The 57,671-nt window shown below is 43.8% G+C and carries 41 protein-coding genes (2 of these 41 running past the window's edge); 19 read left to right on the top strand and 22 right to left on the bottom strand.

The annotated features are described in order from the left end of the window. Positions 1 to 168: the final stretch of a lysine-epsilon-oxidase maturase LodB gene (gene lodB / locus GSF04_RS02170; protein ID WP_249122362.1), read on the top strand. It extends 963 nt beyond the left edge of the window; only the last 168 of its 1,131 coding nucleotides appear in the window; the start codon falls outside the window, past its left edge; its stop codon occupies positions 166 to 168. Positions 169 to 236: 68 nt separating this feature from the next. On the opposite strand, the gene GSF04_RS02165 is transcribed toward lodB, so the two are convergent. Next, complete coding sequence (locus GSF04_RS02165) at positions 237 to 542, bottom strand: hypothetical protein (RefSeq protein WP_010607466.1); 306 nt, start codon at positions 540 to 542, stop codon at positions 237 to 239. 112 nt (positions 543 to 654) lie between these two features. Here GSF04_RS02165 and GSF04_RS02160 point away from each other — a divergent pair, with 112 nt between their 5' ends. Then, a complete protein-coding gene (locus GSF04_RS02160; protein ID WP_010607467.1) occupies positions 655 to 1,536 on the top strand; it encodes a LysR substrate-binding domain-containing protein in 882 nt (293 codons plus the stop codon). A 128-nt stretch (positions 1,537 to 1,664) separates the two neighbouring features. Here the strand turns inward: GSF04_RS02160 and GSF04_RS02155 are convergent, their stop codons facing one another. After that, positions 1,665 to 3,575, bottom strand: a complete 1,911-nt coding sequence (locus GSF04_RS02155; protein ID WP_211857387.1) for a S9 family peptidase — start codon at positions 3,573 to 3,575, stop codon at positions 1,665 to 1,667. A gap of 169 nt (positions 3,576 to 3,744) precedes the next feature. Next, positions 3,745 to 5,931 carry a catalase/peroxidase HPI gene (gene katG, locus GSF04_RS02150; RefSeq protein WP_211857386.1) on the bottom strand — a complete coding sequence of 729 codons (2,187 nt, stop codon included), beginning with the start codon at positions 5,929 to 5,931 and terminating at the stop codon, positions 3,745 to 3,747. Positions 5,932 to 6,418: 487 nt separating this feature from the next. On the opposite strand from katG, the gene GSF04_RS02145 reads away from it, so the two are divergent. Beyond that, positions 6,419 to 9,244 (top strand): TonB-dependent receptor, encoded by a 2,826-nt coding sequence (locus GSF04_RS02145; protein WP_211857384.1) that lies wholly within the window; start codon positions 6,419 to 6,421, stop codon positions 9,242 to 9,244. Positions 9,245 to 9,324: 80 nt separating this feature from the next. Here the strand turns inward: GSF04_RS02145 and GSF04_RS02140 are convergent, their stop codons facing one another. The 4 genes from GSF04_RS02140 to aroQ form a co-directional block, all read right to left on the bottom strand. Then, the gene (locus GSF04_RS02140; protein ID WP_211857383.1) at positions 9,325 to 10,920 is read right to left on the bottom strand and encodes a PepSY-associated TM helix domain-containing protein; all 1,596 of its coding nucleotides are present in this window, start codon (positions 10,918 to 10,920) and stop codon (positions 9,325 to 9,327) included. Positions 10,921 to 10,923: 3 nt separating this feature from the next. Further along, entirely contained in the window at positions 10,924 to 11,178 is a 255-nt protein-coding gene (locus GSF04_RS02135) for a hypothetical protein (protein ID WP_211857382.1), read from the bottom strand. Between the two features lie 528 nt (positions 11,179 to 11,706). Further along, positions 11,707 to 12,162: an azurin gene (azu, locus tag GSF04_RS02130; RefSeq protein ID WP_211857381.1), complete on the bottom strand. Its 456-nt coding sequence runs from the start codon at positions 12,160 to 12,162 to the stop codon at positions 11,707 to 11,709. Positions 12,163 to 12,467: 305 nt separating this feature from the next. Then, positions 12,468 to 13,673, bottom strand: coding sequence for a gamma subclass chorismate mutase AroQ (gene aroQ, locus GSF04_RS02125; protein WP_249122361.1), 1,206 nt, complete (start codon positions 13,671 to 13,673; stop codon positions 12,468 to 12,470). 283 nt (positions 13,674 to 13,956) lie between these two features. Here aroQ and GSF04_RS02120 point away from each other — a divergent pair, with 283 nt between their 5' ends. Both GSF04_RS02120 and GSF04_RS02115 read left to right on the top strand, forming a co-directional pair. Continuing rightward, positions 13,957 to 14,631: a TorF family putative porin gene (locus GSF04_RS02120; RefSeq protein ID WP_211857379.1), complete on the top strand. Its 675-nt coding sequence runs from the start codon at positions 13,957 to 13,959 to the stop codon at positions 14,629 to 14,631. Positions 14,632 to 14,767: 136 nt separating this feature from the next. Next, positions 14,768 to 15,217 carry a DUF4920 domain-containing protein gene (locus GSF04_RS02115; protein WP_211857377.1) on the top strand — a complete coding sequence of 150 codons (450 nt, stop codon included), beginning with the start codon at positions 14,768 to 14,770 and terminating at the stop codon, positions 15,215 to 15,217. Here the strand turns inward: GSF04_RS02115 and GSF04_RS02110 are convergent. From GSF04_RS02110 to GSF04_RS02095, 4 genes are all read right to left on the bottom strand, one after another. Further along, entirely contained in the window at positions 15,191 to 15,490 is a 300-nt protein-coding gene (locus tag GSF04_RS02110) for an AzlD domain-containing protein (RefSeq protein WP_039491726.1), read from the bottom strand. The two genes, GSF04_RS02115 and GSF04_RS02110, sit on opposite strands and share 27 nt — an antisense overlap. After that, the gene (locus GSF04_RS02105; RefSeq protein ID WP_010607477.1) at positions 15,487 to 16,170 is read right to left on the bottom strand and encodes an AzlC family ABC transporter permease; all 684 of its coding nucleotides are present in this window, start codon (positions 16,168 to 16,170) and stop codon (positions 15,487 to 15,489) included. The genes GSF04_RS02110 and GSF04_RS02105 overlap by 4 nt, the downstream gene beginning before the upstream one ends. A gap of 1 nt (position 16,171) precedes the next feature. Further along, positions 16,172 to 16,972, bottom strand: coding sequence for an AraC family transcriptional regulator (locus tag GSF04_RS02100; protein ID WP_069022029.1), 801 nt, complete (start codon positions 16,970 to 16,972; stop codon positions 16,172 to 16,174). Positions 16,973 to 17,070: 98 nt separating this feature from the next. Continuing rightward, positions 17,071 to 17,544, bottom strand: a complete 474-nt coding sequence (locus tag GSF04_RS02095) for a nuclear transport factor 2 family protein (RefSeq protein WP_211857375.1) — start codon at positions 17,542 to 17,544, stop codon at positions 17,071 to 17,073. A gap of 552 nt (positions 17,545 to 18,096) precedes the next feature. On the opposite strand from GSF04_RS02095, the gene GSF04_RS02090 reads away from it, so the two are divergent. From GSF04_RS02090 to GSF04_RS02080, 3 genes are all read left to right on the top strand, one after another. After that, positions 18,097 to 20,751, top strand: coding sequence for a glycoside hydrolase family 16 protein (locus GSF04_RS02090; protein WP_211857373.1), 2,655 nt, complete (start codon positions 18,097 to 18,099; stop codon positions 20,749 to 20,751). A 70-nt stretch (positions 20,752 to 20,821) separates the two neighbouring features. Then, positions 20,822 to 23,773, top strand: coding sequence for a TonB-dependent receptor (locus GSF04_RS02085; RefSeq protein WP_211857371.1), 2,952 nt, complete (start codon positions 20,822 to 20,824; stop codon positions 23,771 to 23,773). A 326-nt stretch (positions 23,774 to 24,099) separates the two neighbouring features. Next, the gene (locus GSF04_RS02080) at positions 24,100 to 24,678 is read left to right on the top strand and encodes a LysE family translocator (RefSeq protein ID WP_249122360.1); all 579 of its coding nucleotides are present in this window, start codon (positions 24,100 to 24,102) and stop codon (positions 24,676 to 24,678) included. A 272-nt stretch (positions 24,679 to 24,950) separates the two neighbouring features. Here GSF04_RS02080 and GSF04_RS02075 read toward each other — a convergent pair whose 3' ends face one another. The 4 genes from GSF04_RS02075 to GSF04_RS02060 all read right to left on the bottom strand — a co-directional run bounded on the left by GSF04_RS02075 (position 24,951) and on the right by GSF04_RS02060 (position 30,221). Continuing rightward, entirely contained in the window at positions 24,951 to 25,490 is a 540-nt protein-coding gene (locus tag GSF04_RS02075; protein ID WP_211857369.1) for a YqcI/YcgG family protein, read from the bottom strand. 273 nt (positions 25,491 to 25,763) lie between these two features. Further along, positions 25,764 to 26,168, bottom strand: a complete 405-nt coding sequence (locus GSF04_RS02070) for a DUF1801 domain-containing protein (RefSeq protein ID WP_211857368.1) — start codon at positions 26,166 to 26,168, stop codon at positions 25,764 to 25,766. Positions 26,169 to 26,426: 258 nt separating this feature from the next. After that, positions 26,427 to 28,967, bottom strand: a complete 2,541-nt coding sequence (locus GSF04_RS02065; protein WP_211857367.1) for an exo 1,3/1,4-beta-D-glucan glucohydrolase — start codon at positions 28,965 to 28,967, stop codon at positions 26,427 to 26,429. 3 nt (positions 28,968 to 28,970) lie between these two features. After that, positions 28,971 to 30,221, bottom strand: a complete 1,251-nt coding sequence (locus GSF04_RS02060) for a sugar MFS transporter (protein WP_211857366.1) — start codon at positions 30,219 to 30,221, stop codon at positions 28,971 to 28,973. A 185-nt stretch (positions 30,222 to 30,406) separates the two neighbouring features. Between GSF04_RS02060 and GSF04_RS02055 the strand changes: the two genes are divergently transcribed. The 6 genes from GSF04_RS02055 (at position 30,407) to GSF04_RS02030 (ending at position 38,205) form a co-directional block, all read left to right on the top strand. Beyond that, positions 30,407 to 31,750: a GH1 family beta-glucosidase gene (locus GSF04_RS02055; RefSeq protein WP_211857365.1), complete on the top strand. Its 1,344-nt coding sequence runs from the start codon at positions 30,407 to 30,409 to the stop codon at positions 31,748 to 31,750. A 69-nt stretch (positions 31,751 to 31,819) separates the two neighbouring features. Beyond that, entirely contained in the window at positions 31,820 to 32,827 is a 1,008-nt protein-coding gene (locus GSF04_RS02050) for a LacI family DNA-binding transcriptional regulator (protein WP_211857364.1), read from the top strand. 6 nt (positions 32,828 to 32,833) lie between these two features. Beyond that, the gene (locus GSF04_RS02045) at positions 32,834 to 34,420 is read left to right on the top strand and encodes a sugar porter family MFS transporter (RefSeq protein ID WP_211857362.1); all 1,587 of its coding nucleotides are present in this window, start codon (positions 32,834 to 32,836) and stop codon (positions 34,418 to 34,420) included. Positions 34,421 to 34,734: 314 nt separating this feature from the next. Then, the gene (locus tag GSF04_RS02040) at positions 34,735 to 36,483 is read left to right on the top strand and encodes a hemopexin repeat-containing protein (RefSeq protein ID WP_211857360.1); all 1,749 of its coding nucleotides are present in this window, start codon (positions 34,735 to 34,737) and stop codon (positions 36,481 to 36,483) included. A 120-nt stretch (positions 36,484 to 36,603) separates the two neighbouring features. Then, complete coding sequence (gene ltaE / locus GSF04_RS02035) at positions 36,604 to 37,614, top strand: low-specificity L-threonine aldolase (RefSeq protein ID WP_211857358.1); 1,011 nt, start codon at positions 36,604 to 36,606, stop codon at positions 37,612 to 37,614. Positions 37,615 to 37,701: 87 nt separating this feature from the next. Next, positions 37,702 to 38,205, top strand: a complete 504-nt coding sequence (locus GSF04_RS02030; RefSeq protein WP_211857357.1) for a hypothetical protein — start codon at positions 37,702 to 37,704, stop codon at positions 38,203 to 38,205. A gap of 61 nt (positions 38,206 to 38,266) precedes the next feature. On the opposite strand, the gene GSF04_RS02025 is transcribed toward GSF04_RS02030, so the two are convergent. From GSF04_RS02025 to GSF04_RS02015, 3 genes are all read right to left on the bottom strand, one after another. After that, a complete protein-coding gene (locus GSF04_RS02025; RefSeq protein WP_211857356.1) occupies positions 38,267 to 40,429 on the bottom strand; it encodes a TonB-dependent siderophore receptor in 2,163 nt (720 codons plus the stop codon). A 105-nt stretch (positions 40,430 to 40,534) separates the two neighbouring features. Beyond that, positions 40,535 to 40,696, bottom strand: a complete 162-nt coding sequence (locus GSF04_RS02020; RefSeq protein WP_084204152.1) for a DUF2256 domain-containing protein — start codon at positions 40,694 to 40,696, stop codon at positions 40,535 to 40,537. A 515-nt stretch (positions 40,697 to 41,211) separates the two neighbouring features. After that, positions 41,212 to 43,479: an aminotransferase class V-fold PLP-dependent enzyme gene (locus GSF04_RS02015; RefSeq protein ID WP_211857355.1), complete on the bottom strand. Its 2,268-nt coding sequence runs from the start codon at positions 43,477 to 43,479 to the stop codon at positions 41,212 to 41,214. 252 nt (positions 43,480 to 43,731) lie between these two features. On the opposite strand from GSF04_RS02015, the gene GSF04_RS02010 reads away from it, so the two are divergent. Together GSF04_RS02010 and GSF04_RS02005 are read left to right on the top strand one after the other, a co-directional pair. Then, positions 43,732 to 44,637, top strand: coding sequence for a sulfite exporter TauE/SafE family protein (locus GSF04_RS02010; RefSeq protein ID WP_239360048.1), 906 nt, complete (start codon positions 43,732 to 43,734; stop codon positions 44,635 to 44,637). A gap of 269 nt (positions 44,638 to 44,906) precedes the next feature. Beyond that, complete coding sequence (locus tag GSF04_RS02005; RefSeq protein ID WP_211857354.1) at positions 44,907 to 47,318, top strand: TonB-dependent receptor; 2,412 nt, start codon at positions 44,907 to 44,909, stop codon at positions 47,316 to 47,318. A gap of 104 nt (positions 47,319 to 47,422) precedes the next feature. On the opposite strand, the gene GSF04_RS02000 is transcribed toward GSF04_RS02005, so the two are convergent. The 4 genes from GSF04_RS02000 to GSF04_RS01985 all read right to left on the bottom strand — a co-directional run bounded on the left by GSF04_RS02000 (position 47,423) and on the right by GSF04_RS01985 (position 55,598). Further along, positions 47,423 to 48,298 (bottom strand): AraC family transcriptional regulator, encoded by an 876-nt coding sequence (locus GSF04_RS02000; protein ID WP_045964527.1) that lies wholly within the window; start codon positions 48,296 to 48,298, stop codon positions 47,423 to 47,425. A 121-nt stretch (positions 48,299 to 48,419) separates the two neighbouring features. Continuing rightward, positions 48,420 to 49,622, bottom strand: coding sequence for a response regulator (locus GSF04_RS01995; RefSeq protein ID WP_211857353.1), 1,203 nt, complete (start codon positions 49,620 to 49,622; stop codon positions 48,420 to 48,422). A gap of 46 nt (positions 49,623 to 49,668) precedes the next feature. Continuing rightward, the gene (locus GSF04_RS01990) at positions 49,669 to 50,874 is read right to left on the bottom strand and encodes an EAL domain-containing response regulator (protein ID WP_211857352.1); all 1,206 of its coding nucleotides are present in this window, start codon (positions 50,872 to 50,874) and stop codon (positions 49,669 to 49,671) included. A 29-nt stretch (positions 50,875 to 50,903) separates the two neighbouring features. Then, a complete protein-coding gene (locus GSF04_RS01985; protein ID WP_211857351.1) occupies positions 50,904 to 55,598 on the bottom strand; it encodes an ATP-binding protein in 4,695 nt (1,564 codons plus the stop codon). A gap of 70 nt (positions 55,599 to 55,668) precedes the next feature. Between GSF04_RS01985 and GSF04_RS01980 the strand changes: the two genes are divergently transcribed. The 3 genes from GSF04_RS01980 to GSF04_RS01970 all read left to right on the top strand — a co-directional run. Next, the gene (locus tag GSF04_RS01980) at positions 55,669 to 56,154 is read left to right on the top strand and encodes a GAF domain-containing protein (RefSeq protein WP_039491849.1); all 486 of its coding nucleotides are present in this window, start codon (positions 55,669 to 55,671) and stop codon (positions 56,152 to 56,154) included. 504 nt (positions 56,155 to 56,658) lie between these two features. After that, positions 56,659 to 57,549 (top strand): cation diffusion facilitator family transporter, encoded by an 891-nt coding sequence (locus GSF04_RS01975; RefSeq protein WP_193522155.1) that lies wholly within the window; start codon positions 56,659 to 56,661, stop codon positions 57,547 to 57,549. A 118-nt stretch (positions 57,550 to 57,667) separates the two neighbouring features. After that, a protein-coding gene (locus tag GSF04_RS01970) for a response regulator (RefSeq protein WP_211857349.1) crosses the window boundary here: on the top strand, positions 57,668 to 57,671 show its start. Its footprint extends 2,780 nt past the window's final position; the window shows 4 of its 2,784 coding nt (coding positions 1-4); its start codon is at positions 57,668 to 57,670; the stop codon falls past the right edge of the window.

Below are 57,671 nucleotides of genomic sequence, written 5' to 3'. Positions count from 1 at the left end.
AAAACATCTCAAGCGTTTATGCACAGTAGCAAGATGTATCAACAAGACTTAGCGCGTCAGTTTGATCAGTACTTAGCGCTAAAGCAGCAGTTTTATAATAAGGAAAAACGTTGGTGTGATGCGCCTTTTTGGTTCAAGCGGCAGCAACTTATCAATCAGGTTGCTTAACTGAAACTAACCGAAGAATAACAACTGCTTGCGCATAAGTTGTTATTCTGATTTCGGGTTAGCTCATATTAAAGCAAGCTTAAAATGTGTTTGGCGTTTTGTCGGGCAAGACAGCCCTTGACGGGATCGGTTGAAAACGTTTTAGCCGATATCTCCATAGGCTTCCCTTCATGAAGTACATCACCGCTATAGACCTTAACTCGACAGGTCGTTTTGTTTTGCTCTTCTGAATAAACAAGCTCCACTTTTTCGGCCTTCATGATTAAGTTTTTGTAGGGGTATCCCGCATCAGTAAATACTTTTTCAGTTTGTACCTGCTCGGATGTTGATGCGAGTGCTGCTAGAGGAAATGCAAGAATAATTGCGTATTTCATGATAAAGACTCCTTCCGTCTCTGATTTCACTGCTAAGTATTGTGTGCATTCATAAAACTGACAAACTAGAAATTCTGACCTATAGTTAAGTTTTAATTAAGTAAGATGACGAATGAAATCACCTCCACTCAAAGGACTTTGGTATTTTAAAACGGCGGCGGAATTAGGCAGTTTTAAGCAGGCGGCGGAAGCCTTATTTGTGACTCAAGCCGCTGTGAGTCAACAGATAAGAACCCTTGAGCAACAGCTTGGTTGTATGTTATTTGAACGACAAACAAGAAAGGTATTGCTAACTCAGCAAGGACAAGACTTGTTGCCTTACTTACACAAGGCCTTTGGGCAAATGGAAATGGGCTTGTCGACGTTAAAATCAGATCCTAACCCAAACACCATTAACCTGTCGGTTTTGCCTTCATTTGCTACTTGTTGGCTGTTGCCAAGGTTGGCGAGCTTCAACAAAGCATTACCAGACTACCAGCTACGTATTGATCCAACCGAGCAACTCGCCGATTTTAACCACGACGATATTGATATTGGGATCCGCTTTGGATTTGGTAACTATCCGGGACTGAAAAGCGAGCTCATCGCGGAGGATGAGTTAGTCCTTGCCTACCGTCCTGGATTAATTGACCCAAATAAACCGTTGCGAGAACAGCTATCTAAACTCAATTTTATCTATGATGAAGGCCGGGATAATGAGCATGCGTGGCTTGAACTAAACAAACAACTGGATTTGAGTGGTCATACATTCAGTAATCTCAAAATTGATAATGCGGCGTTGGTACAGCAAGCAACGGTGGCAGGGCAGGGGTTTTCTTTGTTACGTCGACGTTTAGTGAATCAATCTTTAGAGCTAGGCCAATTAGAAATCTATCCCGACTTTGCATGGTTATGTGAATATCGGTATTACTTGGTCGCACCAGAGCGCCATTTTGAGTGGCCTAAATTAAAGGCGTTTCGAGATTGGATAGTTGCCGAGCTTAGCGCGTGCTGAATTATCCGAAGCCCAAGTTATTTAGCTTTATCCCACGATGTATTTTTGCGCACAGGGGACTATAAGTAAGCAGTTCGGATCCGAGTAAATAACCTGAAGTTAGATACTCGGATCCAGCAGCCTATTTGTTAAAGGTGCTTTTTAAGAAAGTCGAGATAGGCTTGAGAGGCCTCAATACGGTTTTCCTTTTTCGAAAATCCATGCCCTTCATCGTCAAATAACACATATTTGACAGGCACATTGTTTGAACGAACGGCTTCGACCAATTCATCACTCTCTACTTGAAGTACACGAGGATCGTTTGCACCTTGCACAACCATCAATGGCTTAGTGATATTTTTGGCATGGAAAAGTGGTGAGATACGATGCAAACGCTCCTTATCTGTAGCCGGATCGCCTAACTCATCATATAGAGACTTCCTATATGCTTCCCACCATGGTGGAATAGACTCAAGGGTTCTTACCCAGTTAGTCACACCAAAGATATTGATCCCCAATTTGAACTCTTCAGGCTCAAATGCCAGTGCCGCTGCAGTCATATAGCCACCGTAGCTCCCGCCCATTATGCCGATACGATCAGCATCGACCCAGTCTAGCTGTTGTAGATATTTTTTACTCCAAACGATGTCTTGTAAATCATCCTCACCATGACGTTTGTCGTCTAAGTGGAAGAAGGTTTTACCATAGCCAGAGCTGCCTCGGTTGTTTACGGCGAAAATCGCATAGCCTTGATTAACCAAATGCTGAGTAAGTGCACTATAACCCGTCATGCTTTGGCCTCCGGGACCTCCGTGAACAAATACGAGCGCGGGCACTTTATTTGTCGAACTAGCCAGCTTTGGCTTGTAGAGTACGCCTGGCACCTCCAAACCATCAAAACTGTTAAAGCGAGCGATGGTGCTCTCGACCAAATGTTCGGTATTGATTTTGTCGCTCAAGGTTGAGGTCAACTGCTTAACTTCATCACTGCCAACACGCCATACGTACAAGTTATTTGGCGAGGTGTCCGAATTTAAATAAAAAGCCATCAGCTTTTCGTCATCGGAGAAGTTAACGCTGTTGATACTACCTGCAGGGAGCTTAGGGAGTTTGATGTCCTTGCCTGTTTTAAGATCGGTGATCGTGACTTTTACGCTAGAGTCTTCGTTCACACCGACAACACGATAGCGGTTGGAATCGGAGAAATATAAGAACCTCACGTCCCAGTTTTTTTCTATGTACGGCGTGTGTTTACCCGTCGCGATTTCATAGCGCCAATTTTGATAAAATTCACCATGGGCATCGGTGCCATAGTATAAATATTTGTCATCTTTAGAAAATGCTGAAGCGGAAAAGTTTGCCTCGTGCGCCACGTTTGAAATCTCAACGAGAGGGGCGTCGGGGTTATGTAAGTCGAGTAAGAAGAGATCGCTATCTTTATTACCTTGCGCATTGATAAGTGCAAGATAGCGGTCGGTTTCACTCACCTGTTGGACATTTAAATTCTTGTCATTTTTATAAATAAGTTCACTTTCGTAGGTGGCAGCATCAAAGCGATATAGATCCATAAAGCGCTCGTCACGCTGATTGCTTAACACGTAAAAGGCGTTGTTATTGTTAGTAAAACCAACAAAACCTGCTCTCACTTTTTCTCCTGGCGTGAGATCTTTGACGTGACCATTTTCGTCACGGACAAAAACATGAAAGCGCTCATTGCCACCGTTGTCTCGCGTGAATAAGATGCGGGGGTCATTTGGAAAATATCCGATAGGGTAGGTTGAATCGGTGGCATCTGTTATTTGTGCTCTTTCACCGGTTTTGACGTCAACTTCATAGAGGTTATATATTCCCGATTCGTCAGAAGTGACCAAGATTTTCTGTGCATCAGGGCGAAACGCGCTGCCTTGAATATTTGTGGTATCAAAAAAAGTTTCTGCTGAATAGGTTTTAAAGTCCGAGATAACTTGGTTAGTTTGCGGCTTATCAACTTGTTGAGTTGTTTGGTTACATGCACTGAGCGTGGCGAGCAAGGTGCACGCAATGAGTGATTTTTTAAACATAATTTCCCTGCATTCATTTTTATTATTGATTTCTAGCATATAACGATAGGAAACAATGGCAAGTATCTGGCTAGGGTTTTGTGTAAACCAATGTAGTGGTTAGGATGTGATTGTCTTTGCTGCTGAAAATCAGCGTAAAGGATAATCACATCCCAGGTTTTTTAAGTGGTTATTTTAGGTCAAATCGGTCTGCATTCATTACTTTGGTCCATACCTCAACAAAATCACGGACAAACTTCTCTTTGCTATCATCTTGTGCGTACACTTCGGCGTAAGCGCGCAAAATAGAATTAGAACCAAAGACGAGATCAACGCGAGTCGCAGTCCATTTAACCGTATTCGTATCGCGTGTTTTTATCTCATATAGGTTCTCTCCACTTGGCTCCCAACGATATGCCATATCGGTCAAGTTGACGAAAAAGTCATTACTCAAAGTGCCAACGTTATCGGTAAATACGCCATGCGATGTTTGCCCGTGATTGGTGCCAAGCACGCGCATTCCGCCGATCAGTACGGTCATTTCCTTGGCAGTGAGCCCCATCAGTTGGGCTCTATCAAGTAGCATTTCTTCTGGTTTTACGCTGTAGTGCTGTTTTTGCCAATTGCGAAAACCGTCATGTACAGGCTCTAATACATCAAATGACTCAATGTCGGTTTGCTCGTCTGTGGCATCGCCTCGTCCAGCGGTAAAAGGCACTTGAACTGATACTCCGGCATTTTTAGCCGCTTGTTCAACGGCAGCGCAGCCACCCAATACGATTAAATCAGCCATGCTTACGGTAGGCGTAAAATTACTTTGTACGGCTTCCAATACCGCAAGTACTTTCGCTAGACGCTCCGGCTCATTTCCAAGCCAATCTTTTTGCGGGGCTAGGCGGATCCTTGCACCATTTGCACCCCCTCTAAAATCGGAATATCTAAACGTTCTAGCACTATCCCACGCGGTGGCTACTAATTCTGAAAGCGTCACATTGGTTGCTAGAATTTGTTGCTTGAGTGCGCTAATTTCACTGTCGTTTAGGGTGTAGTTAACGCTGGGGACGGGGTCTTGCCAAAGTAGATCTTCGTTAGGGACTTCAGGGCCTAGATAACGACTTTTTGGGCCAAGGTCGCGATGGGTAAGCTTAAACCACGCTCTTGCAAAAACATCGTTAAAATAGTCGGGGTCGGCATAAAACTTCTCTGAAATTTTACGATAAGCAGGGTCCATTTTCAGTGCCATATCGGCATCTGTCATCATCGGCATGCAGCGTTTAGATGCGTCTTCAGCATCAACTGGTTTATCTTCTTCTTTTATATTGATAGGCTGCCATTGCCATGCACCCGCAGGGCTTTTGGTTTGCTCCCATTCGTATGTGAACAGCAAGTAGAAGTAGCCATTGTCCCATTGAGTTGGGTTCGTCGTCCAAGCGCCTTCAATACCACTGGTTACTGCATCAGAGCCAATGCCACGCGAGCTGTGATTCATCCAACCAAAACCTTGTTCATGCAAGTCCGCGCCTTCGGGCTCCGGGCCTAATTCATCGGCATTGCCATTTCCGTGCGCTTTACCCACAGTGTGTCCGCCAGCGGTTAGCGCAACCGTTTCTTCATCGTTCATTGCCATTCGAGCGAAGGTAACACGCATATCTTCAGCTGTTTTTAACGGATCGGGATTACCATCTACGCCCTCAGGATTAACGTAGATAAGACCCATCATCACAGCGGCAAGCGGGTTTTCTAAATCGCGTTCGCCGCTATAACGGCTGTTTTGGTTATTTGAGGGAGCCAGCCACTCTTTTTCGCTGCCCCAGTAGGTGTCTTTTTCCGGATGCCAGATATCTTCTCGGCCACCGGCAAAGCCAAAGGTTTTGAATCCCATCGACTCATAAGCAACATTGCCCGCCAGCACGATTAAATCGGCCCACGAAATACGATTGCCATACTTTCTTTTAATCGGCCAAAGTAAACGCCGCGCTTTATCTAAGTTTCCGTTGTCTGGCCAACTGTTTAGCGGAGCAAAACGCTGATTACCCGTGTTTGCGCCACCGCGACCATCCGCAACACGATAACTGCCTGCAGCATGCCATGCCATTCTGATCATTAACCCACCATAGTGTCCCCAGTCGGCGGGCCACCATGGCTGCGAGTCTGTCATAAGTTGCTCGAGATCTTTTTTCAGGGCGGGGTAATCGAGGCTGTTAAATGCGTTTTTGTAATCAAAATTGGCATCCATCGGATCGGTTTTCGTATCGTGTTGATGCAATATGTCTAAATTCAGGCTATTTGGCCACCACTGGTGCTCGCTATGCTCTGAAGACGTATTTGCACCATGTGCAAAAGGACAAATCGATGGTGTGTTTTGCTTCTTATCCATGGGAGATCCTTGTTTGTTCGATGACGGAAGATTGCTAAGGTCTATTGTCTTCTAAGTTTGTTTTTGCAGAAGTTTGATTGATATGTACATCGGGCAAGTTGTACGCCACGAGCAAAACATCTCAGAGGAACAAAAATCAAATCGCAAAGACTAGATAAAGGTAGTCCCGATAAGTGCTTTTTACCAGATTTAGGTGGCCTTAAAGGCCAATATTGAATACCAAGAAAGTGGTGACATTTGTGACTTTCTGGGAAGTGTTCACGCCAAATCTGACGGATCACATGACTTTTTATTAGATGCTTGAATATTCAATAAAAGTAAATAAATATTGCGCAAATCGTCTAAAATTGTTTGTTGGAACGATTTAATTGTGTTATCAGTATAAAAAGGCGCAATAAATAACCTATTTCATTCCCCGTAGTGATAATAAGAAACTTTCTATCGTCAGCGTCTAACTATAATTTGGAACGTTACAAAGGAAACCGTTATGACAATAACAAAACAAAAAACGACTTTGGCGTTGGCAATCGTCAGCTTGTGTGGTTCGGGTGCTATGGTGTGGTCGGCCCCTGTACTTGCTGAGGAAGCAGCGTCGGAACCAGTTGAGAAGATCATGGTGACGGGGTCGCGAATCGCGCGGGCAAACCTAAGTAAACCCGGTGCAGTAACCACAATATCTAGGGCGGATATTGAGCAAACCGGGTTTAAAAATATTGGTGATATGCTGCAAAATCTAACGGTTTCCGCCAGTGCACCTAATGCTTCTCAAAATGAAAATACGTCGGGCGTGACAAACTTTGACTTACGCGGTTTAGGCGCACAGCGCACATTGGTCTTGCTAAATGGCCGCCGCTTACCAAACGGGGGAAATGGCGCAGATGCTGCGGTTGACCTAAGTGCTATACCTACTGCGATTATTGAACGTGTTGAAATTTTATTGGACGGTGCCTCTTCTATTTACGGCTCTGATGCGGTGTCTGGTGTCGTAAACATTATTACTCGCCAAACGGGCGATATTTTTGAGATCAGTGGCTCCATTGGCCAATCCGCTGAAGGCGATGCTGATACGACTTCTTTGGAACTCGTAACAGGGATTGTTGGTGATAAAGGGCGTTTTATGGTGAGTGCCAGCTACGATGAAAAACAAGAAGTGTATGCTGGCGACAGAGACTTTAGCCGCTATGATTTAACACTTAATCCCGATGGCAGTTACGGCCAAGGCGGTAGCTCCGCAATGCCATGGAGTAACCTAAAAGTCACGGATGAAAACGGCAAGGAAATATTTGTTACCCGAGGCCCAGAATACGGCGAGTGGCGTGAAACTATCTCCGATGCGTCACTTGCACAAAATGATTTATACAACTACCAAGAGCCGAGCTTGCTACAAACGCCTTTTGAACGTTATAGCATGAGTGCGTTTGGCGAGTATGATCTTGGCAATTTGAAGTTTTCGGATGACGTGGTATTCAATTTCGAGGCGCTTTATTCACATCGCAAATCTACTACCAATGGTGCGCCTCAGCCATTAGTTCCAGTTTGGGGTGGGTATTTAGATTTCACTTACTCTCCTGATAACTATTACAACCAACAATTTGGTCCGAAAGACAAAGATGGTAATCCTTATGCCATCAATGACTGGCGTCGCAGAATGGTGGAAACCAATGGCCGTATGAACCATGTGGAAAACAGCCAATACCGTATTGTGATGGCGCTCTCTGGTGATTTTAATGCAGATTGGAGCTGGGAGCTGGCCTACAATTTTGGTCGCAACTCAAACAAACGACTAAAAACCGGCATATTCAATTGGCCAGCGGCTAAAAATGCGGTTGGTCCTACCCATTTTGATGATCAAGGCGTGCTGCGCTGTGGTGCTACACCGGATACGCTAATTGAGGGCTGTGTGCCGCTTAATATCTTTGGTCAACCCGGCACCGACTCTGAGATCTCCGAGGACATGCTAAATTATCTCTCTGGTGATTGGCCAGGGATCCAACAAGGTCATAACCAGATTAAAATCGCCAGCGCGAATGTAAGTGGGGTAGTGGCGAGTTTGCCTGCGGGCGACCTCGGTGTGTCTTTTGGTATCGAAAATCAAAAGGTTGAGGCGCGCAATCAAACAGATGCCGTTTCTATCAATATTTTAGTTACAGATGGGTTAGGTCGACCAACTGGCGGCGAATATTCGCTCAATGAAGCCTACCTAGAAGCCGTTGTGCCACTGTTATCAGACCATGACTGGGCGCAGAGCCTAGAGTTAAATCTCGCGACTCGATATTCAGACTTTGATACGTTTGGCTCGACCACCAATTCAAAAGTGGGCGTATTCTGGGCGTTGAATGAGCAGTTGAGCTTTAGAGGGACTTGGTCACAAGCATTTAGAGCGCCTAATGTGGTGGAACTTTATAAAGGAAGGTTACCTGGTTTTGAAAATGGCGACGATCCTTGTGCTGTAGCCAATCCAAACCAAAACTGCGTTAGCACAGGGGTTCCCACTGATGGTAGTTACCGAGAAACGATCGGACAGATCAGAACCAATACTGGCGGTAACACGGAACTTGACCCAGAAACCGCGACGAGCAAAACACTTGGGGTGATTTATCAGCCGAGCTGGCTTACTAACGGTTCAATCACCTTAGATTTTTATGACATCCAATTAAAAGATGCCATTGGTAACATTAGCGCGGTGACTAAATTGAGTGAATGTATGAATAATGGTTTGTACTGCGACTCTGTTCATCGTGTTCAATCTGGTGAGTTTCAGGGAGTGATCACCGGCGTTGATGTGTTTAATGAAAACCTCAATGCGTTAAATCGTCAAGGGGTAGACGCTGAAGTTCGTTTTGACATCGGGCAGTTTTCATTTGGTGATTTGAGTACTGCACTAAACTGGTCATTTGTGAGTAAACATGAAGTCATTGAACCAGGCCTTGCAACCAAAGACAGAGCCGGACAGCGCGTTAATGGCCAGATGGCGGTGCCTGAGCACAGAGTTAACTTTGCACTTAATTGGCAGCATGACGACTTTAGCGCAAGTTGGCAAAGTTACTACATCGATTCGATGATAGAAGAAGTGTCGGTTAAACAAGGAGACCAAATCGTTAACTTTACCAATACCGTTGATAGCACGCTGACACATAATGCTCAAGTAACCTACCATGTAGACTCTGTTGATACTCAAATTACGCTGGGCGTTAACAATCTATTGGATGAAGCGCCGCCTTTTGCGACGGGTAATGGAAATAACGCAGATCCCATTCATTCGTCTTTATATCTGGGTCGTGAGTACTATCTAAGATTTAAGACAGAGTTTTAATTTCACATTGTTTCCCTGTGAGAGTAAGACAAAGCGGGCTGGGTTAGCCCGCTTTTTTCATTACCTTACACGCTGTTTGGCTAACTCATGGTTTGTTGTGGCTGCTGATCTTGCGAAACAGGCACAGAAGTTTGTGCTGCCGCGTTGATCCGTGACACTGCTTTCCAACAAATCAAGGCCATTAAACACATAAGTGCAGTTACAATAGCAAAGTCAACTCTCGTTTGAGTGGGTAATGTATTGTACTGGCTAACAAAAGACGCCGCATTCATGACCGCGCTTAAGCAATAGCAAATGCCACTTAAACCTAATAATACTTTGCTAAACGACAATACATGCTTTGCGAATTGGCTGCTAATGAGTGCAAAGATAAAGGCTGAAAACATCGAAAACTTAACCGTCTCTAGTTTGTCTATGTGACTTGTCGATAGAAAAGTTGTCATCGCGAAACCAATGGCGATGGCCAATAGCACACCGATAAAGCCACCTGACGTTAATCGTTTTACAAATAATAGACTTTTAGCACTTTGCTTTTTCTGCTTGGCACGCTTGTCAATCCACATCAAATTACCGGTCACGATTAAATAGGCGGTTGCAAGGCCAAGACTCAAAAATGCCAGTCGCATGCCATATCCTGCAAAATCTCCAAAGTGAAGACTCGCGATGGTAGAGAGCCCTGCGCGAACAGCGTTGTCGTAGTTGTTTTCAGTGAGATAAATTTGTGATTGGTCGTTTAGTGTGTATTGTACTTCTTTGTAATTTGAAAAAGCATCGTTACTTTTCGCGGTAAAACTCACTACTGCGTTTTTGTCGCCAAAGTGGGTGATTTCCACCGTTGTGAGCGATACATCCCCTAACGTATCTAGTGCCTTTACTCTTAGTTGATCGACGCCGCGCATTGGTTGTGATTGCTCCAGTGCTTCGATATTTGGTTCGTTAAATCCAGCGGCTTGGAGCAGAGCCGTTTGATTGCCACCGTAGAGTAATACGGCGTATGAAATCTGATAAATGATAACGAGATTAAATACTAATCCCGTGAAGGCATACATTAAGTGAAAAGGTAGGCCCATCGTGCCAATTAGATTATGAGCATCTAACCATTTGTCTTTTTTACCTTCGGCGCGATATTGGAAAAAGTTTTTGGCTATTTTGCGCCAGTGAATGATGATCCCGCTTAGTACAGCAACGAAGAAAAATAGGGTGATGATCCCAACAAAATAGAGTCCGGCGCGGCCAAGCCCTAAATCATAGTGCAACTCATAGAGAAAACTGGCAAATTCAAATCTGTCGGCATCAGCGAGGACTTCTCCCATCTGTGGTGATAGCAGAAGGTGCTGGTCTTGATGATCTTCGCCCGTGATCGGGTGCAGCTCGTCTAAACGGGTTGCAAAGTAAACTTCAATAAAAGGGTTATGTGGCGTAGGCTCGCGCATAAAAAAGCCATGGTGTGTATCGACATCGTATTGCTGCGCAATTGATGTAATCGCCTTGTCGTAGGAAATGGCGCTAAGTGGCTCGTTAGACTGGGCGGCTAAGGAGGCACGCTCCCAACCTGTGATGTTATCTCTGAATAGGCTCAGAGATCCCGCAATAAACACAATGAATAGTACCGTTGAAATAATGATCCCTATCCATGTATGTGCTTCGGTCAAAGATTTTAGAGTTTGATTTTTCATTGTTTATCTTATTAACAGTAATGCTGTGTTTAGTAGCAAAGAGGGGATAAAGATAGCAAACAAAGGCCTGCACGCGGCTTTAGCGCTTGAAAATGCATAGCTCCAAACTAAGATCCCCGCCCATATCGGAAATGCAAGCACCAAGCCTATCATCAGTTTTGTGGACTCTGAAAATGGCAGGAGTAAATTGAGGTTTAGCACCAAAGAAATAGACAGTAATAGCCCTAAGAAAAATCCAACTAACGTTTTAGGCCACATAACTTATTCCCCCAAAAAATAGAGATAGCAAAAAAACCAGTGTTGAGCATAGATAGAGGCGCTTTACTGAGTATCCACTTATTAGCGTCACCGACACCAAAGAAAACATAATTAAAACGAGACTGGCCAACATTGCAGAAATAATTGGGTATTGCAGAGTCAATATAATAACCCCAGACAAAACAAGGACTAAAGCTATACTGTATGCTGTGGGTTTATGTATCGAAGAGGCCAAAAATCGTTGCTTAGGACTTGCTAAGTAGAGTAACACGGCGGTAAACCAAAACGGTATAATTGAGAAAAAGCTCATGATGGTGATAATCATTATTGTTTGCAATTGATTGTAATGATTATAGGTATGTTGTTCAAGGGGGAAAGTAATAATTGCAGTGAGAGAGATAGCCTAACCGGAGTGGGGCGGTTTAATGCTTGAAAAAACCGCTTCTTCATTGCGGGATAAAGCTCGAGTGGAAAACTGTAAGAGCGGGTTTTTGAAAAGGCTCATTATAAACTCCGCTCTGAAAATGGTTAGCTAAGTGTAAAGGTGCCTTGCATAATGGCGAAATGGCCCGGGAAAGAACAGAAGAACTTGTAGTTGTCACCTTGCTTTAACTGCTCAGTAGAGAAAGTCACTGTGGTTTGCTCGCCACCGCCAATCACCTTTGATACGGCTAAAACGCGGCTGTCGTCTGGCTTTACATAACGATTATTTGCACCTGCCGACATACCATCGGTTGCAACGGCTTGAACATCTGCCGCTTTGCTCAACACCCAGTTGTGGCCCATGGTGGTAGCTGGCAGCTTGCCCGTATGCTTTAACGTGACTGAAATTTCTTTACAGCTAGATGGCGCACTGAGTGATTTTTTAGAAAACTGCATCATGTCGTTGGCTTCGATGCTGAGCTCACATTCATTTGCTGATGCGGCATGCGCAAACGAAAAGGCACCGAGGCTAAGCAATGTGATGGAAAGAGAGGCTTTCATATTTAACTCCTTAATTAAAAATCATTCTCATTATTATCTTTGCCAAGGTGAATGTAAATGGATGCAGATCAATAAAACGGGTCTTTGCGTGAAGTGACTGAAATTAAAGAGTGAAAAGCAAAATGAAAGTTTAACAGGCCCAGATGTTCAGGCCATCAATGCAATGGAAAGCCGTCAAGCTGCTAGAACAAGGCAGTGGTTCTTTTAAAACCATTGCCTTATGGCTGATGTCGTTGGTGTAGTCCTAACCAGACAAGACATCAGCTAATCCGACTTGTTGTAATCGCAACAAGTCGCTAATTTGTTTATGAAGCAGTAATAGTGCAGTTATCCACCCTACGCACCTTTTGCAGTGCCGAAAAGAGCCTAGCTTTATCGGTTGCAAAGAGCTGTTCGGTGTTTATTATTTGGTTAAACAAGCCTGCCTGTTCATCCGTGAGGTTACCGTGCTTGGCAAGATGCTGGGTCAGTGTTTCAAGAATGGCTGCACCAAGCTGATTTAATGTGCTTCTTAGCTGATCCAAATTCGCGTCTTCGTTTGGTACGCCTTCAGCCAGCCATTGTGCCCGGTATCTGTATTGAATAGCTTTTGCAGCATCCATTTGTGCTTGGAAAAACGCCTCAACGCTTGCACTATCCAGGCATTGCTGGCGGGCTTGCTCTAGCGCTTTTGAGAGCACAGTGGCTTCACGGGATAAGTCTTCAATTGGCCTGTGTTGTTGTGCTTTAAACAGTGCTACAGGCTGCATCTGAGCGAGGCGTAGGTTGATATGTGAGAATAACTCCTCAGCAGAGTCTGTTCGCGTTTTAACCAATGCATTCGCCTTTTCAACGATCTGTGCCAGCGCGGTGCGAGCTTCATCTTCGCTTATCGGCTGAGATCGTTTTTCCATTTTCATCAGACCAAACAGCGTATGGTTGTCCGCGTTATCCTGAACACTTACTTCGCGCAGTGTCAGCTCAGGGTAAACCACTTTAAGTGCGCAGCTACCTACGGCAACGGTGTTTTGGTCAAATTGTCCATTTGCAAGTAAGCGAGCCGCTTCGTTGGTGCCTTTGGGTACGGGCTTGGTTTGTACCTGATGAGCATTGAGCCAATGACCAATTTGGTTCAGGGCTGCCGGGTGGGATGCTGCATGCGTAATTTTAGCTGTCTTGTTCAATCCAAAAACACACATTTCGATGGGCATATGCACAGCGGCACTCAGCTCCGTTACCTTGTAGTTACGCATTGCATTGACAATGGCTGGGACCAGTTGTCCTTCAATAGTGGAGTTGGCCAGCGCGCTGAAAGCCCAGCTCTGCGCTTGCGCGGCATTGGCATAAGTATGCTCCGGGGTGCCCGAGTAAAAACGCTCATAGTCCTGCGACTGGCGGTTGGCGAGTAGGTCAAGTGCGGCATGATTAAAACTCCCCGGCCCAGCTTGTACATAGACAGATGCGGCATGGGTTGTCAGTGTAAATAGCAGTGTGGGTAACGCCAGTAAGCGAAACATAAATGACAATTTCAAGGACTTTTCCAAAGGTTTTACAGGCAAAAGCGGATCCTAACAGAACCAATAAGTGCTGTCCTGCAAGCGGAGTGATTTATTGATAATTTACAGCGTACTTTATGTGCCTGCTTACTCGCCTTTTAGCATCAATAAGTACCTTTTTATTACCGCCAGCCAAACGCTTATAAAACGGAAAATAATCATGCCAAGCACGTTAACAAGCGGATAAAACTGTATCAGTGACAGGGTGGGAACGGCGGTCTATGCTTGAAATGACTGCAATTAAAGGGTGATTTCAAAGATGAAAAAATACTGGCTGCTGCCATTGTTGTTTACTCCACTATTCGTCAATGCGGCGACATCTTCTACCGTAACATTGGCTTCCGATTATTTATTTAATGGCGTGAGTCAAACTAAGGAAGACGAAGCGCTGCAAGTCAGTTTAGATTGGTTTGGAAAAAGTGGTTGGTATGCTGGAGGCTGGGTGTCTCAAGTAGATTTTGGCGATGGTACGGATGTAGAAGGAGATCTGTATGGTGGCTACAAATTTACGCTAACTGAAAAATTAAAACTTGATGTTGGTCTCTCGCAATATACCTATCATGGTGATGATGTGAGTTCTGATTACAACTATGCAGAAGCCTTTGCAAAGTTTAATTACGGCCAGACAAATTTAGACTTTTGGTATGCATGGGATTACTTTGGAACAGGGGCTGCTCACGGGATAGTGATGCTCACGCATAGTATCCCAATCACAGAACGGTGGTCGCTGACGCTCGGGGTTGATCATTCAATGAGCTTTGATAGTGATAAATACGAATGGGAGTCAGGTGATGATGACTATACCCACTGGCATCTAACTGGAACTTACTCGATTAGTACTTGGTCTTTTTCATTGGGTTATGAAAGCAATGATATTGATTCCTATGCAGATTCTACATTTGTGGCGTCAATTTCAAAAACATTTAATTTCTAAATTTACCTTTTATTAACTTTTGTGTTGATTTTAGTTGCGAATTGTACTTTTATATAGCTATATGCTTGATGCTCCATAACTTTTTATAGGAGTAAGCAATTGATGAGGTAATAGTGATAAAAGCTATGGAGTCGCAATGATGAAGGATACGATAAAGCTAACTGCACTCTCTTTGGCGGTATTTTCTCGGTTTAGCTTTTCAAGCCCGCTAGAATTTGCCGGTGGTGCAGACATGTCTAAGTTAGTCGAGGCAGAGCACATATTGCCAAATCTCAATGACTACACAACAAACCTTGTGACCGTAAAAGGGGTGGTCACTCATGTTTGCAGAAAATTAGGTTGCTGGATGACGCTGCGAGTAGCAAATGGCCTAGACGTAAATATCGAAGTTGAGCAAGGCGATATGGTATTTCCACTTGCTGCGATTGGCCGTGAAGCCCATGTGACGGGGCGCTTCGAAGCGCTAAACCAGCGTGCATTGGTTTGCGTGAGTAAAGCAGACGATGAAACGGCGCTCATGCGTTTGGAGTTTAATCCAACGGCCGTAACCATTTCGCATTTAGTACAGCAAGTAAAACACAGCTAGGCTCCCAAACGTGGTGACATAGAGGTTTTTAAAACGAAACGCCAGTATTACCGCGACCGTTGCGGCGACTAAATAGGGGTTGCTTGGCGTGATGGCAAGTTGCTTGTCTTGAATAAATACAATGGGTACCCAAATGGCGGTCAGTACGCAAGGGGCGCTAAAGCTTAAAAAGCGCTGTAGTTTAGGGCCGATAGTAAAAGGCAGTTGTTTTGCCAAAAATAGATACCGAGTTGCAAACGTGACGCAAGCCATGGCTAAAATAGTGGTGATCATACACGCTCCTTTTTACTTTGTAGCACATATCCCACCGACATCCCGAGTAGTGCTGAGGCGATTAAACCAAATTCAAAATGGATCAGTTTGAACACTAAGATAGTTACTGCCGACGTTAAACAAGCACATAACACGGGTAATGCGTTAATACTCGGGACCACTAAAGCAATAAATATTGCCGCAATCGCGAAGTCTAAGCCAAGGTTGGTCAAGTCAGGTAAAAACTGACCTGCGACGATACCAATGAGCGTCCACAGATTCCATGCAACATAAAAGCTACCACCAGCGATGAGCGCATACACGAGCCGAAGTTTGCCTTGATAGGCGCGGTGGTGATGGGAAAACGCAAACAATTCGTCAGTGAGAAAAAACGCAATGGGGCCACGCCATTTAAGGGGCTTATCTATCATTTTGTTGCGGATAGCAAGGCCATAGAGTAAATGTCTCGCGCTAATAATAAAGGTAGTCGCAAGCAAGGTGATAAGCGCGGTGTCTTTGGCAATAAGCTCTATTGCCACTAACTGCGCTGAGCCTGCAAAAACTAATAACGACATTAACTGTGCTTCGAGCGGCGTAAAGCCATTTTGCACGGCAAGGGAGCCACACAATATTCCCCAAGGAAGCACGGCGAGATTTAATGGCAACATATCCCAAAAGCCTTTGCATACTGCGACTTTCATATTAACAAGCCTTGCTATATTGACTGGGAGTGATCCCCATATTCTTTTTAAAGTGACGGTTGAAATGGCTTTGGTCATAAAAGCCTACGCTTAATGCTGCATGGGAAACACTTTTGCCACTGCGCAATAATGCTTTGGCATGATTAAGCCGGTGTTGTATTTGAAAGGCATGGGGAGTGAGGCCAGTGTGGGCCTTAAACACGCGAATAAAGTAAAAGGGACTCATGCCGACAAGGCTCGCTAAGGAGTCGAGTGACACATCTTCAAATAAATTATCCAAAAGAAAATGGCGTGCTGTGGCAATTCGTTGCTTAACCGAAGGGATTTTTGTATCGAATGTGACTTTGCCTTGCTTATTGCTTAAATAAGATAGCAGAGTTATAAGTTGAGACTGCTTTTCAAGCACGCTGGTATCACATTCTAAGACGTTAAAAGTGGTGTTCATGAGTGCCGCAAGCGCTCGGTCGTGTACCACTGCATCATGGAAAAAAGGAGCCATTGCCTTGTCATCACCAAGAAACTGATTAAATAGTTCAGGCGTTGGGTAGAGTGAACGGTATGAAGACTTATCTTTGGACGCCTTTCTGCAGTCGTGCACCTGCTCTGCATTAATCAAAATGACACTATGCTGACTAGCTAAGTGCTCACCGCCGCTACGATAGAATCGCTGCGCACCACTATCCACTAGGGCAAGCGTATAGCCGCTGTGGCTATGTCTACCAAAGTCTTCCTGCTTATCAATGTTGTGTAGTACTTCTAGGCCACCGAGTTCACGGTGAAAACTAAACTTTGAGTGCTGCATAATTCTCTCCCCCATTGATGAAAAGCGTATCTGTCTTCACTCAAAAAGTCTTGTACAAAATTGCACAATGCCATAAACAATAACCGGGTTAATAACGCCTAATGCCAAGTCTCTTTTTTGATCACGTTAACAAGGCGGTGATTGATTAAGCATCGGCCATCGATTACTTTAAGCTCGTCTTCATACACTCCGTTAAATACGGTGATTGGGGCATCTGATTGAGATTTTGGCTGCTGATAAAGAACAAAGTAGCTTTTAGCAATAAACTTATTTGCCTCGATAGGTTGAATATCGGCACTGGTTATCATGTGCATACTCTTTGTTGTTTTTATGGCTTGTTGCTGCCTTATTGTTATTTCTTCAGCACCAGTAATATTGATATTGAGTGCTGGGATACTAAATGTTGCATCCTGTGTAAAAACACTTTGATATTCTTGCGCTGAACCCGAATCTCGATATTTTATGTAATTGTGTAGTGTCGTTTCACAGAGGCGCTGGTTACTGCTTGGGTTGGTGGTCATGCAACCACTCATAACACATGCTGCTGCAACTAAAAGGAAATATGATTTCATAACATGACCCTAATTTTTTGCTCTCAACCTGAGGTTTGGATAAGGAATGAGCTGATTCATTGTTTTTAACTCACGTAAAACTGGCTGCTAGAAAGGCATTAATTATCCGAAGCTCAGGTTCGATAATCTCAGTGAATTTCACCGTATTGTCAACCAAGTTAAAGCGTATGATTTATCTTGACGTAACGATTGCGTAAACATGTAAAGCCCCTTTACAGCTTTTTCTGTTGTAGTTTTATGAGATGCTACTGATCTGTTAAGTCTGTATTTATAGCATGCTGATTTTCACCTTATGACAATTTAATATTGACGAATAAATTAACTTAGTTTACTTTTGTGAAAGCGCTTACATTTTGCGTGTGTTTTTTTAACTCTATTTGTAAGCGCTTACATTTGTTACTAGGAACGCGCTGAGTAGTCTTCCAGCGTATAGCTAAATAACCTGTTCTGAGAAACGAAAAGTTAATCGACAGCTTATCTAAGCCTCAGGTTAAATAATAAAGTTCTTAGTATTCAACCATTTGACAACGACGTTTTGCATCGGGGTAACTGATGAAAATTGCAGCAAGAAAATTAACAAGGCTATGCACCGCAATCTCTGTGGCTATCATAGCGGGATGTGGCGGAAGCGCCGAGACAGAAACTAATTATAAATCCGTTGATACCACAGCGCCGGTTTCAGACTGGACGCTAGTGTGGAGCGATGAATTTGATAGCGATGCGATAGACACATCTAAGTGGACGCACGAGGTAAATTGCGACGGCGGTGGCAACAATGAAAAACAGTGTTACACCGACAGTGAACAGAACGCGTTTATTGCCGATGGCATGCTGAATATTGTCGCTACCCCTGCGCAAGCAGGCGCACAACTGCCGTATACCTCGGCAAGATTGAACACCAAATATAAAGCTGACTTTAAGTATGGCAGATTCGAAATGCGGGCCAAGCTACCAAGCGGGCAAGGCAGTTGGCCCGCATTTTGGATGTTGCCTACGGATGAGGTTTACGGAGGCTGGCCAAAGTCTGGTGAAATAGACATCATGGAAGCGGTAAACCTCAAAGTCGCTAATGAAGACGGCTCGGTTGAATCTAACGTGCATGGCACGCTTCATTACGGCCGTGATTGGCCTAATAATGTTCACACCGGTAAAGCATACGCCATACCTGATGGCGTAAATCCAGCCGATGACTTCCATACCTATGCTGTGGAGTGGCAAGAGGGTGAGATCCGTTGGTACGTTGATGGTTATCTCTATGCCACGCAACGTCAATCGGAGGTTCGTTACAACTCAAAGCAAGAAGCGGTTGGTTTAAAACACCGTGGATGGTTTGCTGAATACTACGAGCAAGGTTCTGGCGAGCTGGTTACTCATTGGGATAGTGCGCCTTTTGATCAGCCGTTTCATCTTATCTTAAACCTTGCCGTTGGTGGTGATTGGCCAGAAAACGTTAATAATAAAGGTATCGACTCGGACGCCTTTGTGAACGGACAATCGTTTGTGGTTGACTATGTCAGAGTGTATGAATGCGGCTCTAACCCTGAAACGGGCAAAGGATGTGAAACGGTGCGCCCAGGCTACGACGACCTTGAAGATGCGTTAGTCGAAGGTGAAGCACCTATCCCGTCGCCACCTTCTTCGGGTACCGCTAAAAACCTAACCATCTTTGATGATAATTTTAACGTTAACTGGCCAGCTTGGGATTGTTGTGGTGGCTCTACGCCTGCATTGGTTGCAGACGAAAGCCGTGGCAATGTTGTTGAGTTTATGGTCGGTGAGACGCCAACCGTAAATGGCTTTACCAGCCGTGCCGAATTTATCACAGATCCAAGCGGTAAAGCCTCGCCATTTGATGCAACGAGTATGCTAGAAGCGGGCTATATTCGGTTCGATATGCAAGTGACACAAATGCCTTCAGACCCGAGCGCAGCATGGAAATTTAAAGTTGAAAGCCAAGGTGCTTCTAGCGCTGCTGAACTCGATCTTTTTGCAAGCGTTGAAGGACAATCACCAGCCGCAGGCTCGTGGCAAACTTATACCTTCCCACTACAGCAGTTGGCTGATGCAGGACTTGATGTGTCAGCTATTGATGTAGTGATGATCTTCCCAGCATGGGGTGCCGGAAATGGTGCTATCTATCGTGTTGATAAGGTTGAGATTGCACAGGATACAAACTTACCTTCGTTGACCTTATTTGAAAATGCCATTAACGCTGAGTGGCCGCTTTGGGATTGTTGTGGTGGCTCGGCACCGGCTGAAGTCTCTGACGATGCGACGCATGGTATTGTTGCTGAATTTACGATTGGTGACACACCAACGGTAATGGGGTTTTCGTCTCGAACAGAAGTGGGCGGAGCTGGAAAGCCGTTTGATGCAACTGCAATTTTAGCAGGTGGCGTAGTACAGTTTGAGATGAAAGTCATGAGCCTACCGTCAACGCCTGATGCCCCTTGGCTACTTAAAATTGAGTCTGATAACGCCGCGAGTGCGGTTGAGCTACCACTATCTGAATCACAAGAGGGTGTAGCGCCACAGGCCGGTGAATGGCAAACCTATACTTTCTCAATTGAAGCTTTGGCTCAGGCAGGACTTGATCCAAGTGCAATTGATGTGGTGATGATTTTCCCAGCTTGGGGCTCAGGTAGCGGTGCGGTTTATCGTGTTGATAACGCAAAAATCTTTCATCCTGACGGTGACAAGGCGAGTGGTGGTCTAAGCTTATTCAAAGATCAAGCTGCTGAGCAGTGGTCAATTTGGGATTGCTGTGGTGGCTCTACACCCACAATCGAAGTAGACGAAGATGCAGCCCACGGTCAAGTTGCGCAATTTGTTATTGGTGCAACCCCAACTGTGATGGGGTTCTTAGCGGATGACGATGTCTATTACGATGCTTCCCATTTACTAGAAACTGGCGTAGTTAAGTTTGATATGAAAGTGACTTCAGCACCTGCAAATATCGACGCTCAATGGCTGTTTAAAATTGAGTCAAATGATGCCAGTGCGGCGGTAGAGCTTGCTCTAAACCAAAGCGGTGAAGGTCAAGCTCCAGAAGTTGGCAAATGGCAAACGTATACGTTTCCACTTCAAGCTTTGTACGATGCAGGACTTGATATTAGTGCCATTGATGTCTTGATGGTATTCCCCAGTTGGGGAATGGGCGAGGGCGCCGTTTACCGCATAGACAATGTTGAAATCATCAGTCAATAAGCCAGTGTGGATCGCCAATAGTGCTTTGAACTCGGTGATCCAGCAGCAAGAATAGAATCGCAGGGCAGTCATGAATAACAAACAATTCAATAAAAGTAAGCTTGCCGTTCAGTTGTCGCTAGCAATAGCGATGAATGCGGGTATGGTCAGCATTGCTCAAGCAGAAGAGCAACAAACAGCCGAAAAAGTCGAAGTGATCGAAGTGAAAGGGATCCGCGGAAGTTTGATCCGTTCAATGGATTTAAAGCGCTCCGCATCGGGGGTTATGGATGCCATTTCGGCAGAGGAAATGGGGAAATTTCCAGATACCAACTTAGCCGAATCTTTACAACGGATCACCGGTGTTTCGGTCAGCCGTGCCAACGGTGAAGGCAGCCAAATTACCGTACGTGGTTTTGGGCCTGATTTTAACTTGGTGACATTAAATGGTCGTCAAATGCCGGGCACAGGTAATACTCGTTCGTATAACTTGGAAAACCTAGCCGCAGAAGGCGTGAGTGCGCTTGAGGTATATAAAACCGGACGTGCTGATGTACCAAGTGGCGGTTTAGGGGCTTTGGTCAACATTGTCACGGGTAAGCCACTACAACGCCCAGGGCAACACTTTAGCGCAACAGCAAAGGCGATTGTTGATACCTCTAACGAAGCGGGAGATGATGTTACACCTGAGGTTTCCGCGGTTTATAGTAATACCTTTGCCGATGAAACCTTTGGTTTTGGATTTTCCTTCTCCCATCAGCAACGTGATTTTCAAAAGCAGCAAGCCAATATTCAAGGCTGGCAGGCCAATGTTGATCTACCTGATTTAGACCCATCTAAAATCATTGATGGCCGTGCTGAAGATGCCGAGGGTAATAAAGTCGGAAATTACTTTTTTCCAAAAGACATGAACTACGGCATCGAAGATCTAGAGCGAGAAAGAACGAACGGTCAAGTTACCTTTCAATATGCACCAACTAACGGTTTTGTTGCCACCTTAGATTATACGGCAAGCCTTGCCGTAACTGGCTCTAATACGGTGGGGTGGGGTATTTGGAATGAGTTTGGCGGTAATATTAACGCCTATGAGTTAGATGCAAATGGCACCGCGGTTTATGCCGATATTGGTGGTAATGATGCGTCGTTTACTGCTAATAGGAATACGACGGAAGTCGAGGCGCGTTCACTTGGCTTAAATCTGGACTGGCAAATTAACGATAATTGGCATGTAGAGCTTGATTATCACGACTCGAAAAACGAAACCGATAATGGCGCAGATAAAGGCTTGGGTAGTGATGGTCAAATCATCTTAGGCTCAGATCAGTTGCTCACTAAGATTTATGACTATCGGCAGGGCGAAGTGCCGCATGCAAATGTGCTTTGGAAAAATGGCACGAATGAACTCATGGCAAGTGAAATTGATTCTAACTTTAGCCAATTTATCCATTCTCCCGGAGAGGCGACGGTCGAGCAGTTGCAACTTGATACCACTTGGTTTAACGACAGTTTTGATATTGGCCTAGTGAGTGTGCAGTTTGGTGCTGCTCGTACTGAACAGTCAACTGGGGGGTATGAAGCGTGGAGTGGTCTACGGGGAGGGCCGGGTTTTAATCCTTCGTTTAAAGAAATTTTCCCAGATAGTATGTTTACGCGCCATGAAACTGGTGATTTGCTAGACCAATTTGCTGGTGGTGGCAGTGACTTACAGCCGGGGTATTACTATACCTATGACTTTGATGAAGCTATTGCAAGGCAGCTTGCGTATCTAACAGAAGATGTGATCGGTGCTGACTACTACTCGGCGGACGCCTATTTTGATGGCATAGACAGCCAAAGTAGAGTTGATGAAACCACTGACAGCATCTACTTGCAATCCAAATGGGAGTTTGAATTTTCTGAGTACTTTGTGCAGATCAACGCAGGCCTGCGCTATGAACAAACGGATGTGACAAGTGTGGTGCGTCAGCGTGTGGAAACGCAAGTGAATTGGGACAGTCCATCTGAATGGATTATGCAATACGCTGCGGGGGGGGATGACAATTTCTTAACGCAGGAAGGGGATTACGACATTCTATTGCCGATGATCGATGTGCGTTTTGATATCACCGAAGATTTAATTGCACGAGCGTCTTGGGGCAAAACAATGTCGCGTGCGCCGCTTAGCAATCTTGCGGGTGGCAGAAGTTTGTCAGGCAGCCCAAAACCGGGAGCAAGAACTGGCTCTCGAGGCAATACAAATCTATTACCGTTTGAGTCGACCAACCTAGATTTTTCACTTGAATATTATTACAACGAAGGAAGTTACGCGTCACTTGGCTACTTCAAAAAAGAAGTCGATAACTTTATTCAAACCACAATCACGCAAACCACCATTGAAGGTCTTTACGATATTTACAATGGTCCAAGGTATAAACAAGCGATTGCAGATATTGAAGCCCGTGGAGAGCAGGCAACCAGTGATGCTATTTTTGCGCAAATGCTCGCCAATGGTCACGGTAATGCCGATGGTAAAATTGAGCCAAGCAGTGACGATCCTTTGATGGTATGGAACATCAGCCAGCCACAAAATACCGATAGCAAATCGGTTGATGGTTTTGAAGTGGCGGTACAGCACTTATTTGGTGAAACGGGTTTTGGCCTTGGTGTAAATGCAACTTTTGTTGATGGCGATGTTGAGTTTGATAGTGAAAGCCTAGTGCAGCAAGCACCGCTGACGGGGTTGAGTGACTCGGCTAACTTCCAAGCATTTTACGAAAAAGACGGGTTATCGGTGAAGTTAACCTACGCATGGCGTGACGCTTATCTTATCGGGGTAGGTCAAGCGCAAGGCTCGGCAGATGCACCACCGCAATATGCCAAGTCTTACGGCCAATGGGACGTGAGTGTGAATTACGATATTGATGAGCAGTTTACGGTGTTCTTTGAAGGTATTAACTTAAACAATGAAACCGAGCAAGGATATGGTCGGTATGAAGAGCAATTCTTATTTGCTCGTCAATACGGCCCGAGATACTCGGTTGGTGTGAGGTATACTTTTGAGTGATCCTTTGCGTATCCGTTCACTAAATACCAATTTCACTTAATTAAGCAAATTGGCATAAAAATGCAGACCGATGAGTCTGCATTTTTTTGGCTCTAATTCAGTAGGGGCGACTTTATGTCGCGCTCATTCAAGTACATATTTCATAGGGTAAAGATAAGGCTTACTTCGAAAAAGGGTTTTTTTGATAAACTCAGTACGCCGCTTCCACCTATCGCATATTACTTTGTAAATTCATGATTTAGTGTGATGATGCGGTGAGTGAGATTCGTACGAGTGTTTGCGGGGTTGATATTGTGGACAATTATTTTCTGTTTGTAGGTGTCGCTTTGGCGACAATTTTATTACCTGGGCCTGCGGTGATGCTGACTATCAATAACTCAATTCAAAGAGGTTTTGCCAAGTCTTTAGCTGGTATTTGTGGTGTCGCGCTCGGGATTTTGATTGTCGCCGCGGTATCGGCATCAAGTTTAGGTGTGATCTTAGCCAGTTCGGTGTTGGCATTTACGGTCGTTAAATTTATTGGCGCTGCATATCTCTTCTATTTAGGCTACAAAATGTGGCGAACTAAAGGCGAGAGTAAAATAGGCAAGTCTATTGCTGCCAGTTCGATGAAAAAGTGTTTTTTAGAAGGCTTTTTTGTTTCGATCACTAACCCTAAGGCTGTTATTTTCTTTATGTCTATCTTTCCGCAATTTATCAATGTGGAAAATGCCTTTATGCCGCAATTTATGTTGCTGGTTTTGACCTTTAGCCTGCTGGTGTTTATGGTGCATATTTCTTATGCGGTGTTTTCTGGCCTTGCTAAGACTAAATTGTCGTCACCGAAGAGCATGACGATGATGAACAAAGTGAGCGGTGGCGTGTTTTTTGGGTTTGGCGCCGGTTTAGTTGCCGCCGGTAAGTAATTTGAGTGGCTTAAAAATGTAAGCATACTCCCTTTTCCCGCGAGTAGTTAAAGGGAGCAAAGCTTGAGTTCGGCATCGCTTAGCTCCGCACTGCAGCTGGCTTACTAGCCTTAGTGCGAGTGGTTGGGCTACTTAGATTTGAATAAGCGCTTGAAGCACTCATTAAGCCAAAACAACCCAAAGTTGTTAATATGCCAATGACGACGTAAATAATAAAATCGATTACCATGATGTTGCTCATATTTAGTTCCTCTCCGTTGGTACAATGTGCATTAAATTCTGTGGGTTTCTACGTGTGATTCGACGACACGGAAACTCTGTGGGACCTCAAACTGAGGCATTAAGTTAAAAACAATCGCTGGGTACTTAAACTTTCTGTTTCTTGATGCGCTTGTAGGGCTTAAACAAGTGATATAAAGCGGCTCGCCATCCAAATTAAAATGAAAGCTATTGCTGCAATCTGACGATTGAGAATGCGGCCCTCTAGGAGTGCTCTGCGAGACTAGGTTTTGCAATTCCTGCAGTTTACGCCAAACAGACTTATTAAAGTCGCTGTCATCTAAGTGTTGGCTCTGCTCAAAAACCGCCACAAACGCGGCACTTTTCATGCTGTCAAACTCTACCTTTTCGACAAAAGAATAGAGACTCGTTATTAAACTGAAGTTGTTGTGTCTTGAGGTGAGATCGCCAAAACCTAAAACCTCAACATGGTTAAACGCTAATTCGGCTCTATTACCACCACAAATGCATGGAAATTGCTGCTTGTTCACGAAATCGATAAAACTATCTTGCAGCTCGGGTTGTGGTGTCATGTTTTATGCTCCTAATGTTGTTATTTGCGCTAGTTGGTTTTGGTGTTTTCCAATGCTGAATGGCGAAATGCATCTACATTGTTTATCTATCACTATGTAAGCAAGGCTCGAACCACAAATTTAAACATTTAAGTTGCTGAATTTAATTGATTTTTAATCTTCGTGTTTTAATGGGGTAATTTTTTCACGTTTTATTCAGGTAAGAAGTACACGGTTGTAAAAATTGGTAACGGTGGGTTTTTCGCTTCGGGCAAGGTTTACCCAGATTGGTTGTTATTGTCCGAGTAAAGGTAAGTTTTTGAGGTTTTTATAGTCCATTGCAATGGCGATACAACGGTAAAGTAGTGCTGTTGGCATGTCTTGTTCTAATTTAAGGACAATCGCTCGGTTTTCTTCAAATTGTAACTCGTCGGAAAATAGTACTCTAAATGTATCAACTAGCTTCGTTTGGCAGTGAAAATAAAGGTGATAGTTAGTAGGCGTTTTGGCTTTCCAAGCCATACGGAAAGGGCTACCCGATTTAACACAGAAGCTTAACTCTCCCCACTTTATTGCCTCAATCACTGCGCCAAAGTTTTGCTCACTGGCCACCTGTATAACGAGGCTACGCAGTGCCCTGATTTTTGCTTGTGCAGCAGGTGGATAGGTACTAATCACTTGTTCGGCTATGTTTGACACTCTGACTCTTCCTTGGTGTTAGCTCATTTAGCTCATTTAGCTCATAAAGTAGAGTATTAAATTGAACGGGTGAGGGCAAGTGTGCTCTTGGTGTGACTTTTTAAATCGCTTGTTTGTGCCCTGTAAAAAGAATAAACGAGCGCATCAGACAATTGGCTTATCTTAGATCTCTTAAATTCTAGTCCACATTAAAGTTGGTTCATTAGACACTAAAAAACGATGTGAACACGGCTTGGTGCCCACATCGTGTTAAGGGGACTAATTGCAGCTTAGTGTCGGTGATGCTTCTGAAGAGATCTGTATCTCAGACAGCGTTACCTCTAGTATTCCAGCGGTTGAAAGCTCGAAAGGGACAACGGTTTTAGTGAAGTCCATGCCTTGGGTTTTAAAGCAATTGAGGTCAATGCTTAGTGATTGCCATTTGGCCAACGGCATCGCTTGAAGTTGCTTAGCAATATCGATTTTTGCGGTGCATGAGCCGTTTGCATCCGCTTCGCCTTCGCAGCTCATCGCTACCCAAACCGGTTTATCTGGCGCTGCATCAACTTGTACTTTAAAAGTAAGGGCGCTGTCGGTTGGAATACTTGGGCTTATGTCTTCCCTAAAGTAGCTTTCACTAGCGAGTCTAAAGCCGCTGCGTCGACTACCGTCAAAAAGTAGCTGAATGGCATCTTCTTGTACTTCTCTGTCAGTTGTGCGGTAGCTAATACCACCGAGCGTATGGGTGTTGGCATTTATCACTTGATTTTCGGTACTGCTGTATAAATGGCCTTGCCAAGGTTTATTGATTGATCTTACCAGTAAGTCTACACCGCCGGCGAGATTTGCCTGAGTTTGTATTTGCTCTGGTAAATTATCTGCTAGTACATTTTGGTCTGAATAACGTAAGCCAAAACCATAAGGTAAAAGCGGGTCGTAATTTTCATCTTGGTAATTGACGATTTGTGTCGGCGTTTTTGGCCAAGAGTAGCTAAGCTTGCCAGTAAAATCATACTTAACTTGGCCGTTTTTTTCGGCAAGTAATACGTCACTGATCCCAATTCCTTCAGATCCCGGTAACCATGCCGCCACAAATGCATCTGATGCGTTGAGTTCAGGGTTTACCCACATTGGGCGACCACTGATAAACACCGCCACCGTAGGAATTCCAGCTTGTTTAAAGCGTTTGAGTAATGCGAGATCAGATTTATCAGACGGCTTGTATTCAAGTGTTGCTCTATCACCGTGGCCCTCTGCATAGGGATCTTCGCCAAATACCACAATAGCAACGTCAGGCTTATCTTCGAAATCACCGCGAGTACTTAATGTGACGGTGCCACCAGCCGCTTCTGCTTGCTGCTTTATACCATCATAAATAGAAGTACCGCCCGGGAAGTCGGCATTGGTGTTGTTGGTACCTTGCCAAGTAATACTCCATCCGCCGGATTGTTTGCCGATATTGTCGGCACCATCGCCTGCTAACAAAATATGTTGGTTTGGTTTAAGTGGTAATAGCTGATCTTTGTTTTTGAGTAAAACCAGTGACTCACGTACGGCTTGGCGCGCAACTTTACGGTGTGACTCTGCGCCAATGATTTCTGAGTTGCCAGCCAATGGACGATTTGCAGGACTTGGTTTTTCAAAAAGTCCCGCACGGAGTTTAACTCTTAAAATACGACTTACTGCATCATCAATGCGAGACTGCGCGATAGCGCCGCTTTTTGCTTGCGCTAGCGTATTGTTGTACAAGGCTTTCCAGTCGTTCGGGGCCATGACAATATCAATGCCGGCATTAATGGCCTCCGCGCAGCTGTCGTTCGTACAGCCTTTTATTTGGCCGTGACCATTCCAATCGCTCACCACAAAACCATCAAAATTCATTCGCTCTTTGAGCACTTGGGTAAGCAAATAATGACTGCCATGCACTTTTTCGCCATGCCAACTGTTAAACGACGCCATCACCGATTGTGCTCCGGCTTCAAGTCCGCCTACGTAGCCTTGAGCGTGAAGTGCAATTAATGCTTTTTCAGAGGCGATGTTGTCGCCTTGGTCGTCACCATCAACTGTGCCACCATCGCCGACAAAATGCTTTACCGTGCTGATCACGCGGTTCTTACCAAGAAAGTCCGCCTTAGGATCGCCCTGTAAGCCTTTAACAATAGCGCTGGAATACGCTTTTACGATGTCGGGATGCTCCGAGTATCCTTCATAGGTGCGTCCCCAGCGATCATCACGCACCACCGCGACCGTCGGGGCAAAGATCCAATCAATTCCGGTGGCTAACACTTCTTTTGCGGTAATGTGGGCGATTTTCTCAATAAGATCTGGGTTATTTGCTGCGCCAAGGCCAATGTTATGTGGAAATAGCGTAGCGCCAATGACGTTATTGTGGCCATGAACCGCATCCGTTCCCCACATGGTTGGAATAGTGCTGCCATCTAGGCTATCGTCAATCGATGCCTGATAGAGCGCTTCGGCAAGTTTAACCCAATCTTCCGGCGTTGCATGTTTGTTGTTGTAAGGAAATGCGCCACCGCCATTGAGATATGAGCCGAATCCGTACTCTCGCATTTCTGCGACGGTAATATTTCGGATCTCAGGCTGGATCATCTGCGCAACTTTTTGCTCCAGGGTCATCTTAGCGAGTATCGACCGAATTCTTTCTTCTAGATTGTTATCGGTTTGGATAGCAGGCGTCAGCGCTGGCCAGTTTTCTACTTGGCGAGCTGCATCAACACTGGTTTTATTTGGGCTTTCGCTACAGCCTGTTAAGGTTGCGATAGCCATTGCAAGACTTAGCATGGTTATTTTCGTTTTCATGTCTTAATTACTCTTGAAACGCTGAGGAGTTGCGCCTTTTAATCCAAAGTAGGCGATGTAGATATAGCATAAAGCAGGCAGTAAGAATGATAGCTGCAGATTGATTCCGTCTGCTAGCATCCCTTGTAATAGCGGGATAACTGCACCGCCGACAATAGCAAGACAGAGAATGCCTGAGCCCTGTGCCGTTTGTTTTCCAAGCCCATTCAACGATAAGCTAAAGATAGTCGGGAACATCACGGAGTTACAAAGCCCGACCGCCAAAATGCTCCAAAGGGCGAGCTGACCGCTGCTAAATACTGCGATAAGTACTAATGCAAATGCACAGACTGCATTAAAGGCAAGCACGGTTCGACCCGATATTTTCTGCATGACTAACGCGCCAATAAAGCGTCCGATCATGGCTCCACCCCAATAATATGCGATGAGCTTTGCAGCTTGGGCTTCGGTCATGTTGCCAATGTCCGGTTGATGTAAGAAGCTAACGAGCGTTGAGCCAATTGCCACTTCAGCTCCAACATAAACGAAAATACCGATTGCACCGAGCACCAAGTGTTTATGCTGCCATGCCTTGATTTCACCTGTGGTGACTTCCTCAGTAGTACTACTTAGCTGGGGAAGTTTGATAAAGGCAAAGATCAAAGCCAATGACGCGAGCATGGCTGCCAACATCAAGTAAGGCAATTGGGTTGCGCTGGCATTACCTACCTCAACTGTGCTTCCCTCACTGAAGATGAGCATGGCGCCAAAAAATGGAGCGACAGTCGTACCGAGAGAGTTAAAGGCTTGGGTCATGGTGAGTCGTGCAGGGGCGGTTTCGGGAGAGCCAAGTACACTAACAAACGGGTTAGCAGCAACTTGTAGCACTGTGATCCCTGCCGCTAGTACAAATAGCGCGAATAAAAACACGCCGTAGATACCACTTTCAGCCGCTGGGTAAAAAAGCACACAGCCGATGCCTGCGGTAAGTAATCCAGTTACAATGCCTTTTTGATAGCCGATTTTTCCAACCAATTTGCCAGCTGGCACCGAAACAACAAAATAGGCGCTAAAAAAGCAAAATTGGATCAGCATAGCTTGAGTGTAATTAAGCTCAAACGCGCCTTTGAGGTACGGAATTAAAATATCATTCAAGCAAGTGATGAAACCCCACATAAAAAATAGTGAGGTGAGGGCCCCTAAAGCAAATCGGTACTGACCAGTATGGCCTGTGGCGATTGCTGCTGAAACCTGTGGTTGAGACGGTACGCTCACGACAAACTCCTAGTTGATTTTTTTTGGTAAAGCGCTTACATTTATAAAAATGAAAGCGCTTACATTTTTAATGATGATTGCAGAAAGCGAACACGAATTCAAATAAAAAATGTTTTTGCCTTGCACTGTGACTAACACAACACGCTCGTACCTTGGCGTGAATACATAACTTGGAACGATTAACCATGAATAAAATTATCCTGCCAACACACTCGGCCATGTTGAAGGCAGACTATATTTTCGGCGTTGCCACTTCGTCATTTCAAATCGAAGGTGAGCGGCGTGGGCGTTGTGAGTCAATTTGGGATAGGTTTTGTGAACATGATGGCGCGATAAAGGATAGTAGTAACGGTGATATTGCCTGTGAGCATGTATCCAGATGGCAGCAAGATGTTGAACTCATAACCAGTTTAGGGGTTGACGCCTATCGCCTTTCTATTTCTTGGCCAAGAGTAATGAATGATGATGGCACGGTTAACGATGCTGGACTTTCATTTTACCAACAATTGGTCGATGCGTTGGTTGTTAAAGGCTTAAAAGTGTTTGTCACGCTATATCACTGGGACTTACCACAAGCGCTTGAGGATAAGGGCGGATGGCTGAATCGAGAAACGGCTGTGGCTTTTGCACGGTATACCGAGGTGGTATGTAAAGCGCTTGGCGATAAAGTGTATGCGTACACCACGTTAAATGAACCATTTTGTAGTGCACATTTGGGGTATGAATTAGGTATTCATGCACCGGGCTTGCGCTCCCAAGCGGCGGGACGACAAGCAGCTCATCACCTGCTTCTTGCCCATGGTTTAGCGATGCAAGTGTTAAGAGCGCATTGCCCAAATAGCCTTCATGGAGTCGTGTTGAATTTTGCCAATGCGGATCCTGTGTCTACAGCGCATTGTGACGTGGAAGCGGCAAAAATTGCGGATGATTACTGTAATCACTGGTATATCAAGCCTATCCTTGAAGGGCTGTACCCAGATTTACTTGCCCAGCTCCCGAGAGACGTACAACCAGATATGTTAGCTGGAGATTTAGAGATTATTGCTGCTCCCATTGATTATCTTGGCGTGAACTATTACACCCGAAATATTTATCAATCTGATGGTAATGGATGGTATGAACAAGTTGAGCCTAGTGCCAAAACGCTCACTACAATGGGCTGGGAAGTCGTGCCAGACTCTTTTTGTGCATTGCTTCGGGAGTTACATGCTGAATACCAGTTGCCACCACTTTATATCACAGAAAATGGTGCAGCCTTTGACGATAAAATGGAAAATGGCGAAATATTAGACGTGCAAAGGCTGGCGTACTTCCAATCTCATCTGCTCGCGGTTAATCAAGCTATGGAGCAGGGCGTTGATATTCGTGGCTACTTTGCATGGAGTTTAATGGATAATTTCGAATGGGCAGAGGGGTATACGCAACGCTTTGGTATTGTGCACGTTGATTATCATACTCAGCAAAGAACCTTAAAGGCGAGTGCAAAAGCCTACCAAACGATGCTGTTTGAGCGTAAATCAAGTGTCTAAAACTATGCGCATTTTGAGCCAAAATTGGTATAGTGCGCAGATACAACTGATGGAATAAAAGTAATAGGTATGGCAACGATTTACGAAGTCTCAAAAGCTGCTGGGGTATCATTAGCCACGGTGTCACGGGTGATGAATGGCAATGCAAAGGTGAGTGACAAAACCAAAGAGAAGGTGCTCGCGGCAATGTCAGAGTTAGGTTATAAACCTAACGCCATCGCACAATCTTTGGCTTCTAACCGCAGTAACAGTGTGGGGCTTATGGTATCTGAGCTACACGGTTCTTTCTTTGGTGACATGATGAGCACCATAGAGAGTACGCTGAGAACGGCGGGTAAACATGCCATTATTGCGGCGGGCCATAGTGATGAAGAAAAAGAGCAACAAGCCATCGAATTTTTATTGGATAGGCGCTGCGATGCCTTAATTGTGCATGCAGAAGCAGTCAGTGATGAATATCTCATTGAGCTTGCGGGACGAGATGTAGAACTGGTGCTAGTGAACCGCCACATTCCAGAGTTGGCAGAGCGCTGTTTTTATACTGACAACGAACTGGGTGGATACTTAGCGACTGAGGCGCTATTGCAGCGCGGACACCGAGATATCGCGTATATCAGTGGACCGCTATTTAAGCTTGACGCCAAAGCGCGCTTGGCTGGTCATCAAAAAGCCTTAGCTGAATACCATGTGTCATTTGATCCTAAGCTCTCATTTGAAGGCGGCTATCATGAAACCGATGGCATCGCGGGATTTAAGCATCTAATGCAAACAGGGCAGCGGTTTAGTGCCTTGGTTTGCGCAAACGATGAGATGGCATCAGGTGCGATGACTGCGGCCAGAGAAGCTGGACTTGATGTCCCATCAGCGCTTTCCGTTGTAGGCTTTGACGATGTGTTATTTACCAAATATCTTTATCCAAAACTCACCACCATAGATAACCCTATTCGTAAAATGGGCAATGCGGCCGCGCGTTGGGTACTTAAGCATGTGTATAAAGAGAAGCACCAACCCGATGTTGAAAATCTCTACCCACCAACCTTAATCTTGCGCGATTCTATCGCCGTAAAAGCAGAGTAATAAGCGATGACCAGCCTGTCGATATCCAATGCATTGAAGTACACCTTAATTGTATCGTTAGGCGGGTTTATTTTTGGCTTTGATGCGTCGGTGATTTCGGGCGCAATTGGCTTTATCAGCGAGGCCTTTAAGCTCACCCCATGGCAGCAAGGGATAGTTGTGAGTGCGCCTACCTTAGGAGGGTTGGTCGCAACACTTATTGCAGGGCCGGTGGCTGATGCTATTGGCCGTAAGCAAACATTGCTGATGACCGCGTGTTTGTATTTTGTCTCCGCGATTGGCTCGGCTTTTGCGACTTCGTTTGAAGCATTGGTAATTGCGCGTTTCATTGGTGGAATGGCATTTTGTTCTTTGATGGTGGCGCCCATGTATATTGCTGAGATCAGCTTAGCGGATCAGCGCGGGCGTTTAGTATCGGTTAATCAGCTCAATATAGTCGTTGGCCTATTTATCTCCTATTTCACTAATTATTTCTTACTTCAGCTCAGTCATAGCGAAGCAATGTGGGTGTCTGGTTGGCAAATAGATACTCAAACATGGCGTTGGATGCTTGGTGTTGAGGCGCTGCCAGCACTGGCGTGGATTTTGTTGTTACTGTTATTGCCACGAAGTCCTCGGTGGTTATTGATGAAAGATCAGCAGCTAGAGGCTAAACGCACATTAACGCGATTGTTTGGTAGCAACAATGCACAACAGCAACTTGATGCTATTCAAGCCGCGTTACCGAAACTGCAACTGAGTAGTTTGTCGCTTGCGCGCAAAATGGGCAGTTTGTTTAGTAAGCGACTTCGTGTTCCTTTGCTGGTAGGCATTGTGCTTGCCGTCGCGCAGCAAGTCACCGGGATCAATGTGGTGTTTTTTTATGCTCCGACCATTTTTGAGCAAAGCGGTATTGGTACTGATGCTGCATTTATGCAAGCGATTTGGATTGGTCTTATCAATGTAGTTTTTACCATCGTTGCGCTACTGACCATAGATAAATTCGGACGGCGGCCATTGTTACTTATTGGATTAACGGGCATTTGCTTTAGTATGGCGCTGTGTAGCTGGGGCTTTAAGCAAGCAACTTATCAGCTAAATACAGCGCATATTGCTGAAATTAAGACAGAAGTAGCCGATTTTCCTGCGCATGCATTAGCGCCAATATTAGGCCAGACTTTCACCTCCGACGTTGCATTTAATGACGCGATAAAGCAGCGTTTAACTGCAGACGAGTATCGGCAATACAAGTCGGTGATTTTCGCACACAGCATTAATATGCCAGCAAAACTGGTTTTGCTTGGGATTTCTCTTTTTGTTGCGTCGTTTGCGATGTCGCTGGGGCCAGTCATGTGGGTAATGTTTTCGGAGATATTTCCAAATGCAATTCGAGCCGTTGCGATTTCCGTTGTCGGTGTGATTAATAATGCCGCCAGCTTTACTGTACAACTAGTGTTTCCGTGGGAGCTTGAATATTTAGGTGCAAGCACCACCTTCTTATTGTACAGCCTGTTTTCATTGCTTTCGTTTGCGCTGGTATTTTTGTTTGTGGAAGAAACCAAAGGTAAGAGCTTGGAGCAGCTAAGCAAAAGTTTGGAAGCGAAACCTAGTTAACCTGAGCTGCGGATAATTAATGCCTTTCTAGCAGCCAGTTTTAGCGCTAACTGCGTTGAATTCACTTCCAATAGCCAGCTATTGGTGCGTAAATTCGCCTTGTTTTCCCTAAAACTCTCTGGCTAGATAAGGAGAAAACTAAGTTGTGCTTTAGCAACAATGAGTTGGAACATTCCTTATCCAAACCTCAGGTTAGTTAGCAAAACCCGCGATAAAATATTTCTCTATGTAATTTTTTTGTAAACGATTATTCATGTTTGGGATTTATTATCTTCCTTGGACTAGTCCAGAAATTCACATTTAAAGGAAAGATAATGAAATTACCCGTGCTTAGCAGTGCATTACTTGCACTTTCATTTACCGCAAGTGCAGATGCACTTGAAAACAAAGTATTGCTCATTGGTATCGATGGCCTGCAATACGAAAAAATAGGTGTAAATAATACACCGAACTTTGATCGCCTATATCTAACTCAAGCTTACACTGGCGGGATCGCAAAAACACAAACACAGCAAAAAACCAAAAGTGGCCCAGGTTGGGCGACAATTTTAACTGGGGTTTGGGTGAATAAGCATCAAGTGCCGAGCAACGACTCAGGCCTAGCAAACAAAGCCTATCCCAGCCTTTATCGTTACATCGCAGAACATGATGCTAACGCCGATATCTCAAGTTTTAGTACTTGGGGACCTATTCATACGCAATTCTTCAGTGACGATGTCGCCTTGATGGACAGAAGATCGGAGGGAGGCGGCGATGATGATAATTTAAATAAAGCGCTGGCTACATTAAATAACGGCTCACCAGATTTTGTCTTTTTACATTTAGATGAACCGGACGCTGTGGGCCACAGCTTATGCTTTGGTTCTGCCTACAATAAATCGGTAGAAGATGCGGACAAGCGACTGGGTAAATTACTCGACGCGGTTGAAGCAAGAGAGCAAAACGGTGAGAACTGGTTGGTGATGGTCACGACCGATCATGGCCGTACACCGGTTGTTGGTTGTCATCATGGTGAGCAAACTGAGCCGGAAAAAACCATCTTTATCGCCACCAACAAAGTGTTGAATAAAGAATTTAGCTCAAAAGATGTTAATCCTGCTAATACCGACTTCTCTGGTTTATATGGCTATCCAGCACAAACAGCGATTGTACCGACCATTTTATCTTACATGGGTATTAAAACAAATGTGCAAGCGGGTTTTGAAAGCACGCCGATGTACGGTGACTTAGGAATTCGTAAACTCAATTATGCCAATAAACTATTTACGTGGCTAAATGGTGCGAATGCGCAAACGCGTGTTTATCGAAATAATCAACTGATTGAAACTTTGCCTGCGGGTGTTGCCCAGTGGCAAGATCCGCAGCCCGTATCTGGCATCAATAACTATAGCTTTGAGCAACAGGGTGTGCATGTTGGTTATCGAGTTACCGAGCTGAAACTCAATGCGGCGCATCAGTGGCATAATACTAAAAGCTACTTTTTCTCTGAAGATGCGCGCTACTGGCGTTACGATACTGTGTTAGATAAAACGGATGATGGTTATCCGGTATCGGTGACTAATGGTAACTGGCCAGGACTTGGCGATTATGCAGAACAAATTCGTGCGAGTTTTTATAAAGACAGTGGTACGGTGTACTATTTCCTATCGGATGGTCAATACCTGAGCTATGACATACAGAGCGATAAGGTACGAGCAGGTTACCCTAAAGCAATTGATAACAATACTTGGCCGGGGCTTGCTGCCTACGCAAATAAAATAACAGCAACCCTTCGTTGGACGTCCGATAAGGTGTATTTCTTCCTAGATGATGGTCAATACTTACGCTATGACTTGGGAGATGACCGAGTGGACAGTGGGTATCCCAAAGCTATCAACGATAATACTTGGCCGGGACTTGGTGCTTACGCGACAAAGATAAGTGCAGCATTAAAGTGGAACGACACGCGTGCTTATTTCTTCTTAACTGATGGTCGCTATCTAAGATATAGCATTACTTTTGACAAAGTGGATGCGGGTTATCCTAAAGCCATTGATAATGGCACTTGGCCCGGGTTGCAGTAAACACTGCAAAAGTAACGGATCTTGAAGGGAGTGAACAACTCCCTTTTTCACCTTGTTTTATACTTCAATGCGCGTTTTTCAGTTATGCTGTGCGCTCCTCTTTTGACAAGGATAAGATTGATGGATTTTAGATCTGATACGGTTACGCAACCGACCCCCACCATGAAACAAAGCATGTTTGACGCGCCGCTTGGTGACGATGTTTATGGTGATGATCCGACAGTGAATGCACTTGAACAGTTTGCCGCTGAGCGTCATGGTTTTGAAGCTGCGCTGTTTACCAGCTCAGGCACGCAAGCAAACCTGCTTGCACTGATGAGCCATTGTGAAAGAGGGGATGAATATCTTTGTGGCCAACAGGCGCATAATTATAAATTTGAGGCGGGTGGAGCGGCTGTGCTTGGCTCTATTCAGCCGCAACCATTGGAAAACGAGGCCGATGGCAGTATTTGCTTAGAAAGAATTAAGCAAGCGATTAAACCTGACGATTTTCATTTTGCGAGAACTAAGCTGCTTAGTTTAGAAAACACCATTGGTGGCAAGGTATTAAGTCTAGAATATATCGCACAAGCCAGAGCACTGTGTGACGAGCGTAGCTTAAAGCTCCATCTTGACGGTGCAAGAGTCTATAACGCTGCAGTCGCCTTAAAGGTTGATATCACAGAAATCGTAAAGCACTTTGATTCATTTACTATTTGCTTATCTAAAGGACTTGGCGCGCCGATTGGCTCTTTATTGCTTGGTGATAAAGCATTGATAGAAAAGGCGAGAAGGCTTAGAAAAATGCTTGGTGGCGGTATGCGTCAGGCGGGCATGCTCGCGGCGGCTGGTCTTTATGCTTTGCAGCATAATGTAGAGCGTCTCGAGGAAGATCATCAAAACGCGCAATATTTAGCTGATAAACTTGAGCAACTGCCTGGGTTTAAGCCATGCAAGCACTTAGTACAGACAAATATTATCTTCGCTGAAGTGGAAGCCGGCATCGATCTTTTTACGATAGCAAAGCAGTTAAAGGCAAAGGGCATTAATATCACTCCAGGATATCAAGGCATGCGATTTGTGACGCATATGGGAGTGAATCGCGCCGATGTGGATGAGCTAATAGCAGAACTCACTAATTTGTTGATGTGATAGGTATTACACTTATTTACATTTGGTGTGTTCTATTTGGGAACGATTGCTGCTAGTTTTGTGCGAAAGTTATATAAGGAAAATTTAATGTTCTCTTCGTTGATAAAGACCACTTTTGGTATTTCTGCTTTGCTAATCAGCATCGCAAGTGTTGCCAATTCGGTCGATTTTTCTGCTGGTACTGGCTATCCATTTTTTGGTCAAATTGAACTGTCACTTCCACAAGCCGATAGTAATAGTCGATGGTATGGGAATTATCTCCTCGGTTTAGATGATGGGTTTTCTGTCGGTTATGAAAAAGCGGTATCTGAAAACAACAAACATGCTTTAGGTGTGGTGCTTGGCGCATTAGGGGCGAGAGATGCAGGTCCAGTATGTAAAGAAGAGGGCACTGTATGTGATATTTTCGAGCCGCTTATCGATCTCTTTGATAGTGAAACGACAAATGGTATCGGTGTAAGTTATAGCTACTATTTTACCAGTATCAATCAACCAGGTTGGCGGGTTAAATTGGTTGCAGGTTATGGTGAAAGTGATAGACATAACGTTGAGCGTGCTGATGGCAGTTTAATTTTTAGCTATCAGTTTTAAGTCATCGCCCTATTACCATTGGTCTCGGTTCTAGGGCGATTTAGTTCTTATAATTTAATCGTTAAAACTTGTATTTTACGTTGGCGCTGATGGTTCTACGCTGTCCGTAAAAACAGTCTCCACGGAACAAGCAGCTGGTAATCACCGTTTTATCGCTGACATTATCGACTTGTAAACTGAATTGATATTGTTCAATGTCATAGCCAATCATCATATCAACAAGCGTAAAGTTGTCGGTCACTAATTGCTGGTGCAGTGTTTGTCCGTTTAGTTCAACTGTACGACTGCCATCATAAGTTTCTCCCACATGTCTGATACCGGCACCAAACTTAAGCCCAGGAAGCCATTCATCTGCGCGGTACGTTGCCCAAATTGAAGCTAAGTGCTTTGGTGTTGCTGAGAGCTGAGTATCATCTGTGATTAACGTGACCAAGTCCTGTGCTACATAGAGTTCTGTGGATGATAGCGGAGAAACGTCTTGCTCTGTTTCCAAGTAAGAGTAAGCGGCATAGATATCAAGGTGCTGCCATTCAAGCTGGGCTTCAAGCTCTAATCCTTTTACTGCAATTTCACCGTCTTGTACTTCAAACTCAGGGGAAACTTTTCGTATTTGATTTTTGTCTTTAATTTCAAATATAGAAGCAGTGATAAGGTGTTCAGTACCCGTTGGCTGATATTTCAAGCCAAGTTCAACTTGCTCGCCCTCAAGCGGTTTATATGCGCCACCTTGTGGTTTTTGTCCAAATACAGCCTTAAATGATTCAGAATAGCTAGCATAGGGTGCTATGCCATTCTCAAATTGGTAAAGCACACCGATCCTACCTGTTGTGGCATTCTGACTATTTTTGATTGCACCTACCGTTTGCACCTGATTTGAAACGTCATCATAGCGAAGTGCCGCATTGAGTACCCAGCTGTTTACTTCCGCAGTAACTTGCGCATAAGCACCAAGCTGCTTGTTGTTTAGCGTATTCTCGGGGTTATCGACAACCGCTGTTGGTAACTCAGTGCTTTGTCCATACACTGGGTTATATAAGTCTAGTGGTGCAGCAACGCCGCGGCCGCGATCAGAATCCGTATCCGCATTTTGGTAGTCAACACCCGAAACCATAGTTAATCTCACCGTATCTAGTTCCAAATATTTATGGAATTGAAGATCCATCGTCACACTACGTGCACTTGAATCGGTGAGGCTGGCGATACGCTTAACAGTGCGTTTGTCGGCTTCAAATTTTGGTGGCCAAGAATAAATGGTACGGTACTCGGATGAACTATCGCTGTAGCGACCGGAGAACTTTATATGTGTGTCTAAATCAAAGCTGTGCTCAACGATAGCGGTGATCGCTTGTTGCTCAGTATCATATTTATCCCAACCTGGCTCGCTGACGAAACGTTCACTGGGAATTTGGCCATATTGTGCAGGTAGAATAGTGCCTTCATGCGGGAAGAATTGCGTTGAAGAGCCTGATTCATTTCTCTGAAGATTGGCAAGCAAGGTAATTTTAGTTTCATCTGAAGCAAGCCAGCTAAAGCTTGGTGCAAGCATCAGGGTGTTGTCATCAACATAATCGGTCTGCGTGCCGCTGTCTCGATACATGGCAACAGCACGTGCCTGATACTCTTGCTGCTCACCAAATGTGGTGTTGTAATCAAGTGCTAGTTGCTTACGGTCGTAGTTGCCCACTTGTGCCCAGATCTCACCTTCAGTGTCTGCTTTTGGCAATTTTGATACTGCGTTGACGATACCACCTGTAGACCCCTGTCCGTAAAGTACTGATGAAGGGCCTTTTAAGATCTCTACGCTTTCAAGCGCATAAGGGTTCGTACGGGTATTGTTGTAATTGCCAAAAAGCTTTTGCAGGCCGTCAACGTAGAGTAAGGGGTCGACGCCACGAATTTTAGACCAATCGCCTCGAGTATCAACACCATATGGCCCATTATAAACACCTGCAACATACCCAATCGCATCTTGCAGTGTTTCTGCGCCTAAATCAGAAATACGTTGCGCTGTTAAGACTGAAACTGAAACAGGCGTTTTGACGATAGGAATTGCTGTTTTTGACGCAGTAGCACTAACGTATGAAATCAGACCTCTTGGGCTAACTTCGATGATTTCAATGTCGTCTTTATCTTGTTTTGTTTGCTCTTGTGCAATTGCGGAGCAAGACAACGCCAATGCAACACTGGCTATAAGGCTTGGATATTTGTATTTAAATGAGCGCATGATTAATCCCTATGATCTAAGTTTGCGCAAATGATATTGTAGATGAGAGTGATTATCAATATTATTGTTCTGTAATTTGCAAATATTACAAAGCTTTATTCTAGACTACGTATTGTTGTGCCTTATATCTGGGCGGTGCTCAGCTGCGCAGCGCTTTGAGCAGTATTTAACGTTTTCCCAATCTCTTTGCCATTTTTTCCGCCAATAAAACGGGCGTTTGCAAATAGGGCATACTTTATAAGGTAGGTTTACTTTCTTATGAGCCATTTGAGGTTTATACCAATTAGTCTTAATACTTGCTCAATTTGAAGGAGCAAATCTGACGCTAACTGCGTTAAAAATTTCTCATTTAGAACAACTAAATAACCTGAGCTGCGGATAATTAATGCCTTTCTAGCAGCCAGTTTTAGCGCTAACTGCGTTGAATTCACTTCCAATAGCCAGCTATTGGTGCGTAAATTCGCCTTGTTTTCCCTAAAACTCTCTGGCTAGACAAGGAAAAAACTAAGTTATTCTTTAGCAACAATGAGTTGGAACATTCCTTATCCAAACCTCAGGTTAAATAGCAAAATTTTCGTCTTGCCTACACGGATGTAGGTACCTTGGCGATAGCAGGACGCGGTAGCGGGGTTATCGACAAGATTTTCTCGCCTCAAAATGATCACTTAAATAAGCGAATTGGTATTCGTCATTTTTAGTATTCATACGGTAGTGATAAAAAGTGAGATCAAAAAAGCCCCATAGCAAGTGCTGTAGGGGCTTTAGAAAGGAAATAGGACAGGTTATGCTGATGGGATGAGTGCATATCCTCCTTTTAAATGTCCGATATTATGAAAGCCAAGTCTCGCCAGTGCTTGTGCGGCAACTTGTGAACGGCTGCCGCTTCGGCACACCAACACCAACTCTTTCGACTTGTCTTGACTATGTTTGCAAATAAAGTCAGTAAGGCGGGTGAGGGGCACATTTTGATCAAATGCTCTGTCGTGGTTTAGGGCATATTCATGCGGTTCACGTATATCAATTAACAGCACACCTTCGTTGTTAGCGATGTGAGCATTGAGCTCTTTTGTGGTGTACTCGTGCAGTTCAAATTGGTTTTTATTGCAAACCGTTGCGCCACACATGATCTCGCTGCCAGCCTCATCAACAATGTTTTTGTCTATTTGTGCCTTTTTCTCGACAAATACATCAACTGCAACGTCATGTTGAAGCACACTGTTTAATAGCAAATTACGATTACACTCTGCCGCTAGGGTAGTTGCAAACTCATTGTTGTAGTCGTGGCTTGGACATAACAAAGTATCGGTTTCGATAAGTTGAGCAAGTAGCTGAATACTGTGTAGCATCGCTTGTGATGAGCTGGTGGAGAAGTTGGTCCTACCAAGTGCTCCCATCAGGATTAGGTCACCACAAAAAACGTATCTAATGGTGTACTCACCTTGCTGTTGCTCCAATAGCATAAAGGTGAGGCTATCTTCCGTATGTCCAGGGGTGGCTAGTTTGGCAAGGCGGTAGTGACCAATAACTAGCGCTTCAAGTGACTGGCCTTTAAATTCAATGTGTGTAGCTTGAGTAGGCCAGCCTAAATGGTCACATGCTTGCTTTGGTAAATTCAGTGCGGTTCGACTCGATTCGTGATCGGCGTGCCCATGAGTATCAAGTGCTGCGAGCAGTGTCAGCTGCTGGCATTCCAGTATCGTATTAAGACGTTCTACCAGCTCAGGAAGTGGATCGATAATAATCGCCGTTTTTGACTGCTTATCTGCAAACAGCCAACAGCATGCACCACCCACTTTAAATTGTACTAGGCCGTCAAGTGCTTCTTTATTGTTAACGCCATTCGCCGCTTGCATGAGACAGCTGTGACCGAGTGCCTGAGCACAATGGAGAATGCGCTCACACGCCGCGTCTATTTCAGTTTGGGTTGTGGCAGGGCCAAAAGACAGTCGAATAGCCGATTCGCTTTGCCATGCAGGGAGTCCCATGGCATCTAGCACAAAACTGCGCGTTACCTTTGAACTGCACGCTGAACCCGAGCTGACACGGATGTTTGCTGCGTCGAACAAATCCATGATTTCTTTTGAGCTAAATCCCGGAATTGCAAAGTTTAGTGTAGTTGGAACGCTATTACTGAATTGATTATTAAATACAATTGTCGGGAACGCATCTTTAAGTGTTTGCGCCAGCTGATTTCGAAAATCGTGTAGTTTATCTACGCTTGCAAATTGGCTGTCATTTTCTTTTAGCAGTTCGTCAAAAATCACATTCAGTGCGGCAAGGCCAGGCAAATTTTCTGTTCCTGAGCGCAAACCGCTCTCTTGACCGCCTCCTGCAATAAATGGCGTAAACGGCGCGGTTTCTCGAATATAAACAAAACCGATGCCTTTTGGTGCATATAGCTTATGGCCGCTAAAAGGTGCGTAGTCAATTGTTGTTCTTGCTAGGTTTAAGCTGCGTTTTCCCAGGGCTTGCACACAGTCAACCATCCAAAAAATATCTGAATTATGCTTTCTTATTACTTCTTCTAATTTGTTCAGGTCTTGATATACACCGGTTTCATTGTTGACAGCCATAGTGCAAATCATTAGCGCATTAGGCACTTCACTGGCGATAAACGCTAAATCCAGATTACCTGCACCATCAACCGGGATGGCTTTGACATCGGCATTAATTTCTAAAATTTGATTCCAATGTTTGAGTGATTCAGGCACTGCTTTGTGTTCAGTAGCCCCGTAAAGTAGCGTATATTTTTTGTTTGGCTGTATCTTCTTTTTTACTTCACAAAGGGCTGATAGTATGCCGGTCTGGATGCCCTCGGTTGCGCCGCTGGTGAAGATCACTCGACCATGACCAGAACCTAAAACAGCACGTGCTTTTTGGCGAGTGTGCTCCATCAGTTGCTTCGCTTGAAGGCCTGTAATATGGCTGCTGCTGGGGTTGCCAAACATGGTTTTCATGGTAACCAATGCTGCGTCTGCTGCTTGCTCTAATACAGGGGTTGTTGCATTAGCATCTAGATATATTTGAGGTAACACCGTTTCTACTGTCATGACTGAGCCTTTAGGTATAAGCAAATTACCGATATAACAAAAAGTAATAAGTAATTATTTATAGTTATAATAAGGGAGATAGGCGTACGTTTCAACTATTGAGGATGTGTTTCTTGCAGACTAGATAGAGTGACGTTTAATGTAAAATTAATTTGAAAAAAATGTGCTCATCATGTTTAATTGCGTTCGCTCAAAGGCAATGCGAGCAAGGTAACTGTAATGGTAAGGAAAGGCTCTTAGAGTAATGGATGAATGATGTTGCAACGAATAACAAAACCGACAATGTGGCCGTTATTTTTTACACTGGGTGTGTACGCTACGTTGATCTGGGTACAAGGCTTTTATCAGGCACTTGGCCAAATTATCAGTGAATCCCATATTGCGCTTACCATGGCGTTGGGATCGTTTGTGGCTGGTGGAACGGCATTAGGTGGTGGCGCCGTTGCGTTCCCTGTGATGACTAAATTATTAGACATAGACCCCGCTACTGCCAAGGTATTTTCTCTCGCGATACAAAGCTTTGGTATGACGGCCGCGACCATTACTATTTTCTGTCGCCGTATTCCGGTATATAAAAACGTTATTTTAATGGCGTTGCCAATGGCTGCGCTTGGTGTAACGCTCAGCCTATTGTATATCGCGCCTCTGGCACCAAGGCTTCTCGTTAAGTCTATTTTTAGTTTTTTGTTGCTCTGCTTTGCACTAACACTGATTTTGAGATGGTGGCGTAAGGCACATCACCAACCAAGCAGTGAGTTTATCCAGCCTAAAATGCTACGCTTTATGGCCGTAGCGTTAATCGGAGGTATCGCGAGTGGATTAGTAGGGTCGGGTGCAGATATTGCACTCTTTGCCTTGTTGGTGATTGCTTATAATGCAGATGTGAAAAAGGCGACTGCAACCTCTGTCGTGGTGATGACGTTTACCTCATTGATCGGAAGTAGCATCAATGCGTGGCACCTCAATACGATCACCAGTGAAATAAACGGCTATTTGCTAGCGGCAATACCGATTGTAGTCGTTGGTGCTCCGTTAGGGGCTTATGTTTGTTCAAAAGTAAAAGTAGGGCACCTGGTCAGTTTTCTTTTAGTCTTGATTGGGCTTGAAGTGAGCTTTACCTGTTATGAGTTATATCCGACGCTGCTAGGATTGTTTTAATCTAATGCGGTTTACAAAATGGGGTAAGCCGCGAAGCGAGGAAATAACGAAGTTAGATTACTCTCGCTAAATAAAAATATCCATCCGTTACACTTTATTATCATCTTTGCGTGTATTGCAAAAAACATTACAAATTTAAAATGTAAATGATAGTTGTTATCATTACTATTGTTTTGCTAAACTTCGCCCCCTCTCTGATAAATTATTTTCTGAAATAGGTATTCGTGGCTATTTCAGAAAGATCCAATTGCGTAGTTTGGAGTTAAAAAATGCAATACTCTCGCTCTTCTGTTCTTTCCGCCTCATGCGTTGCAGTTAAGTTGGCTTTACTTGGTGCAAGCACAACGGCTTTCGCTTCTGAAGACATAGAAAAAATCAGTGTCTATGGCAAACATAATAAAATTATTTTGCAATCTGGAACTGCAACTAAGTCTAATATGGATCTTATGCAGACCCCCGCAGCGGTTGTTGTTGTTGACAAAGAGCTACTAGATTCGCAAAGCGCAGCGACTTTACAAGAAGCACTACGCAACGTAAGTGGTTTATCTCAGGCAGGTAATAACTACGGTATTGGTGATTCGCTAATGGTTCGTGGTCTAGGCGTAAACTATACCTATGATGGTATGTATGGTGGTGCTGACTTAGGGAACAGCTTTAACCCAACACGCTCCTTAACCAACATCGAAAGTATTGAAGTGTTAAAAGGTCCTGCTACTGGCCTTTATGGTATTGGTGCAGCAGGTGGTGTAGTCAACTTAGTCGAGAAAAAGCCTCAATTTGAACAGGCGCTCTCAATTAACGGTAAAGTGGGTGCATGGAATACTTATGGCTTGGGCGTTGATTTTACAGATGCAATTACTGACCAGTTTGCCTACCGTGTTGTTGCAAACCATGAGCGTAGCGACGGCTATCGAGATCTAGAATCTAATAGAGACGAGATCTATGCAAGCTTACGTTTCGACCCAAGCAGCGAGCACTCATTTTTACTTTCAACGGCTTATATTGATGATTCGCAACAAGTAGATTCAATTGGCGATCCTGTACGCATTATTAACTGGGATAGCATTACTGGGCAACCAGGACTGGTTACAGCTGATCGCTTGCCAAATGACCCACAATATGATGCTGAGAAAGGTAAGTGGTTAGGTGTACAACTGAATGATGAACAGCGCGCGCAACTTGCTGAGTCAATCCGTATTGGCGATGGCTTAAAGCCTTTCAATCTTGGCGATGGGAATCTTATTTCTCCTTTATCTCGTCCAAATGAAGGTGAAGAGTTACGGATAAAGCTTCGTCATGATTGGTACTTAAATCGCAGCTCAAAGCTAACCCAGCAGATCTTATGGCGTAGTTACGATTCGGATTTTGTTCGCCAAACAGGTGCTTATAATTATGTTTATTGGGAGCGCAATGGTGTGATCAATGCAAACCCAAGAGCCCCGCTTGTGATTGATGATGTGCTATATCCTTATGCAGCTCGCCGTCAAGAGTATCGCCGTCAAGTTGCCAGCGAAAAAACTTGGCAGTACTTTGCTGATTTACAGTTAACTTGGGATATGGGTTCTTTGAGCGGTGAGCACTTAGTTAGCGTTAACTATGAAAATCGTGATATGCGCTTAAAAAGTTGGTCTGCATATGATGCCGATGGCAAAGGCTCAATTCCATATATCTTAGATATTCGCGAGCCAAACTGGCCGACAGGCGAATTCGAGGATTATAACCCATCGCTACGTAGTAACTACGATAAAACACTTACGGCGTATGGCATTAGTGCACAAGAAGTGGTGTATATCACTGATGCACTAACTGCTCGTGCTGGCCTTGCATATACTAGCGTTGAACAAAAATATCAGCATTTAGGGACTGACCGCTCACCTGAAGAGAGTGAAGAGCTGGACACTGATGATGCTGGTATGACGTATAATATTGGCTTGAATTATCAAGTGACTTCTCAGCTTTCTGCTTTTGTAAATATGGCAAAGGGTCGTACTGCATACAGTGTACTGGGTAGCCTAGAAAATGAAGCTGATGCGAACCGTAAAAACAGACCTGACTCGGAATCTGAAACGTTAGATATTGGTGTGCGTTTTACTGCGTTTGACGAAGATTTATTGGGGTCATTAGTGTGGTTTGAAACTAAACGCACAAACCTAATGTATAACAACCCAGAGTATAACGAGCAGCCTGGTGAAGACTACAATGTGAGTGTTCCACGCTATTTCTTCGATGATGAAGATGAGTCAAAAGGTGTAGAACTTGACTTAAATTTAGCATTGAACGACCAAATCAGTGTGAACATGAACGCAACCTATCAAGATGCTGTTGAGATCCGTTCGAATGAGCGCTCAGGCCAAATGAAAGGAGTGCCGAAAAAGTTTGCCAGTACGTGGGTTAAATATACTCAACCCGTAGATTGGTTTGAGGGGGCGCTAGAGTACAGTCTTGGCATTAACTACGAGAGTGAACGAACAATTAACTCTGTTTCTTTCGGTCTGCCTACGGCAACCATTGATGGCTATACCCGCTGGGATGCTGCAATTAAGTTCGATGCTGAGCAGTTCGATATTCAGCTCAACCTTGAAAACCTAACTGATGAGCGCTATTACAGCAAAGCATTGTTTTTAGGCGGTACGCCTGGCAACGAGCGTAATGCTAAGTTGAGCTTTAACTATAGGTTCTAATTGGTTCACAAAGAAGAAGGAGGGAAGTCCCTCCTTTTTCTTTCTAAGCAGTCGATGCTTAGTCACGTTTAGATCAGTTAACCCCTGAACAGGATAAAAAGTAGTTATTTAATGTAACAAGTGATACGAGTGAGAAGCTCGTGTGGTGGTGTATCTCTGACATCATTTAAGTACTCTTCGATAACAGGCACATCGGCAGGTTCAAACTCACTGTTAGGTAACCATTGTCCAAACAGATACTCGTAAGGCGTTTCAAGAGAAGCATAGTCACCTTGGTAAAGTAAGCTAGCTGTTTTGCCCGGTGGAATGGCGAATTCACAAAACCCCTCTGGGAGAGATGCTGTTGTCTTTGGCACTAAAATTGTTGCTATTGATTTCAGTTTGCTTTCCTCGACGGTTTTTGGGTCGTCAAAATACACACCAAAGAAACGCGTATCTTCACCTAATAAGCCTTGTTGCTGCGCCAGTACGTTTAACTTCTCAAATGCTTGACCGATTTGCATGTAATCGCCATGGTGCTCAAGTCCGATTAACATCATTTGCTCATTACTGCCTATTTCTACATTAAACATATTCGAATCCTCATCTACCTTAATGATATAAAACTCGGCCGCACAGCCTTTTGCCTTAGCCTGTTCATGTTGGCGAAATAGGCTAGGTGGTTGCTTATATCGTTGAGAAAATGCTCGGCTAAACGCTTCAATACTTGCGTAGCCAGTTTGCTCAGCCACCTTTGCAATGGAGTCTTGGGTGCGAATTAACATACCTGCTGCAACATGTAGTCGCATTCTTCTCACGGTTGCATTGATGGTTTCCCCTGCGATTGAGCGATAAACACGGTGAAAGTGATAAGTCGACATATGGCATTGATCAGCAAGCGTGATCACATCAAGTTCGCGATTAATATTGTTATAGATGTAATCAATAACAGTATTTAAGCGAGTAGTGTAATGGCTCAGGGTCGTTGCTTTTCTAGTCATCGTTCACTTCGTTGTTGGTTTATGCGGCCAATTACAACTCCGAAACTTACGTCAGAGCTGATATGGCTTATCATGGCAGAACTCGATTTGATAATGTTTGCTGATTTGTACTTTACGCAACTTATTGGTTTTCCGTAAGTGCTTTTTCCACGGCTTTTAAAATAGATGATTTGGTAGACGGTTTGGTGATGTACCCTGTGAGCCCCAAAGACGCCCACTTTCTGATTATATCTTTGTTTTTATTGCTAGTTAGCGCAATGATAGGAAGCTTTTTGCAATGTGGAATATTGCGAATGTTTTTGGTTGCATTGTAACCATCAAGCTCTGGCATAAATAAATCCATAAACACCATAGAAAACCTGTGCTTTCGCAACTTTTTAATTGCGCTCAACCCACTGGTGACACTTTCTACTTTGTATCCTTCATCACGTAGGATCTTGGCTATCATTTCTCGATAAATTTCGTTGTCTTCCACCACCATTATTTTTACTTCTTCTTGCTTGGTTTCAAGTGCTTGTGGTTCGCTGACATCGACTTCACCCGTATCACCTACTGGCAATACATTTTGCGCTAATTGCGCGCACTTAGAGTTGTCTTTTTCGCTCAGCAATGCAGTAAGCTCAGCGATAGAGAATTGTTTGTCTTTTAATCGCTTCGTTAATTCATGAACACTCTCGGCAAGCTGATGTTCTAATTCATCCAAAAGTGGTGATAAATGTTTTTGTTTTAGTTCATTTAGTAAGTCATCTTGAACTTTATTAATCCCTTTTTCATTGTCGAGATTACGTCTTACCGTTTGTAGCGTCTCATCCGCTTTTTGATGGTACAAGGCTGCATCATCAATCAATTGCTTTAGTTTGTCATCTATGCGACCAAAATGTTCCTCTCTGATTTTGGCAACTTCAGATGTGCCTTCTGTGCGAACTAAGGCATTATGTAGGATCATACGAAATCGGTAGTTCTCATACATAGGTTTGTAGACAAAGTAATCGGTAAAAATACCTTTCATACAACACCGAAAGGCCACGCCTGATTCTTTATTTTCACACAGTAAAATATTCTCATGAGCATAGTTAAGTAAGCCGTGCTTGGCGAGCAAGCTATAGATTTCGACACTTTTCGCGACCGTTTTTCGAGCAATAACGATGACATCTGGTGGAGACTCAGTTAGCACTTCAGCTACTTCTTTATGACTAGTGAGAGTACGGTATTCATTGACTTGAGAAGCGACAATATCGACAACGCCAGTCATTTCAGCTGGATCGTCGCAAATAATAATCACTTTTGGATGTCGTTGTGCGTGTTCAACGTCTTTTTTATGCATAGATTCCCTCTGGCTATGAGAGTACAACAAAGCCCATTAGTTTTAATTATTTACTAGAATGAGACTTTTGCAATGCGGATTCTGAGACAGTTTGCAAAAACTCCGATGGCGTACAAGGTGGGTAGTAATAGTAGCCTTGAACCGATTCTACTTCGTAGCTCTGTACAACGACAAGGTCCTCAACCTCTTCGACACCCTCAGCGACGACTTCTAGTCCAAGTTGGTGAGCCATCTCACAGGTGCTCGCGATAATGACGCGTTTGTTGGGTTGCGTTGAACAGCCATCAACGAAGCATCTATCGATTTTGAGTTCATCAAACGGCAGCTCGTTAAGTTGCTTAATAGAAGAATATCCAGTACCAAAGTCGTCAATAGACAGCTTAAAGCCTTTAAGTTTTAAACGCAGCAACACATCAAGCGCGCGCTTGATGTTATCTAACAAGTGACTTTCAGTTAACTCTAAAGTGATTTGAGAGGTGGGTGTGCAATACTCTTCGCAAATGGACTCGAGTTTTTCTGGGAGTTTTATATCTTCAAGCTCTTTAACGCTCAAATTAATACTGAATTGAAGCGATTTAAGAATATCTCGATTATAGCTAAGCAAGGACAAAGTCTGTTTTAATAAACTATATGAAAGCAAATGAATAAGATTATGCTCTTCCATTGTCGCGATAAACTGTGAAGGTGGCACAGTGCCATCGGTATTATGATGCCATCTCGCAAGTACTTCTGCGCCAATAATTGCACCGGATGGACTTGCGACTTTTGGTTGGAAATAAGCACAAAACTCTTCTCGCAATAACCCCTCATAGATCTCATCTTTACTATAGTTTTGTAGTGCGTGTTGGGACTTGGTGGATGTATTTTGAGACAGGAGCTGACTGTAAAGTTCTTTAAGTTTGGTTGCAGAGAGTGGCTTTTCTAAACTAGATATAATGGTGAGGCCATGAAGCTCAGCCAGCGCAGCGGTATTTTTGATAAATAGGCCTTTTTCGCCACTTAGTAATGCGATAGGTGCTTGGATGCTTAGTTCGGCAAATTTCCGCAATATCTCTACACCATCCATTTGCGGCATGTTGATATCAAGCAAAATAAGGGAAGCTTGATGGAGCTCTTGACTTTCTAATGCAGATAGGCCGCTATTAAACCCTTTAAAAGTGCATGGTGTCTGGTTAGAAATCAACAATTGCAATTGCGTAAGAATAAGCTCGCTATCATCAATCGCAATAATAAGGTGCTTTTCATTTATCATACATACTAGACCTGAATTTTTAGCACGTGTTAAGTTAGATCTTCCACATTAAGTATAGAAGCGATTTCAGCTTGTGCATTATCAAAAAGCATCAAACATTGATTCAATAAATTTTCAATTTTTATCTGCTTACCCTCACTTGCAGCATGCTCAAGTTCTGCCATTTTTTCAGAGAGTTGTGTTGCGCCGACTGCTTTTGCCGAGGTTTTCCCTTGATGTGCAATATTCTTGACACTTTCAGGATGTTCTAGGTCTACCCCTTGTAACAGTTTTTTTGTGTCGTCAACAAAGCTTCTTAAGAAAATACTCTGTAGCTCTTTATCTGTACCTACATATTCACTGAGTATCACCAAATCGATATGTCTGGTTGGCGCATCTAGTTCCTCCATCAGTGAGGGAGTATTCTCCGCTTCTTGGCTGTTTGTTGGAATGTTGCTTGAAAACCATTTTTTTAGCTTTTTGTTTAATTTTTGCAAGACAATGGGCTTTGCAATGTAATCGTCCATCCCGGCGTTAAAGCAAATATCTTTCTCACCGTCTAACGCATTAGCCGTTGCTGCAATGATAGGAATGTGCTCTAGATTGCGTTCACGTTCATGCTCGCGACGCTGTTTCGTGAATTCATAGCCATCCATCACTGGCATATGGCAATCCGAAATAATAAGTGAAAAGTGATACTGTTCGAGTAGTTGCAAGGCAACTTTACCATTGTCGGCGATAATGCATTGATAGCCTAGCAGTGCCAGCTGTCTTTTGAATAAATCCTGATTATAAACATTGTCCTCAACGACTAAGATTAGTTTGTTAAGTGCTTGGGCATCACTAATTGTAGGCAATGTCTTAAATTTAGTATCGCTGTCGTCATTTGTTGATTCACTGTCGATTAGCCCTTCTAAGGTAGCGATGTGTGAAACGACTTTATAAGCGTAATAAGGATATAGCGCGAGGTTTGAGACGTTGATATTATTTGCATGCGGAAGCTTATCCTGATTATTGTCTAGCAAAATATACTTGCACTCGCTTTCCGCGATGAAAACTTCTTTTCCTTCTGTAGTGAGTTGTTGGAAGGCCTCTGCAGTGATAACGAGATAATCAAATTGTTGACTATCAATTAGTTGCGCATTAAACAGTTCTCGAGGGAATATTTCACATTGGGCTTCATAGATGCGAAGTTGATTTTGCAGGTCTTTTTCAAATTTGTCCTCGTCGCCCACTACGGCAATTTTTAGTCTGTCTAAGGTTAAGCTAATAGCGCTGGTTTGTTTTGGCACTTCACAGTATGGCAGAGTAACAATAAAGTTGCTGCCAAAACCCTCTAGGCTTCTACAGTCAATTTCCCCCTCCATCATGGCAACAAGTTTGTGGGTAATGGAAAGGCCCAGTCCGGTACCGCCATATTGGCGTTGAATACTGCTATCTGCTTGAACAAATGGCTTAAAAAGGTTTTCTACTTGTTCTTCGGACATACCTTTACCATTGTCTTTCACGCTAATTTCCATATAACCATCATCGGGAGAGCGCCCAATAGTCACTTCTACAAAACCGGAGGCTGTGGCGGTAGTTTTGGTGAATTTTAACGCGTTACCGATTAGATTTAATAAAATTTGGCGCAGTCTAACCGGATCCCCTAATTGCCAATTCGGTAACTGTGGCGAAAGATAAAAGGCAAGCTTGAGCTTTTTAGAGTCCGCTTGATATGCAAGTAGCTCCGCGAGTTCTTTAATAATTTCTTGCCAGCTAAATGGTGTGGATTCAAGTTGCATTTTTCCAGCTTCGATTTTTGAAAAGTCTAATATGTCGTTAATTATTCGAAGTAGCACCAATGCTGAACTTTTTGCGACTTTGGTGAGGTGAGATTGCTCATGATCAAGGTTAGATTGGGCAAGAATATCCAGCATGCCTACCACGCCGTTCATCGGCGTTCTTATCTCGTGGCTCATTGTTGCTAGGAAACGAGACTTTGCTTCACTTGCTTGCTCTGCTTTTATGCGAGCTTGCTCAAGCTCTGCAGAAAAGTTGATACTTTTAGTGATATCATTCTGGTAGATGAGAGTGTATTTCCCTGAATCTGTGGTGATGTTTTTCACTAACACGTTGAACCAGTGCAGGATATCTTCACTGACATACTGGCACGTCGTTAGTGCTTGATATTGTTCTTTGTCTTTTGCCTCTTCTAACATGGACAGTAATTCGCTATTGTCTGTCATTGGAAGCTGGGTAATAAATGCTATAACGTCAGAGCCTTTGTTGAGAGAGCTTCCCATGAATTGGTATTCGTTGTGATCAGTTCTTTTGATGTGTTCGTTAAACTGATTCAGCATAGCTATATGCTGGTCTTCATCAATTAGCAGGATAAATGCTGGAAATGAATCAATGGCTTCTTGAAGCAGCTTTTCTGTCGACTTTTGGACTTTAAGTAAATGCTGCGCTGACATTCTTTCCACATCAGCTTCATGCATTTTTTCTAGGGCCTCTTTTCTCGCAGCGACGAGTTCCTTTTGTATTCTCTTTTGGCGATTGCTTTCATTAACTTGATTCGTTACATCTTTTACAACCCCGACAACAAATTGCGAATTTTCACTTGAGTAGTATTTTAAATTGAGAATGACATTTAGATATCTAGTTGAAGACTCGTCTCTTATTGTCAATTGAAGTTCACTAGATTGATCGTGAGTTAAGGAACGTAAGTTTGATTGCAACTTCTTCCTATTGTCACTATCGAGCAATTTTATAATTGGTTTTAAATTATGGTACTCAAGTTCGGGAGTTAAGTTAAACAGCGTCCTAAAGCCTTCAGAGGTATGTGCTAGTTGTTGCCCAACAGCCACCTCAAAACTGCCGATGGCGGCAAGCTTTTCAGATGAATTCAATAAAGTTTGGCGCTTTTGGATAGCGTCTTTTGCAGCTTGCTTGTCTAATTTTGCTTTTTGTTGGGCGCGATAGCTAATTGCTAAACCAAATAAGCAAAATGCAACTAATGACAATACCTGCCAGATAAACTTAATTTCTATAGTGTAGAAGAGATCTTGATTAAATGCTTCACGTGAATAGGCATAGGTACCCACTTGAAGCTCCTGATCCCAGATTTTTGCACTTAGAAAGTCGGTTTGGTCAAGATTATTAGTAAGCAGTAATTGGCTTAATGGAGTATGTGTGCCGCTAATTTTAATCGCTTCGACTTCCTGCTTAGTGTAGTAACCTGATGCGTTTTCTAGGCGAGTATCAAGGCTGAGTTCTAGGCTGCCAAGTAACACATCTAGTTGAGCTTCGTACCAATACAGTGTTTGCGTCAGCCCCTTATCGGATAGCCCAAGACCCGTCATAATCAATATACGGTGACCATCATTACCCCTTATGATTTGTGTAACTACCCCTCCACGGTGCAAACTTTCTTGATATTGAGAATAAAACGACGCGATCTGGCTTTTGTCTATATACGGAGTGTTATTAAGCTTATTAACGTCTAGCGTTTGCAACTGAGATGGTTTAGTGAGATTGGCATTGGTACCAATACTGGCATATCTAAGGCTTTCTATATGTGGCTTATACCATAGCGTTTTAAGGTGGTTGATACGCTCTAATGAGTGGTTGTTTAGCTGCCTAAGAGTTTGCACTTCAGAGAGGTACAATAGCTGCTTTTGGCTTGCAAAATGTTCCACAAATAGCACGGCAAGTACTGACGAAAATATTACAATGAGCTGTGCAGTTTGTGTTCTAAGCGGTGCCGTTTTATATATTTTTAATTCGGTAAACGCTTTAATCAATAGGCAAATTAAAATGATATAAAGCAGTGCAATAGTTAAAGAGATAATGAGTGAGGTTTGAGCTCGCTCTTGTGACTTTTGTATAGATGCAGCAGCTGAGTCCTTCATATATTTAAGTAAATTCAAGCTACCACTAGCGAGCAGGTTCAAATAGGCAGTACTGTTATCCCACCACACATAGTGTGGTAAGTTGGCTTCAGCTCCACGGCTAAAGCGGTTTAGGGCTGAGGTGACATAGTCATACTCTCTAGACGCCGTAGCAGCATTGTATAGCTGTACGGTATTTTGATTATCTTTGAGGCTGTCCATCAGTGTGACATGAGTGGCGTAGTATTGTAGCGCGCTTCTCATTGCACTTAATCTAGTGGCCTCTTCATCTGCCGTTAGGTATCGGCTGATCTTAGCTCTGAGTCTGCCCCCTAACTCTATCGCTCTGATAAGTGTGTGAATATTCTGATACTGTGTTTTGTCCTCGTTGCTACCAAAGTTATGGATGAAGGACTGCTCAGTTTGTATGTTTCGGACTGTATCGATTAAGTGATTTATCAAAATTGTGTAGCGAAGAAATAGTTGCTCGTGATTGATATTTGCTTGTCTATTGAGCTTTCTCAGTGTTTGTATATCGTCTTTTATGGTCAATTGAAACTGATCGAAGTTATTAATGCTCGTGAGTTTTTCAGCTGTGAGTCTTATTATTTTTTCGTCCGTTTCCTGATAATATGCAAGTAGCCGCGCGTCGTGTTCTTCCTCGGACTTAAATCCCGTGGACATGCCGCGTTCACGTTGCAGACTAAAGATCACTTCAATCGCTTTATCTAGGGCGGAAAGGTTGTTGTAGTATAAAGTCAGACTCTGGTGAACCACACGATTTTTATTAAACTCGTTGATTTCGAGGTAAAAACCACTCAAGCAGACTAGGGAAAAAAGGGTTAGGGAGATTATTTTAAAATACTTGCTCACATTTGCCACCTGCGTTATCTCACAAAACAAACTATAGTAGAAATATAAACACTGTCTAATTAAGTAGATTATGAAAATCCCTGAGTTACCTAAAAACGAACCCGCTAGGTTACATGCGCTTAGGGAGCTTGCGATACTCGATACAAAACCAACACTTGAATTGGACCGAATTACTCAATTTACTGCCCATGTTTTTGATGCTCCAATTGCGTTGGTAAGTCTTGTTGACAAGGACAGGCAATGGTTTAAATCCCGCTTTGGATTAGATGCTGAGCAAACGTCTCGTGACGTTTCATTTTGCGGCCATGCAATATTAGAAGACACGGTATTCGTAGTTTCCGATACGCTCGAAGATCCTCGCTTTATGGACAACCCTTTGGTGTTAAATGCCCCTCATATTCGATTTTATGCGGGTGCGCCTATCATATTGTCTAGCGGTTTTCGCGTTGGAACTGTGTGTGTTATCGACCTAGAGCCCCGAGAGTTGAGTGAAGCTGACTGTGAAATACTAAGGCAAATCGCAAACGACGTTGTGACTCAACTGGAGAAAATCTAATTGTACTTTGCCACAAGTAAAAGCGATAAGCGCTAAAATTCCATCAAGTCGGCCGTTACAGCCGCAAATGTTAGTGCATTTAACTCGTGGAAACGTTACAATTGAGACTGTATATCATTGCCATTTAGGGCAATGTTTAAACGATAACTAACCTGAGGTTTGGATAAGGAACGAGGTAACTCATTGTTTCTAAAGTAACATTAAATTACTTCTTTATCTAGCCAGAGAGTTTTGGTGATAACTAGGCGAATTTGCGCACCAATAGCGGGCTATTGGAAGTGAATTCAACGCAGTTAGCGCTAAAACTGGCTGCTAGAAATGCATTAATTATCCTAAGCTCAGGTTAACTACGTATATTTCTAGATTTATTTCTGTATTTTTGAATCACAGCTTTTTCCTACACGGTATAAAAAGATAAGGTGAGGTGCATTTAGTCAAGTGGCTCCATCTTATGCTGTGGTTGTACGTAGCATCTTATATTAAATTAGGTACACGACTCATTTCATGACAGATATCACTACGCACCAAGCTTCTCGCCGAAGACTACTGATTGCGCTTGCAATCACTTGCTCTTTTATGATCATTCAAGTTATTGGTGCTTATTACGCTAATTCTCTCGCAGTATTGGCTGATGCTGGACACTTGTTTGTTCACAATAGTTCTTTGTTTATCGCGTTGATAGCGTCAAGTGTGGCTGTTTATCTTGCTAAAACATATAACGATGGTTACAAGCGGGCTGAATATACTGGCGGGCTTATCAATGGCATCCTCTACCTTTCAATTGCGGTAATTATTTTACTCGAAGGGAGTGAGCGGTTGTCTCATCATGCGGGCGGTCATGACCTAGAGGTGAACAGCTATTTAATGTCTATGATTGCTGCAATTGGGTTTTTGTTTCACGGCGCTTCCGCTTGGGTGTTGTACAAAGGCCGTAAAGACAGTATTAACGTCTATGCTGTTTTCTTGCACTCATTTTTTGATTTACTTTCCACCATATCGACATTTATCGCAGGTGTGATCATACACCTCACAGGCTGGGAGGTGGTTGATATTCTCTCAAGCATGCTGATTTCCGTCTTTGTATTGTTTACAGGTATTAGGGTGATAGTTGCTTGTCTTAAAGGGCTTGCTACACCTCCAGAAGTTTTGCCTACGGTTCAAGAAGTTGAGAGAACGATTGTGTCTACCGAGCATGTTGAAAGCGCCCATAATATTACGGTTAGCAAAATTGATGGGGCGGTTGTCGTTGGTGCACATGTGGTATTAAAGCATCACTGTACTATTGAATCTCATGATTCAGCGTGTCGTGTAGAAGTGGAAGAAGCGTTGAAAAAGTCCTTTAATGTACTGAGTAGTGTGCTACAAATAGAGAGCCATGATTGCCCTCATCATTAGGGTAAACATATCCTAATGTGTGATATATTTTTTAGTTATTTGTTACACTACCTTGGCAGGTTTTAAAATATTTTTTATTGTTATACATAGGCAGTATCACAAACCGGTGGTGTAACATTTGA

It is taken from the genome of Pseudoalteromonas sp. A22, assembly GCF_018141345.1.
Lineage (GTDB): Bacteria > Pseudomonadota > Gammaproteobacteria > Enterobacterales > Alteromonadaceae > Pseudoalteromonas > Pseudoalteromonas maricaloris.
This window is presented reverse-complemented; position numbering and strand designations above follow the sequence as displayed.

Bases quoted from the DNA above. Each gene is read 5' to 3' on its own strand.
- GSF04_RS02135 (WP_211857382.1), bottom strand. From the start codon at position 11,178: ATGTGGCCTAAAACGTTAGTTGGATTTTTCTTAGGGCTATTACTGTCT.
- GSF04_RS02140 (WP_211857383.1), bottom strand. From the start codon at position 10,920: ATGAAAAATCAAACTCTAAAATCTTTGACCGAAGCACATACATGGATA.
- GSF04_RS02160 (WP_010607467.1), top strand. From the start codon at position 655: ATGAAATCACCTCCACTCAAAGGACTTTGGTATTTTAAAACGGCGGCG.
- GSF04_RS01980 (WP_039491849.1), top strand. From the start codon at position 55,669: ATGAAAATCCCTGAGTTACCTAAAAACGAACCCGCTAGGTTACATGCG.
- GSF04_RS02145 (WP_211857384.1), top strand. From the start codon at position 6,419: ATGACAATAACAAAACAAAAAACGACTTTGGCGTTGGCAATCGTCAGC.
- GSF04_RS02085 (WP_211857371.1), top strand. From the start codon at position 20,822: ATGAATAACAAACAATTCAATAAAAGTAAGCTTGCCGTTCAGTTGTCG.
- GSF04_RS02100 (WP_069022029.1), bottom strand. From the start codon at position 16,972: ATGCAGCACTCAAAGTTTAGTTTTCACCGTGAACTCGGTGGCCTAGAA.
- GSF04_RS02090 (WP_211857373.1), top strand. From the start codon at position 18,097: ATGAAAATTGCAGCAAGAAAATTAACAAGGCTATGCACCGCAATCTCT.
- GSF04_RS02120 (WP_211857379.1), top strand. From the start codon at position 13,957: ATGAAAAAATACTGGCTGCTGCCATTGTTGTTTACTCCACTATTCGTC.
- GSF04_RS02045 (WP_211857362.1), top strand. From the start codon at position 32,834: ATGACCAGCCTGTCGATATCCAATGCATTGAAGTACACCTTAATTGTA.
- GSF04_RS02040 (WP_211857360.1), top strand. From the start codon at position 34,735: ATGAAATTACCCGTGCTTAGCAGTGCATTACTTGCACTTTCATTTACC.
- GSF04_RS02005 (WP_211857354.1), top strand. From the start codon at position 44,907: ATGCAATACTCTCGCTCTTCTGTTCTTTCCGCCTCATGCGTTGCAGTT.
- GSF04_RS02055 (WP_211857365.1), top strand. From the start codon at position 30,407: ATGAATAAAATTATCCTGCCAACACACTCGGCCATGTTGAAGGCAGAC.
- GSF04_RS02155 (WP_211857387.1), bottom strand. From the start codon at position 3,575: ATGTTTAAAAAATCACTCATTGCGTGCACCTTGCTCGCCACGCTCAGT.
- GSF04_RS02020 (WP_084204152.1), bottom strand. From the start codon at position 40,696: ATGGCTCATAAGAAAGTAAACCTACCTTATAAAGTATGCCCTATTTGC.
- GSF04_RS02115 (WP_211857377.1), top strand. From the start codon at position 14,768: ATGATGAAGGATACGATAAAGCTAACTGCACTCTCTTTGGCGGTATTT.
- azu (WP_211857381.1), bottom strand. From the start codon at position 12,162: ATGAAAGCCTCTCTTTCCATCACATTGCTTAGCCTCGGTGCCTTTTCG.
- GSF04_RS02000 (WP_045964527.1), bottom strand. From the start codon at position 48,298: ATGACTAGAAAAGCAACGACCCTGAGCCATTACACTACTCGCTTAAAT.
- GSF04_RS02095 (WP_211857375.1), bottom strand. From the start codon at position 17,544: ATGAAATCATATTTCCTTTTAGTTGCAGCAGCATGTGTTATGAGTGGT.
- GSF04_RS02015 (WP_211857355.1), bottom strand. From the start codon at position 43,479: ATGACAGTAGAAACGGTGTTACCTCAAATATATCTAGATGCTAATGCA.
- GSF04_RS01990 (WP_211857352.1), bottom strand. From the start codon at position 50,874: ATGATAAATGAAAAGCACCTTATTATTGCGATTGATGATAGCGAGCTT.
- GSF04_RS02030 (WP_211857357.1), top strand. From the start codon at position 37,702: ATGTTCTCTTCGTTGATAAAGACCACTTTTGGTATTTCTGCTTTGCTA.
- ltaE (WP_211857358.1), top strand. From the start codon at position 36,604: ATGGATTTTAGATCTGATACGGTTACGCAACCGACCCCCACCATGAAA.
- katG (WP_211857386.1), bottom strand. From the start codon at position 5,931: ATGGATAAGAAGCAAAACACACCATCGATTTGTCCTTTTGCACATGGT.
- GSF04_RS02075 (WP_211857369.1), bottom strand. From the start codon at position 25,490: ATGACACCACAACCCGAGCTGCAAGATAGTTTTATCGATTTCGTGAAC.
- GSF04_RS02010 (WP_239360048.1), top strand. From the start codon at position 43,732: ATGATGTTGCAACGAATAACAAAACCGACAATGTGGCCGTTATTTTTT.
- GSF04_RS01995 (WP_211857353.1), bottom strand. From the start codon at position 49,622: ATGCATAAAAAAGACGTTGAACACGCACAACGACATCCAAAAGTGATT.
- GSF04_RS02165 (WP_010607466.1), bottom strand. From the start codon at position 542: ATGAAATACGCAATTATTCTTGCATTTCCTCTAGCAGCACTCGCATCA.
- GSF04_RS02050 (WP_211857364.1), top strand. From the start codon at position 31,820: ATGGCAACGATTTACGAAGTCTCAAAAGCTGCTGGGGTATCATTAGCC.
- GSF04_RS02105 (WP_010607477.1), bottom strand. From the start codon at position 16,170: ATGAAAGTCGCAGTATGCAAAGGCTTTTGGGATATGTTGCCATTAAAT.
- GSF04_RS02065 (WP_211857367.1), bottom strand. From the start codon at position 28,967: ATGAAAACGAAAATAACCATGCTAAGTCTTGCAATGGCTATCGCAACC.
- GSF04_RS01975 (WP_193522155.1), top strand. From the start codon at position 56,659: ATGACAGATATCACTACGCACCAAGCTTCTCGCCGAAGACTACTGATT.
- GSF04_RS02110 (WP_039491726.1), bottom strand. From the start codon at position 15,490: ATGATCACCACTATTTTAGCCATGGCTTGCGTCACGTTTGCAACTCGG.
- GSF04_RS02025 (WP_211857356.1), bottom strand. From the start codon at position 40,429: ATGCGCTCATTTAAATACAAATATCCAAGCCTTATAGCCAGTGTTGCA.